Source organism: Microcoleus sp. bin48.metabat.b7b8b9.023 (assembly GCF_013299185.1).
GTDB lineage: Bacteria > Cyanobacteriota > Cyanobacteriia > Cyanobacteriales > Microcoleaceae > Microcoleus.
Map to the genome: position 1 here is coordinate 97,156 of NZ_JAAFKG010000006.1, position 57,671 is coordinate 154,826.

The following is a 57,671-nucleotide window of genomic DNA, read 5'->3' on the forward strand; positions in this document are numbered from 1 at the left end:
AATTAGGTTCGTAGTGAGGACTTTAGTCCTTCTTAATTCCTAAAGATTAGACTTAAATTGTAAAAATAATTAGGTTCGTAGTGAGGACTTTAGTCCTTCTTAATTCCTAAAGATTAGACTTAAATTGTAAAAATAATTAGGTTCGTAGTGAGGACTTTAGTCCTTCTTAATTCCTAAAGATTAGACTTAAATTGTAAAAACAATTAGGTTCGTAGTGAGGACTTTAGTCCTTCTTAATTCCTAAAGATTAGACTTAAATTGTAAAAATAATTAGGTTCGTAGTGAGGACTTTAGTCCTTCTTAATTCCTAAAGATTAGACTTAAATTGTAAAAATAATTAGGTTCGTAGTGAGGACTTTAGTCCTAAATTTTGATTAAAAAGACTTTTGCAATCTTGTCTATTAATCAAGAGAGGACTGAAGTCCTCACTACGAACCTATTTTATTAGAGTCGATATACTGAACATCATCTCAATCGATAACATATACCTTTTTCAAATTGCACCAGCTCAAAAGCAGGGTCAAGATTTACAGTTGTTTCTCCTCCCCCTAGGAATAAGTAGCCCTTGGGACGCAACACCCGCCGCACTCTTGCTAAAATCGATTGTTTGGTCTGAACATCAAAATATATTAAGACGTTTCGCAGAAAAATAATGTCCATTTGAGGCATCGATCCAAAGGGTTCTGTCAAGTTAATCTGGCGAAATTCGATCGCCTTGCGGAGGTCTTCTTTAATCTGCCATTCCTTGCCACACTGCTGGAAGTATTTGTGTAACAATGCTGTTGGCAAACCCCGTACTACTTCGTGCTGCGCGTAGCATCCAGAATTTGCTCGCTTCAGCATGGCTGTAGAAATGTCGCTACCAAGTATTTGTACTTGATTTCTCGCTAACTGCGGAAAGTATTCGCGCAGCAGCATCGCAATACTGTAGGGTTCTTGACCGCTGGAACAAGCAGCACACCAAATATTCAAAGTGCGCTCGCCCTGGATCTGTTTTAACAATTCTGGCAATACTGATGTTTTTAATATCTCGAAGGGGTTGATATCTCGGAAAAAAAATGTCTCGTTGGTCATCATTGCTTCGACTGTCGATTCGTAAAGTTGGTTAAAACGTTGTTGTTTGATTTGTTTTAACTCTGCAACTAATCCGCTGATGGAGTTTGCTCCGGCTTCTTTAGCTACCATCCCTAAGCGCGATTCAACGAGGTACATTTTCTCTTCGGATAGGAATACGCCTGTGCGATCGTATACAAGTTTTCGGATGTAATCAAAATCTGCAATAGTTATCGGCATGGTAATTGAAGGAAGAAGGAAGAGTTGACAGTTGGCAGTTGACAGTTGGCAGTTGACAGTTGATAGTTGATAGTTGATAGTTGATAGTTAACAGAAGGAAGAGGGAAAAACAGTTATTCGTGTATCCCTGGCTAATGACTACTGTTAGCGAGAACTTAAGCTCGCACTAATGACTAAGGTTCGCGAGCAGAGACTAATAACTAATGACTACTAACTAATGACTAATGACTAATGACTAATGACTAATGACTAATGACTGCTGACTACTGACTGCTAAAATCTACAACTTTATCAACATCTAAAAATAGTAACAACTGCCCTTGTAGCTTGTACGCTCCTCGAATTAGCGGGCGTATTTTGCTGGTAAAAGTATCTGGAGGAGTTTCAAAATCAGCTTGAGATACTTCTAGGACATCTCCAATATCGTCAACTAACCAACTGACTGTTTCATCGCCAGTTCTCACTATCACATTTAAAGGCAATTGTTCCACAGGCCGATCGCACAAATCCAACCGCCTCCGCAAATCAATCGCCGTGACAATTTGTCCCCTCAAGTTTATCAATCCGCCGACTACTGCGGGCGCTAGTGGCACTCGCGTCATCTCCTGATAGCGGATGATTTCTTGAACTTTCTCAACCTCTATGCCAAAAAATAAGCTGTCAACGAAAAACGTACAAAGTAGAGTTTCTTCAGGCATTGTTTAATTATTCCTTTAATAGCCCGAGCTGGTGCTTGCTAACATCTGCTCGACTCCGAATAAATTGTTGTTAATTACTGCATCAACATCGAGGATTTCGGTAACTTGACCCTGAATTACAGCACAATATGAAATTCCTGCTTGAGTAGCTGCACCTTTAATGTCGATCGCCTGTTCTACAATATCCAGGATGCGATCGACTACCAGACCGACTTGGTGTTCTGAGCCGATCGACACTACGACTAACGGCAGTTTATCATCTGCTGCGCGCGATCGCCCGTCCAGACCGTTGGGCCCCCAATCAGCCGACTCACTGCCGCTACCAAACACCGCCGTCAAATAAATCACCGGCATAATTTGGTTGCGGTACTGCACCACATTCTGCTTCCCGACTCGCTCCAAAAGATGGCGGGGAAACTCTTCTAAGCGACAAACTCGCGATAGGTGAATCGCCATCCGCCGAAAGTCTGGGCCCTGAAATACTAGCAACTGTTGTGGAGGTTCTGAAGATTCCCGGCGGCTGTTTTCGTCAGCTAAAATCGCCTTTTCCTGAGCCTCCGTCATGTGGGTTTTCTGAGCAATCCCGTGCACATCCAAAATCAAAGCAACTTTACCGTCGCCCATAATAGTTGCTCCGGCAAAACAAGCTAGAGATTTTAGTTGTTTTCCTAAAGGCTTAACCACAATTTCTTGCGTGTCGTTGATGGCATCTACCACCAACCCAAAAGGTTTGTCTGTCGCTTGCACTACTACAATATTCAAAGCCTCATCTCTGTCGAATTGCGATTTTTTGCTGTTTTCTACAATTCCTGTTTCTAACTGCAATTCCCGGTTCAAATAAATCAGCGGCAGCAGTCGCCCCCGCAACCTATATACTGGGGTTCCGTGAAACATTTCGATTTTTTTTATTTGTTCTCCTTCCAAGCGCATCAGTTCTAGCAAATTGACTTGAGGAATTGCGTAGCGATCGCCTCCGGTAGTAATAATTAATGTCGGAATAATCGCCAGAGTTAAAGGAATTTTTAACTTAAAAGTTGTGCCTTTACCGACTTGACTTTGAACGTCGATCGTGCCGCTAATTTTTTCTATATGTGTTTGCACAACGTCCATCCCCACTCCCCTACCGGAGATATTGGTGATTTTTTCGGCGGTTGAGAAACTGGGCATGAAAATTAAATTTAGGGCTTCGCGATCGCTCAGTTTAGCTGCATCAATAGCAGAAAACATTCCTTTTTGCACTGCCTTACTTTTAATCCGATCTGGATCGATTCCCCCGCCGTCATCGGAGATTTCTATGTTTACCTGACCGCTTTCGTGATAGGCTCGCAGTAGCAGTTTACCGAAGGCGGGCTTGCCTTTGGCGACTCGCACTTCTGATGTTTCAATGCCGTGATCGAGGCAGTTACGGACTAAGTGAGTTAGCGGATTGGCGATCGCCTCAATTAAGGTTTTGTCTAATTCTGTTTCTTCGCCTTCCATTTCTAACTGTACTTGTTTGCCCAAGGCGAATGCTGTGTCGCGCACTACCCGGGGGAATTTGTTCCAGATAGTGCGAATTGGCTGCATTCTGGTCTTCATTACTCCTTCTTGCAGTTCGGAAGTAACTAAGTTTAAGCGGCTGGATACTGATTTTAATGTATCGTCATTTTGGGTGTTTGCTGTTTGGGTATTGGCAAATTCTAAGATTTGGTTGCGGCACAAAACGAGTTCGCCTACTAAGTTCATTAGTTTGTCCAGCAAGCCGACATCTACTCGGATTGCAGTATCGGAAATTTTGAATTTGTCACCCTCGGTATCCGCAGCATTTACCTGTTGGCTGGTAGTATTGGTAGCAGAGGGAATTAGCAATTGCTCGATCGACAATAAAGCATCTGCATACAAATGTTCTCGTGTCAACTCTGACTTTTCCGGTTCCTCGATCGCAACTTCTGGAGTTACTGAGTTGGATTGGGCGATCGCACTCGGTGACAATTCAGATGCAGTACCGCCGGATTCTTGGAGTTGCAAAAGTCGATCGAGCAATGCGGTGTGGGCGATAGGGCTTTCTTCTCCCGTCTTTTCCAGGGCTTCCATGTGCGATCGTACCGCGTCGATTGTCTCCAGCAAAGCGCTAGTAATATCGGGAGTCATCGTCAAAGTGCGATCGCGCAAGAGGCTGAGCAAATTTTCTCCTGCGTGCGCCACAGACTCCAGTTTTTCCACCCCCAAAAAACCGCTATTGCCTTTAATCGTGTGCAAACCGCGGTAAATCCGATTCATCACCTCTCTATCGGCATCATTTTTTTCTAAAGCTACTAAATCCTCCTCAATTTGGTTTAGGTATTCGTAGCCTTCAATCAGAAATTCCTTTACATCTTCATCAATTTCCATCGAGCCAGTTCCTTGTTCATCGGTTTGACGCTGGATTAAAATAGGGTGCATCTGGTTTTGGCAAATATATCCGTAGGGGCGAAGCATGACCGCAGTCAATATGAGATGATAACTAATAACTTATATGCGGTCATGCTTCGCCCTCTTCAAAAACCAAATGCACCCTTAAAATAAATTATCGAATAGTTAAAAACTGTAGTGCGCCCCAGTCAGTGGATTTTAGATTTTAGATTTTAGATGGACTCCTCTAGATCGATCTGGGAGCTTGAACTATTGTCTAAAATTTTGAGTTCGACCCTCGTGAGTGTACGTGGCACGGTAGCCGTTATTGGGCGGGATCAGCTTTATTCGCGATCGTGCGATCGTAGCTAAATCATTGCCAACTTGACCTCACAAGTATACTATATCTATACGAATTAGCAAAAATTATTAACATCGCAGCCCCGCAGTCGTGTTTTTGAACTCTGGCAACAAAAAATCTGTATCAGGGTTTACCGCACCAACTGCCAAGGAAAATGCACGACTTACACACTCTTAGCGCGCTCAAACCCCGTTTCTTCCTAAATGCCTGTCCCCAAACCTCTTATTTATCGTATAAACCGGGTTTATTTAGCCAGCGATCGGATAGAAGCTGGCAGAATAAATGAATATAATTTTTCTGGATTGTTACCTCCCAAGCTTTTTTTTGATAACTTCTGAAGTATACATAAATTTCGTCACTTTTCCACCTACAGAAAATGCTAGAACAAATAGAACAAGCGCAACAAAGATTCAACGTCCTCGATCGCGTTCCCATCGGATTGTGCGTGATCGCTCGCGATTTTACCGTGCTGTTTTGGAACCGGACACTAGAGCAGTGGACAAAGCTGCTCAAAAAAGAAATAATCGGAACTAACCTAAAAACTCACTTTCCCCAACTCGAAGAACCTAAATATCAAACTCGCTTAAAACAAGTATTTAACAATGGCTTGCCTACCGTATTTTCTCCGCAACTACACCAGTCCCTGATTTCATCAAATTTACCCAACGGCAAACCGAGAATTCACAACACAAACGTCACTCCCATACCAGCCATCAAAGGAGAAGGTTTTTATGCTTTAATCGCGGTTCAAGATGTTTCCGAAGTAACGCAGCGCATCCAAACCTATCAGCAAGAAATTAAACACCGATTAGTAATAGAAGAAGAACTTAAACGCGCCACAACTGACGCCGAAGCTGCCAACCGAGCCAAAAGTGAATTTTTGGCAATGATGAGCCACGAAATCCGCACGCCGATGAACGGAGTCATCGGCATGACTGAGCTGTTGCTAGATACGCAACTTTCGCCAAACCAGCGCAATTTTGTGAATACAATTCGTACCAGCGGCGATTCTTTGCTGGCAATTATTAACGACATTCTCGACTTTTCTAAGATAGAAGCAGGCAAGCTGGATTTAGAACAAGAACCGTTTAATCTCAGAAACTGTGTCGAAGAAGCTTTAGATTTAGTCGCGATGAAAGCTGCGGAAAAACAGCTAGACTTAGCTTGCGAATTGGATGCCAGTGTTCCCGCCTTCCTGTACGGAGATGTCACCAGACTTCGCCAAATATTGATAAATTTGCTCGGCAATGCTACCAAATTTACCGAAGCAGGTGAAGTGGTAGTTAAAGTAACAGCAAAACCCATTGCTGATACTGCTGTAGAAGTTACGCAAACTAACTCAATTTCTCAGGTAAACATTAGGCTCGATAGCGAAGAATCCAGTCAAAAACCTGCTTTAAATTCTTCTGTATCAGATTCGGATGCTGCCGATTCTAAATCTCTAGAACCATCAGAAATTAGTAACTACGAAATTCAATTTATTGTGAGGGATACAGGCATCGGAATTTCGCCCGATCGCAAAAACATACTATTTAGAGCCTTCAGTCAAGTTGACAGTTCCACAACTCGCAAATATGGCGGTACTGGCTTGGGCTTAGCCATCAGCAAACGCCTCAGCGAAATCATGGGCGGCACTATGTGGGTAGAAAGCGAAATCGGCAAAGGTTCTAAATTTTCTTTTAGCATCAAAGCTCAGCCAGCACCGGCTAATGAAGAAATATTAAACCTGAATGTACCCCAGCCTCAACTAGCAGGTTTGCGACTGCTGCTAGTTGACGACAATCCCACAAACCGCAAAATTCTTACCCTGCAAGCTATGTCTTGGGGAATGGTTGTCCGCGCAGCAAAATCTGGCGCGCAAGCGCTGAAAGTGCTGCAATATGAAACTATGTTTGACATAGCGATTCTAGACTTTCATATGCCAGAAATGGACGGCATTACTTTAGCTGAAAAAATTCGAGAATTTCCTCAAGGTAAAAATTTACCTTTAATGATTTTGAGTTCTGGGGGGAGGCCATCTCGCCGCGAAGTTCAAGGGCGAGTTGAATTCGCAGCTTTTGTATACAAACCAATTAAGCAAGCACAGCTCCATGAAGTTTTGCTTCGCATCTTGGGCGGGGAATGCAGCACAATTCAACCGTGTTTTTCGCAGCCTCAATTTAATTCACAATTAGCCGAAACACTGCCTTTGAAAATGCTGTTGGTAGACGATGTAGAACTCAATCAAATGGTAGCAGGGCAGATGTTGCAGAAGTTAGGTTACAGTGCAGATTTTGCCAGCAGCGGACAAGCAGCTTTGGATGCTTTGGAGCGTTCGGAATACGATATTGTGTTTATGGATATGCAGATGCCAGAAATGGACGGTTTGGAAACTACTCGCCTGATCCGCCAGCGATTTTCGGGAAATTTAATATTAGAAAATTCTGCTCCAGAATCTGGATTTTCTGCAACAGACGAGCCATCTCCCAATCCAAAATCGACTTCTCCTTGGATTGTGGCGATGACGGCTAATGCGATGCAGGGCGATCGCGAACTTTGTTTAGATGCTGGCATGAATGATTATATCAGTAAGCCGGTGCGAGTCCAGGCCATAGTTCAGGCGATCGCGCAGTACGATCGACAAACCGGGCGATCCAAATCCTATTCAGAGCTTAACAATTGGCAGACTCAGCCGACAGACTCTACTTCCCAAGCTCAGCCTGGAAACGAAATCAAAAATGTTGCACCCGCAGTTGATGAAACTGCGTTGGAAGAGTTAAAGCATTTAATCGCCCGCGCAGGTGTTTTGATTTCACAAATTGAAGCTGGAAGTCAATCGGGAGTCGCAAATCTTCCTCCTAATTCTGGGGAAATTGTAGCGGGTACTAATAACATTAAATTTCCGACTTTACCTGCTGTGACATATCCCAACTTAGAGGCAGAAAACTCCCCAACTTTACAGCCAGCAGCACCGCAAAATTTTCTACCGGAAACAGCACAATCGGAAATAGAATTGCCGCCTCTTGACAGTCAAACTTTTGAAGAATTGACGGAGTTATTGGGAGAAGAAGCTGAAGAATTTTGGATCGAGCTAGTAGAGAAATTTTTGGAAGTTGCACCGCCAAAATTGCAGGAACTCGCCGATGCTGTCAATCAATTGAATGCTCCCGCAATTAAAGCCTCGGCTCACGCTCTTAGAGGTGCTTGTACGACAGTCGGAGCCATGCCTTTGTTTCAATTGTGCGCGCAGCTCGAAGAGATGGCCCGGAAGAAAACTCTCTCAGGTAGCGAGGTTCTGATGTGCAAAATTGCAGCCGAATATCAGCGGGTAAAAGCGGCTTTGCCATCTAGTTGATTGATATATAGCGGTTTTCAGAAAGATGAGGTATGTTGTTGGGATGCGAGCCCTCTTAGTTTAATGGTTATACAAGCTGTCAGTCATACCTCACTTTTTTGAGAAAGGCTATAGCAGAAGGAAGTTCGGCAACGGATTTATTTGTAGCATCTCAATGAGTCAATCGTGGACGCAAGTATCACAATACTTAAAGGTTTTTTAGGTACGTTGTTGCGCTTGAGCGCTCAAGCGCAACAACGTACCTTTTTTAAAGTGCCACTTGTCTCCAGGAGTGTGAGCGTAAAAAGCAAAAATGATTGACAAAAGCAACCCGATATGATGTGTCGGTGGCGCGGGACGATCGATCGCCCGTTTTCCGCAAAATCTTCAACATTTAGGCCATTTAGCCAATTGCGAAAATTTAAAATTTCTGACATATAGCCTTTCTCAAAAAGATGAGGTATGGCTGACAGCTTACATAACCGCTGAAATCAAGAGGGCTGAAGCCCAACAACGTACCTCATCTTTGTGAAAACCGCTATAATCTGATAGAATTCTCAACACGATCTCAATAGCAACGTGACGGCTCAATTGCTAACTTTTCAGATACTGTAACAAATTACCAGTATAAAAAGTTACAAATCATCCGTTCAGTTGCTGAGTTAAATGCTCAATACTCTATTGAGTAGGAGATTATAAAGTTGTTAAAAATAATCAGAGTGCGATCGATCTACAGTAAACTCATCCATTTCAACGCAGAAATTCAATCTGCTTCTGAGTGAGAACTGGATGCTATTTTCACAATAATTATGATTAGTGCTGACTTTAGAATAAACTCGCAAACGACGCCTCAAATTCTGATCGTCGATGACGAAGCAACCCAGCAGCTATTTACCCGCCGGATTATGGAAAAAGAAGGCTACCGGGTAATTGAGGCATCAAACGGACAAGAATGTTTGGACATTTGTCAAGAAACTCTCCCAGATATTGTCCTATTGGATGCGATGATGCCTGTAATGGACGGTTTTACTTGCTGCGCTCAACTCCAGGCTAATCCCCAAACGCAAAAAATTCCGGTGCTGATGATTACAGCACTAGATGACAAAAAATCTGTCAATCAAGCTTTTGAAGTAGGAGCAACAGATTATGTGACGAAGCCGATTCACTGGCCAGTGCTGATTCAGCGAGTGCGGCGCTTGATTCAACAGTCTCAACTTTACCGGCAGTTGATGGAAAGCCAAGAGAAAACTCAAAAATTATTACTGAATATTTTACCAGAGTCGATCGCACTCCGGCTCCAAGAGGAATCAACCCCAGACTTGGTAATTGCCGATCACTTCCCCAATGTCAGCGTCTTATTTGCTGATATGGTAGGCTTTACCAAGCTTGCCTCAGAAATGCCTCCTATTGAATTAATTGTCAAACTCAATTCTATTTTCTCAGAATTTGACCAGCTAACTCAGGAATACGGGTTAGAAAAAATTAAGACTATTGGGGATGGCTATATGGTAGCATCTGGATTGCCCATCCTCCGGGACGATCATGCTGACGCGATCGTGCAAATGGCCCTAGCCATGCAGCAAGCTATGACGCGGCTAAACACACAAACAAAAGAATTTCACAGCCTGCGAATTGGCATTCACTCCGGGCCTGTGGTTGCAGGGGTCATCGGAACTAAAAAGTTTAGTTACGACCTTTGGGGCGACACGGTAAACACGGCAAGCCGCATGGAACAATATAGTTTTCCCGGCTGCATTCAAGTGACAGAAGACACTTACAAGCAGTTGTCCAAAAAACATTTGTTTGCAGAAAGAGGAATGATTGATGTTAAAGGCAAAGGTAAGATGAAAACTTACCTCTTAGATTGTTCAGAAAATCTCAACAGATGTACTGCATAATATCAATTCCGGTATTACCGTCAGGTGATTGTTGACGGTTGTCAGTTGACGGTTGTCAGTTGACGGTTGACGGTTGACTGCAAGCCCGATGCCCGATGCCCGATGCCCGATGCCCAATAATTAAAGTTAAGGAGCGCGCCAAAATGGGTTTAGTTTTAATTGTAGATGACGCAGCATTCTCTCGGCGGATGATTCGCAAAGCTGTTGAAGAAGCCGGACATCAAGTGATAGAAGCAGCCAACGGACAAGAAGGCTTAGATATGGCTGCATCCAAGTCGCCAGACTGCATGATGACAGATTTGTTAATGCCAGAAATGGACGGTTTCGCCTTGCTAAAAGCCCTGGGCGAAAAAGGCTCTAAAATTCCAGTCATCGTACTTTCAGCAGATATTCAAGACAGCGCTAGGCAGAAGTGCGAAGAATTGGGAGCATTTATGATGCTGAAAAAGCCCCCAAAAGCTCCCGAGATTCAGGCTGCAATCCAAAAAGCTCTGGATAGCAAATAGGAGATATCAGAGTGGAGCTAACAGCAGATGAAATAGATGCTTTGAAGGAGCTAATCAATATTGGCGTGGGAAGTGCCGCTGGAATGTTGAATGAAATGATTCAATTTCCGATCCAGTTGCAGATTCCAGATATTGACCTTGTATCCGCGAATGAGCTGCGAAGCGAATTAAAAAAACGCTTCGGGATAGAGCCTCTTTCCACGGTGCAGCTAGGCTTTAACGGCTCATTTAGTGGCAGCGCCCAGCTACTTTTTCCTACCGAAAGTGCAGTGAATTTAGTTTCTGTTCTCACTGGTGAAGAAAAAGGAAGTCCTGACCTTGATTCTCTCAAAATTAGTACCCTCAGTGAGGTGGGGAATATGATCATTAACGGTGTCATGGGCTCAATTGGCAACGTTCTAGACCAACCGTTAGACTATGAGGTTCCCTATTATGCAGAGGAAGAAATTGAGGATTTACTGTTAAAAGAAAAGTCTCTCGATACCGGGAGCGTGCTGTTGGCTCCAGCTCACTTTAGTATTGAAGAACTGCAAATTCAAGGAGACATTTTGCTGTTTTTCGATGTGGGTTCGTTTCAAATGCTGCTGAAGGCGATCGCCGCGGCATCTTAAATACCGCAAATATTCCTCATGCAAGCCGGATGTTTTGTGTCCCTGACTGTAAGCATAGAGAGGGTTTCGGGCTACCAGTGCCGAGAATGCGTGACGTAAAAGTACGCGCGTGCGAAGCTATCCCGAGCATGAATCGCCCTCCCTGATAAATTCTATAAAACTAAGTAAATCCACCTAATTAAACGTAAAATAGGGAGCGCTAAAAAGCTTGCTGTGTATGTTTTCAGAATTCTCTCGCGACGATAACTAAAACCCAATACCGTTTACTGGTATACCGCCCTGGGGGTAAAACCCTATGAAAAATAGATACGGAGATTGCTTCGTTCCTCGCAATGACCATCTTAAGTAAACCGTATTGAACTAAAACCTACTTCTTTCTTTCTTTCTTTCTTTCTTTCTTCCTTCTTCCTTCTTCCTTCTTCCTTCTACTTACCTAAAACATGGATACACAAAATCAATCAACAGCCTCAGAATCTCCCGAAATTGACTCGGATGCCAGTAATTTGGTAGCGACAACAATTGCAGGGACAGCAGAGAGTTTCAGCAACCAGTACCAACAGCAACTGATTATCGCTCTGGCAGCAGTCAGAGATGGCGACTTTAGCGTTCGTTTACCCGCCGACAACGGCTTGGGTGAAATTGCCAAAGTTTTCAATGAAATGGTGAGTGTCAATGAAAAATTTGCTGACGAAATAGAGCGAGTCAGCCAAGCAGTTGCCGAAGAAGGCAAAGTACCAAAATCAAGAGAAATTAAAGAATTTAAAGGTTCTTGGGTTAGCAGTATTGACGCGGTGAATGCAACGCTAAACAGCTTAATTGCGCCGACAATAGACATAGCGCGAGTGCTGCACGCTGTAGCTAAAGGCGATTTGTCCGAAAAATTTAGCTTAGAGTTTGAAGGCAAACCAATCAAAGGATTGTTCCGCCGCATTGGGACTACTCTCAACAAAATGGTAGACCAATTAAATAGTTTTGCTTTAGAAGTAACTCGCGTCGCCCGCGAAGTTGGTAGCGAGGGCAAATTGGGAACCCAAGCAGAGGTAGAAGGGCTATCGGGTATTTGGCAAGAACTGACGGCAAGTGTTAACTTGATGGCGGCAAATCTGACTCATCAAGTACGAAATATTACTAAGGTTGCAACGGCAATTAGCGTCGGCGATTTGAACGAAAAAATTACCGTTGAAGCGGAAGGGGAAATTTCGCAACTGAAAGATACTCTCAATCAAATGGTTGACAGTCTCAATGATTTTGCCAAAGAGGTGACGCGGGTAGCCAAAGAGGTGGGAACTGAGGGGAAACTTGGGGGTCAAGCACAAGTTCACGGAGTAGCTGGTGTCTGGAAAGATTTAACGCAAAATGTTAATCTAATGGCGAGCAATCTTACCAATCAAGTACGCAATATTGCGGAAGTTACTACGGCGGTAGCTCATGGAGATTTGTCTAAAAAAATTACTGTAGAAGCTGAAGGGGAAATTCTGGATCTGAAGAATACGATTAATGAAATGACTGTTCAGCTTAATGAGTTTGCTTTAGAAGTTACGCGAGTTGCTAGGGAAGTTGGCGTTGAGGGCAAATTGGGAGGTCAAGCAACTGTTGATGGTTTGTCGGGTACTTGGCTGAGTTTGGCTGGTAATGTGAATATTATGGCGGCTAATCTTACGGAGCAAGTTCGGAGTATTGCGGAAGTTTCTACTGCTGTGGCTAAGGGAGATTTGTCGAAGCAAATTACTGTGGAAGTTCAAGGAGAAGTTCTGGAACTGAAAAATACGTTGAATACTATGGTTGACCAGCTTAATACTTTTGCAGATGAAGTAACGGGGCTGGCGAAACAGGTAGTTGCAGGACAGTTGGGAGGGCAGGCGACAGTTCCTGATATCAGCGGGACTTGGAAAGATTTGACGGATAATGTTAATCTGATGGCGGCTAATTTGAACGCTCAGGTGCAGCAAATTTCTCAAGTGGCGATCGCAGTTAGCAGTGCTTCGGAGGAATTGATTAGCGAAAGCCAAAATATGGGGGCGGCGGCTGAAGAAACTTCGGCTCAAGCAGGGACGGTATCTGCGGCGGCGGATTTAGTTAATAGCAATACTCAATCGGTGGCTACCGGCATCGAGGAGATGAATGTGAGTATTAAGGAAATTGCTAAGAATGCTTCGGAAGCTGCGACGGTTGCTAATTCGGCGGTGAGGATGGCGGAAACTACGAATCAAACTATTACTAAACTCGGCGTAAGTAGTGCAGAGATTGGTAATGTTGTCAAGGTGATTACTTCGATCGCCCAACAGACTAATTTGCTGGCTCTGAATGCTACAATCGAGGCGGCTCGGGCTGGAGAAGCGGGCAAGGGTTTTGCGGTGGTGGCGAATGAGGTGAAGGAGTTGGCGAAACAAACGGCGGCGGCGACTGAGGATATCAGCAAGAAGGTGGAGGCTATTCAAGCTGATACTAAAAGTTCCGTGCAGGCGATCGCCCAAATTACTTCTATTATCAACCAAATCAGCGATTTCCAAACGACGATCGCCAGTGCAGTGGAGGAACAAACGGCTACAACTACCGAAATTGCGCGCAATGTCAACCAAGTTGCGATCGGTTCCTCGGAAATTGCCCGCAATATTACCAGCGTCGCCGATGCAGCGGGAAGTACCGCCACCAGTGCTAGCAATACTCAAAATTCTGCGATCGAATTATCGAAAACGGCCGCTCAATTGCAAGGACTTGTCAATCAGTTTAAGTATTGATTTGGATAATAGATAATGGGGAATTGATAATGGGTAATGAGTAATGAGTAATGGGTGAGTTAAGGTGGGCAATGCGCTCCCTAAATAATTAATTCCCAATTCCCAATTCCCAATTCCCAATTCCCAATTCCCAATTCCCAATTCTCAATTCCCTAAAATGAAAACCTACTCAAAACCAATTTCATTAATTCTGATTGGAGGCTTTTCGGATTCAGAAAATCAGACATTGCGCGAAACGTTAAAAGCAGACGAATATGTATTTGCCACAACTACAGATTTATACAATTGTTTAGATATTGCTGAGTGCCACCATCCCAAAGCTGTAATCCTAAATTTTGCAGCCATAGAATACAATTATTTAGCAATTATCCAATTCTTGCAATTATTAGAAATACCCACGATAATTCTCAGCGACGACTTAGCAAGGAATATGATTCAGTATTTGTCGCTGGCAGGAATATTCGCAACTCTCAAAAAAACTAACAATGATTTAGAATTGCGGCACACCGTCGCAACTGCGGCTTATCCAAATAACGCCGATCCAATTAATTCTCACAGTCAACTGCGGAATTTCAACCTAGCCAAGCTCGAAACCGGAAAACACACAAAATTACAGGATGTTGTCAACAAAGCCATCGGCACAGCAGTTTCTCAGATGAGCGAAATGATTGCGTGTGAGGTAGAATGTGAAATGCCTTCATCTCAAGCGCTGTCCCCGATATTTTTGCAAAAAAACCTAATTGAAACCTTGGGAAAAAACCTAATAGCTGTAGCGCAGCTTGATTTTAACGGCAATTTATCAGGTTCGGCTCAGATGTTGTTTTCCTGCGAGGCTGCTGATGCTCTTGTTTTAGCTCTCAACGGCGGCGGCGATGTAACCAGCGAGGAATTCAAGCAAGATAAGGCTGACATTTTGGGGGAAATTGGCAATTTAGCTATTAGCGGTATTGTCGGCACTTTTAGTAATACCTTAAAATACAATCTCGGTTATGTAGTTCCCCACTATATAGAAGGTTCAGCAGAGGAAATATTTAGCGCTATGAATTTTAATATGCGCTCAACAATTCTACTGTTTATGTCTCATTTTAAAATTATCGATCTTGGCGTAGAAGGCGATTTAATTCTGTTTTTTCAAGCTCGCTTACTGCTCGATCTGTTATTTCGAGTTTAATAGAAAATGTCCCAGATCAAGGTTTTAATTGTTGATGATTCTGTAGTGGTGCGCCGATTATTAAGTAACGTACTCGACGGCGATGCAGCGCTGGAAGTTGTGGGGACTGCCCCTAACGGTAGAATTGCGTTAGCCAAGATTTCTCAGGTGAATCCAGATTTGATTGTGCTGGATGTGGAAATGCCGGAAATGGATGGTTTGGAGACGCTGGCGGCAATCCGAAAACTTGACAAAAATATTCCTGTAATTATGTTTAGCGCGCTCACAGAGTTGGGCGCTGTTGCTACTTTAAATGCTCTGGCGCTGGGTGCTACGGATTACGTGACTAAGCCTCATAATATGAAGAGCAAGGAAGCGGCGCTAGAACACATCCGCGAGCAATTGATTCCGAAAATTAAGGTTTTTTGCAATGGTGGCAAGATGCCAAAAGTGGGGAATATTCAAGTACCTAAGACTCACAATAATCCCACACCATTGCCAGTTAAATCGGGTTTGATTTCGTCGAATTCAGCGGTAAATTTTAAATCTAAAATCGAAATTGTAGCGATTGGGGTTTCGACGGGCGGGCCAAATGCTTTGGAAACGATTTTGCAGGATTTGCCGGCTAATTTTCCTGTACCAATTGTGATTGTGCAGCATATGCCGCCGGTTTTTACGAAGCGTTTAGCCGATCGCCTGACCGAAAAGTGCAAAATTAGAGTGGAGGAGGCTGTGACGGGAGGTATTGTTGAGCCAGGAGTTGCTTGGATAGCGCCCGGTGATTACCATCTGGTTTTGGAAAAACAGGGTTTTGGGGTGCGTATTCGCACGCATCAAGAGGCGCGGGAAAATTCTTGTCGCCCTGCGGTTGATGTGCTGTTTCGATCGACTGCTAAGATTTACGGTGCTGGTGTTTTAGGTGTGGTGCTGACTGGAATGGGGCACGATGGGCTGCTGGGCTGTCAGAATATCCGGGAAGCTGGGGGTAGGATTATCGTTCAAGATGAGGCTAGCAGCGTTGTCTGGGGGATGCCGGGAAGTGTGGTTAATTCTGGTTTTGCCGATCGAGTGGTATCCTTACAAGACATGGCACGCGAAATTATCGATCGAGTAATGAGTCAGTAGTTATTTGTTATTTGTTATTTGTTATTTGTTATTAGTCATTTGTCATTTGTCTAGCAATAACTGATAACAAATAACCCGCAACCAATGCCCTACGCAGGCCTTCTTCCCGATGCCCGATGCTTTTAGGCCCAATTCCCAATGCCCGATGCCCAATTCGCAATTCCCAATTCCCTATTACCAATGTCTCGACCAACATTATATATTGCCATCACCAATCATGGATTCGGCCACGCTGTCCGAGTTTCCTCCGTAGCTGCAAAAATCCAAGAATTAAATCCAGATATTTTACTAATTATCACCACAACCGCACCTCGCTGGCTGCTAGAATCTTATTTTCCTGGTGATTTTATCCTCCGTCCCCGCGCTTTTGATGTCGGAGTTGTGCAGGCTGATAGCTTGCATATGGATAAAGAGGCGACTCTAGAAAAATTGCGGGAAATTCGGGAAAAGCAAAATTCGCTAATTGCAGGCGAAGTGAATTTTCTTAAGCAAAATCGCGTGGGTTTGGTGCTGGCAGATATTCCTCCTTTAGCAACGCGAATGGCCGCAGCGGCTGGGGTTCCTTGCTGGATGATGAGCAATTTTGGGTGGGATTTTATCTATCGAGATTGGGGCGGAGAGTTTGACGAAATGGCGGATTGGATTGGTGAATGCTTCGGAAAGTGCGATCGGCTTTTTCGTCTTCCTTTGCACGAACCGATGCCCGCTTTTCCTAATATTGAAGATGTCGGCTTGACTGGCGGCAATCCTCGCTACAGTAACGATCAAATTCGGGAAGTATTTGGAATTGAATCACCGACGGAAAAAACTGTGTTGCTGACTTTTGGCGGACTGGGTTTAGAGGCAATTCCTTATCACAATTTACAGCAATTTAGCGATTGGCAATTTATTACTTTTGATGCGGGAGCTCCCGATTTGCCGAATTTGATTAGAGTCAAACATCAGCAGTTTGCACAATCTTTCCCAATTTTACCGCGCCCGGTCGATATGATGCCTGTCTGCGGCCGCATGGTTTCTAAACCGGGATACAGCACTTTTTCCGAAGCTTTGCGGATGGAAATACCTGTTGTTTCTATCATGAGAGATGGTTTTGCCGAAGCTGCTGTGTTGTTGGAGTGGCTAGAAAAGTATGCGGCGCATCAAATTGTGACGGCGGCGGAGTTTTTTGAGGGGGATTGGGGGTTTTTGCACAAGCCGCTGCACCCGCCCCGTTTGTCGGATAAGTTGGATAAGCACGGTACTGAGGCGATCGCCCAAGCTGTGGTAGATTATTTTAAAGAGAGCGATTAGGATGACGGTGATTGAAGAGTTTTGCAAACAATCTCATCCAAAATCTAAAATCCCACATCCCAAATCTCAAATCGAATGACGGCGATTGAAATCGCGCCTATACAAACAATGTCGGCCTCCGCCGACTGAAGAGTTTTGCAAACAGTCTCATTGAATGTTTAAAATATTAGATGGTTCGATCGTTCGGACTTGAGTCCTCTCTTTTTTGAGGACTGAAGTCCGAACGATCGAACCTTATAATCGTTGTTTTACCGGATATGATATGCTTCATCACCAGGAAATACTCAAAATTAAAACTACAGGCAAGTCTCTGTACAATATCAGTCTTAAGATAGAAGATGTCGTAGCAAATTCAGGTATTAAAACGGGACTTTGTAGCTTATTTTTGCGCCACACTTCTGCTAGCTTGGTAATTCAAGAAAATGCTGACCCGGATGTACTGACGGATTTGGCTAATTTTTTAGCTAAACTGGTACCGGAGGGCGCAACCTACATTCACGATGCGGAAGGCCCAGATGATATGCCGGCGCACATTCGCACTGCACTGACTCATACTTCCGAACAAATCCCGATCGCACGCGGTAGATTATTGTTAGGAACTTGGCAGGGTATCTACCTTTGGGAACACCGCCAGCGGGGCCACATTCGAGAATTGGTTGTTCACATCAGCGGCGTTTGATTGGATGGGCATGGGGCATGGGGCATGGGGCATGGGGCATGGGGCATGGGGCATTGGTAATTGGTAATTGGTAATTGGTAGCCCCTTACAAATAACTAATAACTAATGATTAATGACTAATGACTAATGACTCCTGACTTTATTTATTAGAAAGTTCAATCGGAATTTGCACTTCACTGATTTTCAGTGATTCCGCTGTCATGGGCGAATTGTAAAAAAAGCGGCGCGGCGGCCCGACTATTTCGTATTCGGGATGTTGTTGAAGCCAGTCTTTGAGTTGGGAGAGGTTATTTTCGTAGCTTTCCCAAGTGTAGGCGCCGCCCACGCCGATACTGACAACAGTCATCGGTGAAGTATCGGTGACTTCCACAGCAGAGTTAACGCTGCTGGGGGCGATATTTGGTGCGGGATACAAGAATGAAACTTGTGCAACAGGAATTGCATCGATTTGCTCGGAAGTTGCAGTGTAGCGCGCTTCTACTGGCGTTGTCATCGCAATTTGGTTGTTGCTGATGTGTTGAAATAAGGGATTGAAAGCAATTCCAGTTGCTTGTCGCAAATCGCCCGCGTGGGTGTAGGTGACAGCGCGGTACTGAGGATATTGCTTAACTTCTATGACGCCAATATTTGCGGGCTCAGGAAATCCACTTGGTAATACCATTTTTGATGTTTGATTTGAGGTTTTACACTAAACAATGAGGAAAGACTTACTCAGCAAGGGTTTTAAACTTGCGGGCAGTTGCATTGTTTTTGGCAACTGTTATAAATAGGTTGAGATTGTTTGCAGACGATCGCTCTAGTGGCACAATCAGTTTAGCAGTTATTCAGGGTGCTGCTAACTGTCGATCGCCTACAATTAAGTTTAGAGATTTATTAACTAACCTCGTAATAATACGGACGGCGCTAAGTAAGCAGAGAAACATTAATCTAGTTGTCCTTGGAAAATTAACGTTTTTCAGGGGCGTCTGCTATTTTTGTCGGAAAATATTCCGCTGTGAAGTCGATCGAGCTGTGCGCTCTCAGCTATTCTCACACCGATCGGGTTCAACTACAGGGTCAATTATATCGCTTTCAGGGAATGACATATGAACAAGATTCTAGTGATTGAGGACGATAGAGTAATTCGCGAGAATATTCTCAAACTCCTCAAAGCTGAAGGTTTCGACGTGACGGGTGCAGAAAATGGAGCCCTAGGCTTAAATGCGGCGGTGTCAAATCTTCCTGACGTGATTCTTTGCGATGTAATGATGCCGCAACTTGACGGCTACGGGGTGCTGGCGGCATTGCGATCGCATCCTGTTACTGCTACAGTACCTTTTGTGTTTCTGACTGGTAAAGCCGAGCGTTCTGAAATGCGCCAAGGCATGGAATTGGGAGCTGATGATTACCTGACTAAGCCTTTTACGAAAGCTGAACTTGTGGGCGCCGTATCGAGCCGCTTGAAAAAACAAGCAGCTTTGGCCAAACAGCAGAGTAATTTGCGATCGCAAAGCAACGAATTGCTGCAAGAAGCCGCAGATCAATTAGAGCAGATAAAAACAAATCTGTGCGGCGCCCTGGAAAGAGAAGAATTCCAAGTTTACTATCAGCCACAGATCAATGTTCAGACTGGTCAAATTATGAGCGCCGAAGCTTTAGTGCGCTGGCTGCATCCAGAAAAAGGGCTGATTTCGCCCGCCGAATTTATTCCAGATGCTGAAGCAACTGGTTTCATTGTACAATTAGGCGAGTGGGTTTTGCAAACAGCTTGCAGGCAAATGCAACTTTGGCAAAATGCTGGTTTTTCGTTGCAGCAAGTAGCGGTAAATCTATCCCCGCGCCAATTTAACCAACCGGAACTCAGCAGCAGAGTTGCCGAAATTTTAGCAGAAATTGGTTTAGCACCGAGCAGTTTGGAATTAGAACTCACCGAAAGTATGATGGTGCAGGATGCCGAAAGTGCGATCGCCACTTTGCAACAATTAAAAGATTTGGGAATTTCTATCTCTATTGACGACTTCGGAACAGGCTATTCTTCCTTAAGCTATCTGACACAATACCCCTTCGATGTTTTAAAAATTGACCGCTGTTTTATCAGTAACATTACCGATGGTTGCACAAATGCAGCGATTGTGAAAGCGATTATTGAAATGGCGCACAGTCTCTGTCTTGAAGTAATTGCCGAAGGAGTTGAAACGGAAGCAGAAAGAGATTTTCTCTGGCGCTACGAGTGCGATGCTATGCAAGGATATTTGTTCAGCCCTCCCGTGCCGGCCGCAGATTTTGAGGAGTTGCTAGTCGAGGGGAAATAAGTTTTACTGCATCTATGCCTTTCCCAAAAAGATGAGGTACTCATGGGCATAGGGCATAGGGCATAGGCCTCAGTGGGCATAGGCCTCAGTGGGCATAGGGCATAGGGCATACCTCACTTTTTTGAGAACCGCTATACAATTTAAATGCAGTACAGCTTACTTATCGGCTACTGCCGCTCTTTCTGTCTCGATAAATATCAATAAAATCTTTGTAATTTCCTTTCTATCAAGACAGGTAATATACGAGGTTTGGGTAATAAATATTTATGATAATTTTAATAAAAATTTATGGCTGCACCTGACATAAATAGACTTAAAATGCTAACATAAAATCTCTGCTTTAGCGCCTACAAGTTCCTCCTGAGATAGAATCCGATTCCATCGTCCTGTATTAATCTCTATCTTCCCTCTCTGTGTTCTCTGTGTTCTCTGTGGTTAAATCATTCCGATACAACCGGAAAAGAAGCTAAAAAAAACAAATATTGCTCCAGGTTTCCAGCCAAAATTAAGAGTTCGATCTATGCTGTCACGATTTAAATCGCCAAAAGCAGATACGCAAAAAACCAAGCGACACAATCCCTCGCGGGTGCGCGATCATTTAGCAAACGAGCGCACTTATTTAGCGTGGATGCGAACAGCGATCGCCCTGATGGGTTTTGGCGTCGTCATCGTCCGCCTGCGCGCCTTCCACCCGCCTCTTTTGCCGACTCCCGGTAACGGCTGGAAGTTGGGTTTGCTGTTTTCTGTGGTGGGTTTACTGACAGTGTTAATTTCCACTAAGCACTACTTTGCTGTCCGCCACGATATCGATTACGATACTTACGAGCCTACGGACAGGTGGGTGCTGCTGTTTAGTTTGGCGATCGTACTTTTGGGTATGGGAGTAATTTATTTTATCTTCTCAGTTCCCGGTACCGCAGCTAGTTTCATGAGTCCAGAATAATCCGAATGTTTCCTAAATATATCCAAAAATATATAGCCTTTCTCAAAAAGATGAGGTATAACTGGCAGATCGTATAACCGCTTAGACTAAGAGGGCTAAAGCCCAACAACGTACCTCATATGAGAGCTAGATCCGCTATATCTAAAAGTGCGATCGCCCCAGATATTTCCTTCAAACCGATGACAGTAGACGAGGAAAAACTCAAGCAGGAAAATCTGTCAAAGGCGATCGATCGCTCTGCAAACGAACGCACCTTTCTCTCGTGGATGCGAAGTGCGATCGCCCTCATGGGTTTTGGCGTCCTGATCGTGCGGTTTCGCGTCGTGCAAATCCCCATACAGCACCGTCACGGCACGGGTTGGAAGTTGGGTTTAGTCTTCTCTCTGGTGGGTTTAGCAACCGTGTTAATCTCAACTAGAAAATACTTTATCGTCGGTCACCAAATTGACGAGAATACCTACGAACCGTCAGATGGGTTGATATTTCTCTTCAGTTTAGCTGTTGGGTTGTTGGGGATGGGAGTAATTTTTTTTATTTTTGCAGCCGCCGTAAGTTCGCGCAGTTTTGTTATCCCCAATTGATTGCACAAAGCATTGATATCATTTCTAGTAAATCACCCGTCACAAAAAAGGTTCGTAGTGAGGACTTTAGTCCTCTGATTTATGCGGACTAAAGTCCTCACTACAAACCATATCAAAAAGGTTCGTAGTCAGGACTTTAGTCCTTCTTCCTGAGGACTGCGCTGAAAAGTTGCCAGATGTGGGAGTATCAGCAATATTTGAGATATGGCACTATTCTCAATAAGCTATTGAATAGCGGGCGGGACAGCCCACAATCAAATTAATTCTTTGTGGAACAGGCAAAACGGCTGTTGTTGAGAATGGTGCCATATCTCCAAAAAATCGGACTCGACGGTTGAAACCGCCTCAGAGTCAAACTCTCGTCTAGGGCAAGCCGGCTAAAGAACAAACAGCGTTTTTGGGCCAGATGATGTGCGGCCAGGGCGACATAGAAGATTTCAGCTACGAATCGATCTATCTGAAGTGCGATCGCCCGCAATTTATATGACAATAGTTATTTCAACAGCCTACAGGCCTCAGCTTTGACAAATTATCAGAATAGTAAATTCTAACAAAAACACCACTATGGGAAAACCAACAGGCTTTATCGAATTCTTGCGCGAATTGCCCTCCGAGCTCTCACCAGCCGAGAGAGTCCACAACTGGGACGAGTTCCACCTCCCGATGGAGGAAGACAAACTCCGCAGCCAAGGCGCGCGCTGCATGGACTGCGGTATCCCATTTTGCCACACGGGCACCATCATCAGCGGCATGGCAAGCGGCTGCCCGATCAACAACCTCATCCCCGAATGGAACGACTTAGTATATCGGGGACTGTGGAAAGAAGCCCTAGACAGACTGCACAAAACCAACAACTTCCCCGAATTCACCGGCAGAGTCTGCCCCGCACCCTGCGAAGGCGCTTGCGTGCTCGGCATCAACAACCCGCCTGTCACGATTAAAAATATCGAAGCGTCGATTATCGATAAAGGCTGGGATGAAGGCTGGATTACCGCCGAACCACCAGCTAAACGCACCGGCAAAAAAATCGCTGTTATCGGTTCCGGGCCCGCTGGTTTGTCGGCTGCGGCGCAATTGAACAAAGCCGGTCATTTGGTAACTGTATACGAAAGAGCCGATCGACCGGGAGGCCTGTTAATGTACGGCATCCCCAACATGAAGCTAGACAAAGAACAAGTCGTGATGCGCCGCCTGAAAGTCCTCGAAGACGAAGGCGTAACCTTTGTCTGCAACACCGAAGTCGGCAAAGACTTACCAGCAGAACAACTGCTAAAAGAATACGACTCCGTTGTCCTCTGTACCGGCGCCACCAAACCCCGCGACTTGGGAATTGAAGGGCGGGAATTAAAAGGCATCCACTTCGCAATGGACTTCCTCACCGCCAACACCAAAGCAGTTTTAGACAAAACCACCAACGATAACTTCATATCAGCCGCCGGCAAAGATGTCGTGATTATCGGCGGTGGCGACACCGGCACCGACTGCGTGGGCACCTCCATCCGCCACGGCTGCAACAGCCTCGTACAGCTTGAAATCCTGCCCAAACCGCCCTCGGAACGCGCCGCCAACAATCCTTGGCCGGAATGGCCGAAAGTCTACCGCTTGGATTACGGCCAAGAAGAAGCAGCGGCCAAATTCGGCGACGACCCCCGCGGCTATCTCACCACCGCCACTAAGTTCGAGGGCGACGAAAACGGCAACGTCAAAGCCGTGCACACCGTTGAAGTGGAGTGGGCGAAAAATGAAAAAGGGCAGTTTATTCCCAAACACATTCCGGGCACTGAAAAAGTGTTGCCGGCCCAGCTTGTCTTGCTAGCGATGGGCTTCCTGGGCCCGGAACAGCCGTTGCTGGATGCGATGGGATTGGAACGCGACGCGCGCAGCAATGTGAAAGCCGAGCACGAAAAGTATGCAACCAGCATTCCCGGAGTTTTCGCAGCCGGTGACTGTCGCCGGGGTCAAAGTTTGGTGGTTTGGGCGATTAATGAAGGACGCGGTGTGGCCCGGGAGTGCGACCTTTATCTGATGGGAAGCACGGATTTGCCTTAGTTGGTAGGACACTCCAAGATCCCAAGGAGTGTCAATTTAAGACTACAACCTTTGATAAATCTCGTTTTTATCATAGTCTCGATCCCCCTAAATCCCCCTTAAGAAGGGGGACTTTGAGAAGAATCTTGTCCCCCCCTTCTTAAGGGGGGTTAGGGGGGATCGAGATTTAATGGTTAAACAGCAATCTGTGACTGGGTTTAAGCTTAAGTTGATACCAATGGGCATGGTGCGGTGTCCCTACTTATTTATAGCAACCGCTCATCTAGTTATTTTGCTAAAATAAAATTACATAAACAATATAAATTTGATAAATTGTTCAGGTTGCCCGCAACAAATCTACTACATTAAAAACCTATGACTACTCATCCTGTCAACCGCGCCACTACCCTCAAAAAAGCTTATCAAGTCTGCAATCCTCTCGAATCCTTAGAAGGCGATGACCTCGATCGCTATTATGTCGATTTATCCGCAGTTCGCAAAACCGAAGCGATCGCAGGTGTCAGTAATATTTTAAACTTTCAAGAACCAGAGCAGTTTACCACAATCCTGTTTACAGGACATCGGGGCTGCGGCAAAAGTACCGAATTGAAGCGAATTCAAAAGCAGTGGGAAATCGATTATCGCGTCATTTATCTGGAGGTAAATGAAGAGACAGATATTAATGATGTCAGTTATACCGATTTCTATTTAATCGTCATAAAGCGAATTGAGTTTGAAATGCGGCGGCTGAAACTGAAATTAGATAGTCGGCTGATGGAGAATTTTGAGGCTTGGTTTAAGGATGTTACCGAAGAAACAGAACGAACGGTTGAAAGTTCCGTAAGTGTCGAAGCGGAAGCAACCTTGGGGCCAGAAGCTCCATTTTTAGCGAAGTTGTTGGTTAAGTTACTGGCACAAATCAAAGGCTCTGATAGGCAAAAGAAAACCATTCGCCAAACTTTAGAAAAAGACATTTCTCGATTAAAAGCAGATATCAATTTAATCTTAAATGATGCTGTCAAAAAACTGCGGAAGAAGTTTCCGAACTATAAAGGATTTTTAATTATATTTGATAATTTAGACCGCGTTCCTCCCAATGTGGCAAACCATTTATTTTTTGACTATGCCGCTCAACTTCAAGAACTGAATTGTACGCTGATTTACACAGTTCCCCTTTCAGTTCTTTACTCATCTCAAAATGCTCTCAAAAATTTTGACTGTCCTCACATTGTCCCGATGGTCAATATTTATGAATTCGATCGAGATAGCTGTGACTTAAACTACAACGAAGTTAACTTAAATGCTATGGCTAGTTTAATTGAACGCCGAGTTGAAGTTGACCAAATATTTGAGTCTCGCGAACAATTACTAGAATTAGCCAAGGCCAGCGGGGGTCACGTTCGCCAACTCATGCAGATGATGCGGACGGCTACCATCACCGCCAGCGGTCGCGGCAATGCTAAAATCATGGCTGAAGATGTCACCTATGCAGTCAAACAAGAACAATTTAATTTTGAGCGAATTATCCCGCAAAATCATTATCCAGTTTTAGCTCAAGTTTGTTTGACAAAAAATATTAATAAAGATGAACTCAGTGAATTGATGTTATTCAATCTTTCGGTTTTGGAATACAACGGCAAGAATCGATGGAACTATCCGAATCCGGTGGTGAAGCAAAATGAAGAATTCCAAAAAGCCCTCCGAGATGCCAGCCAATCCCATGTTAATCCATAACGATCGCAATTCACAACTCGCTCAATTTATTGCAGTAAATCAGCAGGCATTTACTCAACTTTTGACGTTCATTGATTTTTCACAGAATTTGACAATTGGGTTTGTAGAAGTTAATTTTAATGCTGAGGCTGACTTTTTAATTGAAAGTTTGAAAAATCATCCCATTTCTGAAGAAAATCAATTTGAAGTTTTGAGTTTTGGTGAGGATTTGCGCTTTCTGCGAGACGAAATTGTCAAAATTTTACCGACAATCAAGCGAGAAGCCAATAAAGAATTAGTTTTAATTGTGCGGGGATTGGAAAAGTCGATCGGCAAATTTGGCGAATATCCTCCAGTGTTGCAAGACCTCAATTTTGTGCGAGATGCTTATAAAACCAGCGTTCCCTATCCGATCCTGTTTGTTTTGCCGGACTATGCGATTACTCGTTTGGCGAAGTTTGCACCGGATTTTTGGGCGTGGAAATCTGGCGTGTTTCTGTTTAAAACTACTCAATCTACTAGAGATGATGCCGTTGCTAGAACGATCGATTCGGAAAGGAGTTTTAGGACTTTAAAAACCCCTGAAAAGCAAGAGCGAATTGAACTTTTAGAGTCTTTATTGATGGACTACAGTCCGAGTCATTCTGGAACGGAAAAAAATCCTAGTGCTTGCAGCAATATTTTACATCAATTAGGAGTTGCTTATCTCAGTCAAGGAAATCCCGTCAAAGCGAGGGAGTATTTAGAACCAGCTTTGAAGTTGACAAAGGAAAGTGGAAATGTGTCCCTGCAAGCAGAAGTTTACAATGAATTGGGTAAAGCTTACGAGCAAGAGAGACAATTTTTGGCGGCAATGAGTGCCTATCAAGCATCTCTGGAAATCGCCCAAAAACTGGGAAACCGTCGGGGGGAAGCTAATACTTTGTATGATTTGGGTAATGTCTGTCAGGATTTGCGAGATTGGCAGCAGGCGACGGTTTTTTATCAGCAATGTTTAGAAATTGAACAAGCAATCGGAGATATCTACTCTCAAGCAAGCACCTACCAGCAGTTAGGATGGGTGGCAAAAGAAATGTGGAATCTGACTGAAGCGGAGCGTTATTATCGAAAAGCTTTGGAGATTTTTAGCGAATATGACGATCGCTCTGGTATGGCCTATAGTTGGGGAGTATTGGGAGATATCCAGCGCAATCGTGGCAATTGGGATGAAGCAGAGAGATTGTATCGACAATCTTTGGAATTAAAGACAGAATTGGGCGATCGCTCCGGTATTGCATATAGTTGGGGAGGATTGGGAGATATCGAACGAAATCGCGGTAATTGGGATGAAGCAGAAAGATTGTATGGGCAATGTTTGGAAATTATGACAGAATTGGGCGATCGCTCCGCTATAGCAGCTTCGATCGGTTGTCTTGGAGAAAATGAACTCGGTAGAGGCAACCTAGATGCAGCAGAAACGCTGTTACAAGAAGCTTTAGCGAAAATACAAGAACTAGGAATGACTTGGCATATTGCTGAAACTAACTACGATTTAGCACGACTTGAACGTCAGCGCAACAACCCAGAACTTGCCCAACAATATTACAACACAGCCCATCAAATCTTTCAACAATTGGGAGCCGCGAAAGACTTAGAAAAAATCGAGAGAGAGTGGCTAAACCCAGATTTTTAAGTAGTTTGTAGTGAGGACTTTAGTCCTTATACTAAATCCGGGTTAGGAATTCCCTTTATAAATTCTCCGTCCTTGCCAGAACCTTGCGATTGCTTCACTTCGTTCGCAATGACAATAAAGGAGGTAGGAAACCCGAATTTGGTATTATTTGCCATAGGTGTTATCTGACGCACCCTACAGGTTTACTTTGAGCAAACTTGAGAAAATTCCTAAAATTTTTCCCACATCTTTAATATAATACTCCACAACATCAATATCTAAAGCATTACCTTCCAGTTTTAAAAATCTCCAAACAGTGCCAGAAGTCACAAGGCCGTAAATTACTGGGACTCGGTTGCCTTCTTTTTCATTAAACAATTGCGCTGCATACATCTCGGCCGCACACTGTCCTAAACCACCGATTAAATCTTCTTTTTTTGCCTCAACAATCGCTAGTACAGGAGTCATAATCACAATCTGCGACTCGGAGAGGCTAATTAAAAAATCGCAAGCACCGTTGAGTCCTTTTTCTAAGTCTACGTTAAACTCTTTGCCGGAAAACAAACTGATTTTATCATCTAGCATTCTCCTCAATTCCAGTAAAATTGGGGTGATAATCATTTCCGATCGCGCTTTTTCTGTATTGATTTCGCTGGCTATTCGCAGGTTGTACTTGAGGGTGAAATCTAGATATTCGCTGTATGGTACTTCGGGTATATCGGCAAATAAATCATTTTTGTCTTTTAGGGTTAAGCCAAATTGTTTGATGGCATCAGCGAGGGAAAAGTTACTGTAAGCCATAGAGAATTTTGGATTTTAAGTTAATGATAATATTGTAGCTTGTAGCTTGTAGATTGTAAGGTGTGTCAGCTAGGAGATTGTCGATTATTGATAAAATTGTCGAAGCTGACACACCCTACGATTCTACCGTTAAAATTACGTTGTTTTCTTCAGTCCGCGGAGGCGGACTTCGTTTGTGTAGACGCGGTTTCAACCGCCGTCTTATTGGGGATTCTCGCTTTTCCATCCCCAATTAACCAAAATTCAACGGATCGACATCAATAGTCAGACTAACACTACGCGGCGCGCGATCGCGCAACCCGACCAAATCCGACAAATCCAGCGACTCATCCAAAGGTAACTTCAGCAAAATCTGCCACCGATAGCGGTTCGCTACCCGCATAATCGCCGCCGGTGCAGGCCCCAACATCTCACATCCCGGTACAGACAATCGCTGAATGTAATCCTGACAAGCAGACGCCAATTGTACCGCAGTCACCGCAACCTCCGCCGCATCCACACTACTCAACCGCAACAATATCAACCGCCCCGAAGGTGGATAATTCAGCGCCGCCCTTTCTGCTAATTCCGTCTCCACAAAAGTCGCATATTCGTGCCGCTTCACTGCTTGAATTACTCGATGTTCGGGAGTATAAGTTTGAATAATTACCCGCCCCGGATCGTCACCTCTACCCGCACGGCCCGCAACTTGAGTTAAAGTTTGAAAAGCCCGTTCGCTGGCCCGATAATCGGATAAGTTAAGCAACCCATCAGCAGACACAACTCCCACCAATGTAACTCCAGCTAAATCTAATCCTTTAGTCAGCATTTGCGTGCCAAGTAAAATATCAGCTTCGCCATTGGCAAATTGAGTTAACAATCGGCGGTGATCGCCCTTATTTCTCGTCGTATCGCTATCAAACCTAATCGCCCGCAATTCTGGAAACAATCTCGTTAATTCCTGTTCCACTCGCTGAGTGCCGCTACCGAAGTTTTTGAAGTAAGGAGAACTGCATTCTGGGCAATTTTGAGGGTGTCTTTCCGTATGGTTGCAGTAGTGACAGCGCAGGATTTCTGCTGTGCCTTCGCCGATGTGGTGATAAGATAGAGAAACATCGCAATTCGGGCATTCCATCACATAGCCGCAACTCCGACAAGACACAAACGTACTGTGTCCTCTGCGGTGAATAAACAGGATGCCTTGCTGTTGTCTTGCTTGCAATTGTTCCAGGGCATTTTGCAAAGAAGTGCTGAAAATTGAGCGGTTCCCTTGCCGCAATTCTTGGCGCATATCGACTACTTCTACGGGCGGCATCGGGCGGGAATAAATGCGCGTTGGTAATGATAAATAATGGATAGTTGGTAACGAGTCATAATCCAGGCGCGTCCCCACCAACGTCTCTAAAGCTGGCGTTGCGGAACCTAAAATTAACGGACAATTTTCTAATTCGGCGCGCCATTTCGCGACGGTGCGGGCGTGGTAACAGGGCGCTGGTTGGTCTTGTTTGAAGCTGCTGTCGTGTTCTTCGTCGAGGATAATTAAGCCGAGGTGCGGTAATGGTGCGAAAATAGCCGATCGCGTGCCGATGACAATTTGTGGCGTTCCAGTCAGCATCTGACGCCATGTATCGTAACGTTCGCCGTCGGATAGGGCGCTGTGGTACACGCAAATTTGCTCGCCGAAGCGGGCGCGGAATCTGTCTGTCAGTTGCGGTGTCAACCCGATTTCCGGGACGAGGACGAGGGCAGATTTGCCACTGGCTAAGATTGGGGCGATCGCCTGCAAATACACTTCAGTCTTACCAGAACCGGTAACGCCGTGCAACAGCACTTGACGGAATCCCGAAAAACTGTTAATAAACCCTAAAGCTTCAGCTTGAAAACGAGTTAAATTTTTTGGTGCATCGGGTAATTGAGCAATTCCGCGATCGCCCCTGAGAACTTCCCTTTGATCGATAACAACGCTACCTTTCTGTTCCAATTTTTTGACAACCGAAGCACCCGCGCTGCAAATTCTCAGCAAATCATTCATCCACATTTCACCGCCGCCGCGCCGCAAAACTTCCAAGACTTCTTGTTGGCGCTTAGTTAAATCGGTGACAAAGGCGCTGGGAATTAAAGTCACCGCCGGCTTGAGTTGTGGTTTCGGAGGATTGGGCGGTTCTAAATAACTTTCTACCCAACCGCGTTGCAATAAATCTTTCAATCCCCGATAACTTCCCTTGACTTGGCGCTGAAGGTATTGCCAAGTGTAATCGCCCTTTTTCTGAGCTTGCAGCAATTGCAAGATTTGACTTGCGGCGGGATTCAAAAATGTTTCGGCATTGGGAGAAACAGCATCTTTAATTAACCGAATCCGGCGCACGGAACGGCTTAATAAACCGGGTGGCAGCGAAGCTCTAATTACTTGAATTAATGTTGTACAATAATAAGCAGATACTCGTTCGAGCAATTCCCAATAAGTAGGCGGAAAAAAGCCCGTACTCACAACATCTTCGACATCTTTCACCCGCGCCGGATCTAAGTCTGCCGGCAGTTGAGAAACGAACCGAATCGCGATCGCCCCTACCTGTTGGCTGCCAAATGGTACACTCAAAATATCCCCCGGCTGCACGTTCAATTCCGCAGGTAAGCGATAGGTAAATAACTTGTTTTCCTCCCCCGGCGAGTCCCCCGCGCCCCTGAAAGGAGAGTCCACCAAAACCTCGATCCACTCTGCCGGCGAAGTGGGGCGTTGCGGCGTTTTGCTGCTACCGTAGGATGCCCCGGCCTCTGCCGCGGAGGGGGTTGATAAACCAAAAGTGACAGTAGACATAGGGTTGCACATCATACTAGGAGGAGCGGCAGTCAAAGGGAGTTTTTATTATCCGTTCTATGAAACCTACTCAAATCTACTCATAGCGGATTTGATGTTCACTTCCTGCTTCTACCAAGGGAGTCGGCTCCTTCTTGTCCACAGGCTTAACTTCAGACCGAACTGGCCTTACCAGAGAATGAATAATGAGCCAAGTTAATCGCGGCATTTAAGTCACGATTAATAATTGCACTACAATTTTGACAATAAAAAACTCGTTCTTTCAGCGGCATTGACTGAATATTACCACAATTTGAACAAGTTTTTGATGACGGATACCAACGGTCAACCAATTCAACTATCGTACCGTACATGGCCGACTTATATTCCAGCTCGCGCCGAAATTCAAAGAAACCGCAATCTGAGATAGCAGCCGCTAATTTATGGTTGGCTATCATCCCACTTACGTTCAAATCTTCGATGCGAATGTGGGCATATTTTTGGCTAATTTCTGTTGTAGTTTTCTGCAAGAAGTCTCGACGTTGATTAGCAGTCTTCCCATGAATTTTGGCGATTCTACGATAATGCTTGTGGGCATTATTGGATGCTTTTACACCCAATTTTCTATTACCCAATTGCTTGTTGCGATTTCTCCACTGTGTTTTACTCAGCTTGGTTTTCGCTTTGGTGAGCGGACGGGGAGATTCGTAATAATTGCCATCGGAAAGAGTAGCAAAAGTTGACACACCCAAGTCAATACCTACCGTTTCAACAACTGGGTGAAACAAAGGTGGAATCTTTTGGGCTTTGATAGCGAAGGAAACATACCATTTATCGGCGGTTCGGGAGACGGTAAATGTCTGCGCCATACAAGGAAACGGGATAGCTTCTTTCAGTCTAAAAGTTCCTAAGGTGGGAATTTTAATTGACTTTTGCGGTTTGAGCAAAATTGTATGACTCCAGTCAGCAGTATCCACCGTAAAAGAGTCGCCATCTTTTTTCCTTTTGAACCTGGGGAATTTTCCTAATCCTTTAAAACATCGGGATAGTGCTTCACCGAAATGCCGGAATGTCGTTTTATAAACTCTGGAAGACAGAGTGGTAGTCCACTGATATTCGGGTAATTTCTTGACATGGTTGGTAAAAACTCGTTCAATTGCCGCTACTTTTTTACTACTAGGGCCTTGGAACTCTTTAACTCCTTGGTAAAGAGATAGGGCGTAGTTATAGCAAAATCTAGCATAACCAGAATGTCTTGCCATCAAGGTACGTTCTTTATGATTAAGTTTTAGTTCTCGCTTGATGGCGTACATAGCTGATTAAAATTTGTGAACGATTTCTTTAAGTTCGGCTGCTTCCGAAGGGGTTCACTTGCTCATTTAACCATCAAGTGCACACTTAATGGGCAAATTTAGTAAGATTTAGGTATATTTTTGTCAACTATTCTTACCCCTTGGGCAATCACCGAAAAGCTTGCGGTTCAAAAGCTGGTAGCATCTATTACCGGAAGCAACTCGCCTGAATCAAGCGCAATTGAATTATACATCTATTGTCACCAGTTTTCAAATTGTGGGTAAGTGAGTAGATTTAGGTAGAAATAGACAGATTTATTGAAACAGATGTCAGCCCTCAGTTTAGCTCGATCGATATCACAGTTTTCGATCGCAGGAAATACAGATTAAGACAGTGCAATGCCTTTCGCCGTCTCAATAATCGCCTGAAACCCGCTAGGGGTTTTCATCTCAAATCCGGTAATTACCGAATTATACCAAGTGCGAGCTTAAGAGCTCGCGAGTGTTAAAAACCAGCGAGTATTCAACACCAAGGAGTCAATAGCCGATATTTGTAAATTAGTCAAGTAAAAATAGCTGATATTAACTGCGGGATTTGGCGATCGGAATCTCGATCGCAAATTCAGTCCCTTCTCCCACTGTCGATATGCACTCCAACCTCCCACCGTGTTTGTCCACCACAATTTGATAGCTAATTGATAGCCCCAAACCTGTACCTGTACCCACTGGTTTTGTCGTAAAGAAAGGGTCAAAAATTTTGGTTTTAACTGCGTCATCTATTCCCGGCCCATTATCCTTAATACTAATTTTAATCCAATCGCTTTTGTAAATGTATGTACTAATTATAATCTGACTTTTAAAGTGAGATTGATGTTTTTTTGAATCGTGATTTTCTGGATTTTGCAACGCATATATGGAATTAGTTAAAATATTCATAAATACTTGATTTATCTGTCCAGCATAACATTCAACGAGTGGCAAATCTCCATATTTTTTGAGAATTTCAATTTCCTGATAATTCGGTTTAGCTTTGACAGCACTCTGTAAAATCAAAAGCGTGCTATCAAGTCCTTCATGAATATTAACTGGTTTGAGGTCAGATTCATCCAAGCGAGAGAAGTTTCGCAAACTTAGTACAATTTCACGAATGCGATTAGTACCCACTTTCATTGAAGACAAGATTTTCGGCAGATCCTCGCCGATAAAATCCAGATCGCTATCTTCAATCAAATCTGCAATTTCCGCCTTAGGATTCGGATATTCCTGCTGGTACAAATTGATTAAACTTAATAGGTTGTGACTGTAGGTACTAACGTGAGAAAGATTGGCGTGAATGAAATTAACAGGGTTATTAATCTCGTGGGCTACACCAGCGATCATTTGACCGAGGGAAGACATTTTTTCTGTTTGAATTAGTTGAGCCTGGGTTTTCTGTAAATCTTGCAGAGTTTGTTTGAGTTGTTTAGATTGAGCAGTAGCAGTGGCCGCAAGTTTATCCTTAAGTTCTAAAATTTGACGCATTTCTGCCTCAGCGTGCTTGCGCTTGGTGATGTCAAAGATTACTCCGTCAAGCCAGAGAAGATCGCCGTTTTCATTAAATATGCCTTGACCTTTGTCTGACACCCATCTCACAGTCTTATCCGCTCTAATAATGCGGTACTCGATGATATAATCCCGTTTGGTTAAGATTCTTTTATCGATAATCTTCTGTACCATTGCTGCATCTTCAGCATGGATGATACTGTTAAAACTTCGCACTCGATTGTCAATAAAATCGGTGGCGGAGTAGCCCGAAATATCTGCGATCGCATCACTGATAAACTCCATCGTCCAGTCGGCATCGAATACCCATCGATAAACCGCACCAGGGAGATTGGAAACCAAGCTTCTGAAACGTTTCTCGCTGTCTTGGAGCACCTCCGTATCAGACTGAATGCGATCGCCCATTTGGTTAAAAGCCGCCGCAATCTGAGCAAGTTCATCAGATCCTCCCAGTTGTGCGCGCTCGTCCAATTTTCCTTGGCTGAGGCTATTGCTCGCTGCTACCAGCCTCGCAGCCCGCCCTGTCAAGGTTCGATCGAAAAACAACCAGACAATTATGCAAAATACAGCTAACCCAATACTCGTTTCAGCCGATCGCCGCAAAGCATCTGCATAAGCTTGCTGCTTGAATAACAAAATATCATACTCTACCAAAAGAATGCCGACTCTCGAAGGGCGAACTTCTCCCGGCTGGGCACCCAACAAAACCGGATAAATTGCCCAGATACTCTCTTTATTTGGAGCAAGCTTGACTTCTCCTGACATCTTTTCCCGAACTTTGAAAAATTCTTCTGGCAAATAGTTAGGTAACGAGATTTCGCCGATCGGGTGATTCCGCAATTCGTAACGGGTTGCCAAAATTACTCGGTTATTTTCATCACAAAGCAACGCTAAGCGGATATTTCGCTCGCTCCCCAACTTGCTAATTGCGATTTCCACTTGCTCAACATCTCCTCTGCGGTACAAATATTCCAGCATTCCTGAGAGTTGATTTGCAGAAAACTTTAAACCGTTAATTCCTTCTTCTTCTTGCCGCCGATACGACTGAGCTACCTCTCGTTGAAAAGAAAATAAACCCAGCAAACTACCGAAAATCAACAGGATCAACGGAATTGATAAACGCAGAGAAAAAGGAAATCGTTTCATAGTTAGAAATGATATAAATTTTAACCCCTAGATTATTGTTGCTAATTTTAACCAAAAACATCCAAGCCAATAGTTACTTAAAACTCACATTTGTTTGCGACTAACTATAATTATGATCGATCAATATTTGACTTTTTTAACCAATTTATCGTCCAACAAAAGAGCAGGATTTACAGCTTTTGGCAGCAATTTATTTTCTAGCATCACTTGAGACAATCGCTTGACGCCATTCAGCAATGACGGATCTGTTTTCCCTAGTAACTTTTGGTTTTCTTCGAGGTTTGGACTGCTCAGCCCTTTTAAAGATTCTAAGAATTGTTCTGGAGTCACTCCTGTGCGGGGAGCGATGCGAATAGCAGCATCCTTGGGATTTTTTGTCAAGTAATCTAGGGCACGAAACCGACCGTCAACTAAAGCCTGCAAAGCCTTGGGCTGCTTGTTAATTACATCGTCGCGTACTATCAGAACATCGACAATTTCACCGGGGATTTGCGAACTATCAAACAGTTGTTTTGCGCCTACTGCTAGCAGCTTTGTCCGAGCAGATCCAAAGGTAACAACAGCATCTACCTTTCCATCTTTAAAGGCTCGTTCATGTTCGGATACTCCTAAAGAGACAATTTTGATATCTTTAGGTGACATACCTTTTTGTTCTAAGGCACGGGTAATTATGAATGCTCCTAGTGCAGTAGATTCGACGCCTACTGGTCGGCTTTTTAAGCCTTGCAAACTTGGAATTTCGGGTTTGCCGAGAATCACATCTCCACCATTAGAAAAATCCATTACAACTACAATTTTTACGTCGGGATTGGTTGCTGCCAAAACCAAAGCTTGGTCGATGGATATGCCCGCTGCTTCAATTTCTCCATTTCGATAGGCTCGTACCTCTTCTGTACCTGAAGGGTAATCTACTAATCGAATAGGAGTATTGTCATAGTACCCTAAACTGCGAGCCAAGTACAGAGTTTCATAGCCAGGCCAAACATTGGCACCGACTCGCAAAGGGGCTTCTGCTTTCGTGCAACTAGCTAATATCACTGTACACAGGGTGACTGTCGCAATGCCAAGCATAAAGCTTTTTAGTTTCCGGCTCACTTTTTTCCAAAACTTGAGGTCAAACATCAGAAGATTTTTCAGCATATACTTAGGTAAGCTCCTGCTTATTCATTACTAAATGATACTTATTGGCGATCGCTTAATGTAAGGTAGTGCGATCGCCAATATTGACCAATATATTCAATATAAAGGCCGATCGCCAACTTCTAGCAGCGACTTGCAAAGTGAATAATTGCCCTGCAACAAATAACCTGTGACCAACAACTTTGCAGCCAACCTGGGTGGGGTACAAGTATTAACACCAGTTTTATAAAGTTTTGCGATAAAAGTGTAGGATGTGTCGCTTGCGATAAATTACTGGCATTCAATTGCCAATCTGATAGCGACGCACCTTACCCATCTGGTAGAGCAAGCCCAACAATTGTTTTGTAGCACGATTTGTTATAAATGATATGAATAGCATTGCGATCGAGTTTTGCGATCGAAGAAGTGTTGGGAAAGACTGAAACTGATGATTATTTACACCGCAGAGAGTTTGTCAGGTGCGTCGCGGTGAGATTGTGGATATGCAAGTTGAGGTATCCCAATGCCCTGTTTGCCCAATGCCCTGTTTGCCCAATGCCCTGTTTGCCCAATGCCCTGTTTGCCCAATGCCCATGAGTACCTAATATGGGAGATGGAAAGGCTATAACTCCCATGTGTCGATCGCACTTACATACCAGCGCCATTTTATGGTAGGAATTAATACTTGCGAGAAAATCGACACAGCAGTTCACATTGGGAGAGTATTGAATGTCAGGTAGCGAAGTCCGTGCAGACTTTTGGATGAGCGAGTACATTACCCCTTGGGATATTTACGTTCACGGCGTCATAGGCGTGCTCGCTTACAAAAAAACAGCCTATCAGGAAATGTACGTAGTTCAAACCGGCACCTACGGCAAAGGCTTAGTTTTGGACGGCAAATGGCAATCTTGTACGGGCGACGAGTTTCTGTACCACGAACCCCTCGTACACCCAGCCATGATTGCTCACGGTTCGCCCAAAAAAGTGCTGGTTCTCGGCGGTGGCGAAGGAGCTACAATTAGAGAAGTGTTGCGCTGGAAAAGTGTTGAAAAAGTCGTGATGGTCGATATTGACGGCGAAGTAGTAGAAGCTTGCCGCGAGCACTTGCCAGAAATGCACCAAAATGCCTTTGATGACCCCCGTTCCGAAGTAGTAATCGGCGACGCTTTGGACTATTTAGACAACACAGACAGCGATTGGGATATTGTAATTTCTGACTTATCCGATCCCATTGAAGAAGGCCCATCTTTCCAGTTATTTACCAAGGAGTATTTTGAGAAAGTCCGCAAGATACTGTCACCTAACGGGTATTTCGTAGTACAAGCAGGCCCAGTTTCTCCAGCAGAAATGAAAATGCACGCCCGCATTGTCAATACCCTGAAATCGGTTTTCCCCAACGTTCAATCCTGCACCAGCTTTATTTCTACCTACGGAGCTCCTTGGGGTTTTGCGGTAGCTTCCAGCCAGGAAATAAACACGCGGCCAGAACCCGAAGTTACCGACAAATTACTCGCCGAACAAACAATTGGCGGGTTCCGGATGTTAGACGGGATTACACTGTTGGGACTGATGCAAGTTCCCGGCCACTTACGAAAAGTAATCGCCGAGGAAACCGAAGTTTACACGATCGCAGCACCGCCCAAATTTTTCGGGAAAGGCTCTGTCGGTCAGTGAAGTTAAATTGAAAGAAAAAAGTCGTTTGGAGTAACTCACATGGGCAGTTTAATCCGCATAGTCGCTGCAATTTTTCTTCCCCCGCTGGGCGTATTTTTGACTGTCGGGATTGGGGGAGATTTTTGGATCAACCTGGTTCTGACATTTTTGGGATTTATTCCCGGGGTTGTTCACGCTATTTGGGTAATTGCCAAGAACGATCGGGGCTAGGTTGATATCAAAGATATTGACTTTAGGGGCTAGGGTGGTTTTATTGTCGCGATCGGAAATCTGAAACTACAGAAAGCCTCGCTCAAAGACCGGCTTGCGTTACAAGGTACGTTGTTGGGCTTTAGCCCTCTTTAGACATATATATAAAGAGGGCTAAAGCCCAACAACGTACCTAATTTAATCCGTTCACCGCGAATGCTGCACAGCCGATCGCCAATCCGTGCTAATTTATCAGGATTGCTCAAATAGTAAATCGCCCTTTGCTTGACTTAATCCTCACTGTATCGTTCCCACGCTCAACTTGACTGTTTGCTGAGCCAATCGCAGAAGCTGCTATGATAAAAGCTATAGCAAATTTCTCCGGCGATTTGCTGGGGATTTAAGAACTCACACCAATTTTCTAAGGCTTTCTCAACGTCGTATTCATCCTCATCAATTATTTGGGCGATCGCACTTACAGACAAACCCGATCGCGATTTGGCCAAAACAGACACCACAGCCAACTCAACTGGCGAGAAACCATCACCTCTCATCTGCTGGTAGTGGTTTTGATAATACGCTGCTAAACCGGCAGGAAGGAGAGAGAAAAGTGAGGACGTTTCTCCCAGATTAGCATCGGGCTGTGAATCTTGGGCAATGGCGGGTAACATCTGACTCAGATACATGAAATTGTTTTCGCTGTGAGTTGCGAGTTGTTGGGCCAATTCCGGTGCAGTGGAGAGGTATTGCTGGATGTAGTTAAGCACATCTTCCCGATTTTGTTGGGGATAATCCCTTAAATCTAGGAGTTGAGAGGGCGCTTCAATTAACAAACCGGATTTTTCTTTGACAAACGGGCGGCGGGCGAGGATAAAATAAGTGCGATCGCCCAAATATCTCGGCAGATAGAACAGATTTGTGCAGGGAGGTTGACTCGTAAGGGCGATCGCATCTAGAGTATCGATGACTATTATCAACTTTTGGCTAGCATCCAATTTATCGCTAATTTTCTGAAGCAACAAAGACAGAAACCAATTCCCATCATCGGAGTCGAGATTTTCAATTTTAGATTTGAGCTTGACAATTTCGGCTGTTTCTGCATTGGCTGCGAGGTATTTGTCAATGAGTTGAGTGCAGACAGAAACGAGAAAATCGTGCGATCGATTTTTGCGATCGATTCCAGCGTTGTAATACCAACTTCATAAAGTGTTGCTACAAATACTATCTAGCAAATAAACCTTTACTGGTAAAAGACACTTACTATGTGTAGCACTATTTTATGAAGTTGGTCAAAGTCTCATAAGGAGCATTTGTGGGTATTCCGTTAACTTTCTGGCGATCGCCCCTGTAGGCAGGACGGCTCTGCTGGGTTTGTGGTGGATACGGTATTAGGCACAACTCTTCGCGATTCTGCGATCCTCTTTTCGTCAAGGATATGCGGTTTGCTTCTCACTACAAACTCAGGAGAACCCGCAGCACATTCAGAAAATTTTTTGTTATCATCTAAATAATATAGTAAGCCTTAATGATTTGTTCAAAAACAGTAGGGGTAGTGTCCCCGTGCCTACCCCGAAGCATCGGGGGCAACCGGGCGTGGGTTTCCCTGTACAAGAATTACACAACTCATTCAGACTCGCTAAAATTGAAAATTAATCTACAACTAATCTAAGCGATATGCCTGAAAACTCCTTTATTAAATTGACGATTGCTTTTAATGACCCGGATCTCGACAGTGAAGAACTAGAAGGGCAAGCTCAAAACCTGCGGGCTCAAATGAGAGACTTAGACGAAATTGAAAGCATCGATCGGGTACTAGATCCGAATCCACCGGAAGGAAACAAGTCAGTAGGCGGAATTTTGGTGGGTGTGCTAACGGCTCAAGTAAATATAGAGAATATCCAAAAGGTACTGAGATTTCTCTATGATCGTATTGGGTCTAAGCGCATTGAACTGGAAGTGGAAGCCAATGGCAGAAAGCTGAAGGTGAATGTCGGCAGTCAGGAAGAATTAGCACTAGCGATCGAAGCAGCCGAGAAGTTTATAGAACAATAGGACTGCAAATATAGCGAAGTTTGCATTCAGGTGAAAGCCAGCAGTCAAGAAGAATTAGCACTAGCGATCGAAGCAGCGGAGAAGTTTATAGAACCATAGGAAGGCAAATATGGCGAAGTTTGCATTGCTGATTGGGGTTGGGAATTACGAACACCCGGATCAGTTGAAGCCGTTAGTCTGTGCGCCCAAAGATGTAGCTGCCATGCAGCGGATTCTACTGAACCCGGAAATGGGGGATTTTACTGAGGTAATCCCGCTGATTGACCCTGACAAGAGGCAGATGGAGGAAGCGATCGAGACGCTGTACCGCGATCGGGCAAAAGACGATCTCATCCTGCTATTCTTTTCGGGACATGGCATCAAAGACGATAGCGGCAAACTGCACTTTGCCACTCGTTTAACCAGTAAAACACCGAAAGGAGAACTGAAACAATCGACAGCACTTCCTGCCAGCTTTGTGCACGAAATTATGGGCAAAAGCCTATCGCGGCGGCAAGTCATGATTTTGGACTGTTGCTTTAGCGGAGCCTTTGACCCCCAATTAAACCCCAAAGACGATGGATCAGTGGATGTGCGGGGACAACTCGGTGCAGCAGGGCGCGTTGTCTTGACTTCTTCCAGTTCGACGGAATACTCGTTTGAGCAGCAAGGCTCAGAACTCTCGATCTACACACGCTTTTTAGTCGAAGGGATTGAAACCGGAGCGGCGGATCGAGATAATCATGGCAAGGTTTCGGTGCGGGAATTGCATGATTATGCCACCAAGAAGGTGCAAGAGACTGCACCAAAGATGAATCCCCAAATTATTGTGCTGAAGGATAAAGGTTATGAAGTCGTCTTTGCGAAAGCGCACATTACCGATCCGAAGCTAAAGTACCGTAGAAATGTAGAGCGCTATTCGAGTCGGGGTGAAATCTCTCCAGTCGGACGTACTTCACTCAATGTTCTGCAAGTGCGGTTGGGGCTAACGCTTGAAGAAACACAAGAGATTGAAGTTCAGGTTTTACAACCATTTCGAGAACGCTTGAAACATTTAGAAACCTATGGATCAACGTTTGTTGCAGCCGTTGAACATCAATATCCTCTCACGGAGGAAACTCTCAATGAGTTGAAGGACTTACATGAGTCTTTGGGACTGCGTAAGCAGGATGTGACTCAGATTGAGGAAGAAGTGACGGCAGCCTATGGGCAGAAGCTACAACGGTATCAGCAGGCATTAACCAGGGCAATTCAGGCTGGGTTTCCGTTGAGTCAACCCGTTTGTGAGGAATTGGACAAATTTCAAGCTGACTTGGGGTTGAGGGATGAGAATGTGAGGCGAATCAAACAACCCATTATTGAGCGTAGAACTGCTGAGTATAAGCAACAACAGTTAGAGCAGCAAAGGCAACAAACAGAAAACCTGCGACAACGGCAGGAAGTGGAAAGATTGCAACAACAGGAAGCAAAAAGACTGAAGGAGCGAGCTAAACAACAAAAAGAGAAATTGGAAAGTCAACCAGCAAAGTTACAGAAACGAGATGAGGTTAAGCAACAGAAAAAAAGTTCACAAACCAAGGAAAATGTTCGTTCTTCATCCTCAAACAAACTGCGACTGGCTGGAGCCTTTCTTTCGTCGATACTCATTACTGCTGGAGGACTTTTCTATTTCAACTCAACTCGCCCACAGCCTCAACTGATTGTTCAACCATCGATTAGCACACCACCCACTCCACCCACTCAATCTTTCCTACCCACTCAATTTGTCCTCGCGAAAGCCCAAGCTATCGCCAAAGGTGGCGACAAAGGTCGAGCAATTAAGCTTGCTCAGTCAGTAAGTGGAACCCAAGCATCCGATGCCCAATCCTCGATTTCCCAATGGCAATCCGAATGGTATAAAGAGCAAGATGCTTTCGACGATTTCAAAACAGCCTATAATTCTAAACGCTGGCAAGAAGCCTATTATATTGCATACAAATCACGTAAGATTCCGTACAATAAATACTGGAATAACCATCCAGATCTTTACCCGATGGCAATATATGCTAAATCTAAATGGGAGGCACAAAAAGCTGAATATGAAAAACAAAGAAAAGCGGAAGCTGAGAGGAGTCGAGTTTCTGCTGAATTGGATGCAATTAAAAGAGCTGAATATTTACCAAAAATCGAACCTGGAATTAATCAAATTAGTGAGTCTGAACGCCCTTCACCGGAAGAGTTTATCAAATATTATTATACACAAACTCGTAATGGCGATACCACTAAAACAACGTGGGAGTTGTTAACTAAAGCTTTTCAGGAAGAAAAGAGTCCTGGTGGATTTCGTGAATATCATGAATTTTGCTTGAAAAAACAACAAGAGGTACTAGACGTTAAGATAATTCAACAGACGCCGGAATCAGCGGAAGTAACAGCATTATTGGTTTATCAAGATGGAGAAAAGCGAATAACATCACGATCTCGATCGCGATGGCATCTCATATGGGATTCATCAGACCATACTTGGAAAATAGATTTGCCACCTCCAAATAACAGTATGCAGGGGGGATAGCTAGAGTGATAAAAAAATCCCAGCCACATCTGCGGACTGTGGGTTTTATGGCAGTCTCGATAATATATAATTGAATTAAATCGATCGCCATTGAGGTACTCAAATGCCTTCTCCATTTCCAGGGATGAACCCTTATTTAGAAAATCCCGAATTTTGGCCCGAAGTACACCACCGTTTGATAGTTGCTATCGCCGATGACATAGAGCAAAATCTCAGTCAGCAATATCGAGTGGCGATCGAAAAACGCACTTATATGAGTGGTGGGGAAGACTCTGTTGATATCGCGATTCCCGATGTGTCTGTAGTCGCCACAAGGACAACAACCCAGACACGATCGCCAGTGATGACTTTAGCGCCCCGCTCCGAATTTGTAACAGTAACGCTGCCAATTCCTGAAGAATGCAGGGAAGGTTATTTAGAAATTAGAGAGGTAACAACGGGCCGAGTAGTGACAGTCATTGAAATTTTGTCTCCCGCTAACAAACGTGCCGGTGAAGGAAGAACTGCTTATCTTAACAAGCGGCAAAAAGTTTTAGCAACTCTCACGAATTTGGTAGAGATAGATTTGCTCAGAAGCGGCAAATATCTACCGTTTGCTAGCGAAATCCCGCAGACAGATTACCGAATCTCGATCGCCAAATCATATCAGCGGCCGCAAGCGCAGTTATATGCTTTTAATATTAGAGATGAAATTCCCGTGTTTAGCATTCCTTTGCAGTCAGGAGATGTAGAACCAGAGTTGAATTTACAGAGTTTGTTAATGGGAATTTACGATCGCGCTAGATTTGATTTAACATTGGATTACGATCCCGAACCTGTACCCCGCTTCAAGGAAGAAGATAGAGTTTGGGCAGATGAATTGCTGCGAGAAATAGGCAAACGGTAAACACTCCTAGGAAACGGAGGAGACGGCAATGCCGTTTTCCTACCCCAACACGATCGTAGCTTGCGGGGCGGGACGCGATCGCACTCCACGCTCAATTCAACGATCGCACAAATCGACTTCTGCACAAACCAAATCAGCGATTTTCCGCGCCGCCCCAGACTCGCCGCGCACACTGCGGAGCCGATCGCCCATTCGTGCTAATTTATCAGGATGGCTCAAATAGTCGATCGCCAAATGGGCTACAACATCCGCCTCCAGCCGCCCGATCAACTCCGGCACAATCTCCTCGCCCGCCCAGATATTCGGCCAAGCATAAAGCTTTCCCTTCCCCAATTGCAAGATTAGCCAATTAATCGCCGTCGCAAAAACAGAACCGACTAACGGCAAATTTGCCAACAATCCCGGCAAACCATCCCAAGCTTTCATCGCATCCAACTGCTGCGTCGGAATCAACACAATCATCGGTACAGCTAAGGAACCCAATTCCGCAGTATTCGCCCCCACAGTAGTCAAACACAGGCTGCATTGTGATAGCAAATCGTAGGCAGGAGTTTGCGTCCAAAGTTCTATTTTTAAGCCAGTTGCTGTCTGCAAAAACGGCGATTCTGTTAAATGAAGTTCGGCGCTAGCGTTGGCAAATAAATGCAAGCAGGGATTTTGTTCAGCGTCCGCAAAACGTGCTAGAGTTTGCACATCTAAGCTCGGAGCAACCGGAATTACAAAGCGCGTTTCAGGGCGGACTCGATGGATCGATTGCGCGATCGCCAAACACAACGGTACACCTAAAGCTAATTTTGCCGCCTTAGAACCCGGTAACAATCCAATTAACTCTATTTCCCGTCGGGGTTGTACGCCGTCTTTTGTCTCCAATTTGCGATCGCCTACTTCCGCGATCAAATCTCCCACAACTGCAAATTTATCAGCATATTTTTGCGGAACTTTAGCCAAAACTTCCGGTTTCATCGCTGCAAACCTATCAATCCAGCGATACCACCGCGCGTCCCATTCCGCATAAATAACCGTGCGATATTTTAGCCTTTTGCCAATAACAACCGTAAAAAATTGGTCGCCGCCTAAAAACAAAACAACTCCCGTTTTGTACCAATCCCAATTTTCGGCAGTTTTGCCCGATAATAAAAATCGAAAAAAATGCTCCGGTGCTTGCACTCTGTCCACTTCTGGATAGCTCAATGCGATTTCTGCTTCTTTCCCCGTGGCGTGCGGACAGGGGGACAGCACCACCGAGATGCGCGCTTCTGTGCCTTTGTTTGCCAATTGCTGGCGCAATGCTTGCACGGCGGGACGCACCCAAGTTGCTAATTCTCCGGGCCCGTTGGAGAGGATTAAAATATCGACTGTCATAGCACTTAAGATTTAAAAGGATACAAGGGAGAATTCTATGACAGATTTAATGGATGCCGTCAAGACGGGTGATGTGGCGGCTGTAGAATGTGCGATCGAACAACGTGCAGATATCAACGCCAAAGATGAGGAAGGCGGGACGGCTTTGACGGCTGCGGCTGAGGCTGGCAATGCTGATATTGTCAAAAAACTGCTCGCAGCAGGTGCGGATGCTAAGAGTCAGGATAATGACGGTTGGACGCCGTTAATGAGTGCTGCTGCTGCCGGAGATACCGAGATTGTACAGCTTTTGCTGGATGCGGGGGCGGATGTGAATGCTAAAACTATTGATGGTTTGACGGCTTTGATGAGTGCGGCGGGTAGCGGGCGCGCTGATGTTGTGCAGGTTTTGCTCGATCGAGGTTCCGATCTCAAAGCCAAGGATAATAATACTTGGACTGCGTTCATTTGGGCATCCTCGGAAAATCACCAAGATGTCGTTGAGGTTTTGAAGCTGGCGCGCGATCGCAATTAGAACTATTGTCGTCAGATTAGGTACGTAGTTGCGCTTAAGCGCTCTTTATAAGATTAGGAAAGAGCGCAAAGATCGCAACTACGTACCTTGGCTTTTGGTAATTTTATATTTCCTATCCTGACAATAAAACCACCATACTCCTCTTAGTAAGCAGAAGCGGCAAATTTATTCTTGTTTCCTCCCTTAATAAGGAGGGATTAAGGGGGTTGAACTTGACTTTTGCAAAATATCTATTAAAAACTTAGAAGCCGGGTTTATCAACAAATAAACCAGGTTTCTGGAGGGTACAATTAATTATCGCACTCCCCAGCAGCGATCGGGCAAATCCCAAATAACTTCGAGATTTCTACCCAATTAACAATGTAAAAACGTTAGATGATGGTAATGCTGGTAATACATTCAAACTGAGATCTCCGCCACCTTCAATAACCGCGAGCATATCAAGCGGAGCAGTTCCGGGAACAGCGAAGGGTGAAGCTTTCCTTTGGATAGCTAAATCTCGATTGTTGTTGATTGGTGATATCAAGTATTGATCGGCAAAAGATGACGACAAAGTATTTACTAGCTGAATGCTATCCTGACCTTTGGTAAAGTTCCGAATTGTAGCAAAGCCCGGCCCGATGTAGAGCGGTTGCGTGACTGAAGACAACCGCGGAAAGCTCAAGTAAGCATTACTCAGCATAAATGTATCGCTGCCGCTACCGCCAATGAGAGTATCGAATTCATCGCTTCCCGTACTTTCAGCCCCTACATTGTTGACTCTGCCGTTGCTCGGATACAAGGCTACTTCAACTCCAATTAATTCAACTTTCCCCACCCCAAAACTGGTGATGATGTCATTCCCAGAAGTTCCGACAAAAGTCGCAGATCGACTGGGTTCATCTTTCCCAAAATTGAAGTAATGTTCCCGACCACTTTTCAAATCTCCCGATTGGACGACAGGTAGAACGTCGAGGTTGTTTTGCAAGTATCCTACTTCTAAAAATGAAGTTGCGATCGATTGACCGTATTTGACTTGGGCAAATTGTTGAATGGTGGGCTGAGTTTGAAAGTATCCCGTTTCTAAAAATGAAATTCCAGTTGCACTATCTTTGATACCGAATTGAATGAAGTGCTGGTAGCCACTTTTAAAAGTTCCATTCTGAATAAACGGCTGCAAGTTTCGGTTATTTGCCAGATAAAATGCTTCGTTATACTCAGGCGATACGCGCGATCGACCTTCTTCGTAACCAAATTTGATAAAGTGGTCTAGTCCGGTCGCAAAAGGTGCGTTTGGGTTGCTGGGAGTGCGGACTAAGGCAGCGATGTCTGGGTTGCCGGCAAGGTAAGTAGCCTCGTCAAAATACCGCGATACTTTGGTTAAGCCGGCGGCTTGACCGAATTTTTCAAAATGTTCTCTCCCAGATTTGATGGTTCCTGCGTCAATCGCTGGTTTCAGCCACGGATATTGGGCGAGGTAGTATTTTTCGTCAAAGATGTCGTAGTTTGCCATGTTTTTCTTAAATAATTTAATTTGAAATCGTCTAATTTAAACGATGCTGTTATTATAATATCTCCCTTTATTCTGCTGTCAGGTTAATTTATATTACATCGCATCTAATGGTTTTGATTGCCATAAAAAGTGCGATCGCCATTTTTGTACATCAGCGATCGCAGCAAACAAACGCAACACCTACTAATTAATCGCTTCTGGATTTCTAGCCGACAAAAGTGCCAATTTTATTTGGTATAAACAATGGCTTCAAACTGAGATTTCCACCGCCTTCAATTACAGCGATAGTATCACCATAACTAAGTTGGTCGCCTCCAATTGGTGTAAAGAATGGCAAGCCGTTTGTTTGGATTGCTAAATCTCGATTATTGTTGATGGGAAACACAATGTATTTATCGAATGATGTAGAGCCCAGCAGGAGCGTATCCTGACCTTGGGTAAAGTTTTGAATTTTAGCAAAACCTGGCCCCTGGTAGAACTGCCGGCTGACAGGCGTCGGTCTGCTACCCCCTATACCTGGGACGGTAACGGCCAACACGAAGTTATCGCGACCGCTACCGCCAATGAGAGTATCAAATTCATCGCTCCCGTAACTTTGAAACTGCCGATTGCCGTTAGCGTCTAAAACATATTGAATTCCAAATATGTTAACATTTTCCACCCCGAAACCCTGAACGGTATCATTTCCGGAAGTTCCGAAAAAATTCACATCGACAAAGGGAAGAGCCGGCTCAAATTGCCCGAATTTTCGGTAGTGTTCTGCGCCTGTTTTGAACACTCCCGCCTTGACTGCTGTTGCTACAGCGGGGCGTTCCAGCAAGTATTCTGATTCAGAAAATGTGTTCGCATAGAGACCTTCTTTGGCTCCGAATTTGATGAAGTGCTCTAAACCAGATTTAAAAGTTCCGTTTTGTACCAAGGGCACAAGTACGGGGTATCGTTTTAAATAAAATGCTTCGTCATAGTCAGGCGATACTCGCGTGCGGCCTTGTTCGTAACCAAACTGGATAAAGTGGTCTAAACCAGAAGCAAAAGGCGCGTTTGGATTGCTTGAGTTGCGGATTGAGGGAACAAGATCTTGATTTTGAGCTAGATAGGTTTGTTCGTCAAAGTAACGCGATACTGCGATGAGGCCACCAGCTTGACCAAATTTTTCAAAGTGTTCTCTTCCAGATTTGATGATTCCTGCATCAATAGCTGGTTTCAACCACGGATATTGCGACAGGTAGTATTGTTCGTCAAAAATGTCATAGTTACTCATGTTTTCTCCCTGCTGAAACTTTAACAAGCTTTTTATCCACTTTATCAACAATCGGGAACTGACACAATACTCGATCGGGTGATTGTAATAACAGTCAAATATAACTGAATATCTATGATTTCTAGCCAAGTAAAGTGATACCGACTGGAGGATTAAACGGATTTATCATTGGAATAGATTGCAAAGTTAGATTCGAGCCGCCCTGAATCCTGGCAAGTGTATCTCCAGATTTTTGAATTAACAAGTCTGCCCCTGATGGAGTTATGGTAAGTTGATCCAAGCTTTCCACCAACTGAAGAACATCTTTGCCTTTTTCAAAGTTGACAATCCTAGCCTCACCAGTACCCTCATAGAAACTGACCCGGCTAATAAAACTAAGTCGGTTGTTGGGAGCGGCATCTCCGAGGACGAAGTAATCAGTACCCGCAGTACCAATTAATGTATCGAATTCATTAGTGGTCATAAAAGGTACTCTCAGTACCTCATCTAACTTCAAAGAATCATACTTATTCTTATTGATGCCCATAGTTGGATTTGGGCCGGCGAAAGCTACTTGCAGCCCAGTGATTTGATTTTTCCCCGCTGTAAATCCCGTGACGATATCATTACCATTTGTTCCAGTAAAAAATCCGAGTCGATTTGACTCAAATTGCCCAAATTTTAGATAATGTTCTCGACCAGTTTTCAATGTTCCAGTCGCGACAACTGCGGCCACATCTGGGTTATCTGATAAGTAACGTGGTTCTAAGAAACTTGTCCCGTACCTACCTTCTTTGTTTCCGAATTTGATGAAGTGCTCAAAGCCGGATTTCAAAGTTCCGTTTTGGACAAAGGGAATTATATCGGAGTGGCGCTTTAAATAAAAAACTTCGTCGTACTCAGGTGATACTCGCGTGCGGCCTTCTTCGTAACCAAACTGAATGAAGTGGTCTAATCCGGTCGCAAAAGGCCGATTTGGGTTGTTGGCGGTGCGAACAAAGGGTGCAATATCTTGATTTTGAGCTAAATAGGTATCTTCGTCAAAGTACCGCGATATTTTGGTAAGGCCACCGGCTTGACCGAATTTTTCAAAGTGTTCTCTGCCAGATTTGATGATTCCCGCATCAATGGCTGGTTTCAGCCACGGATATTGCGATAAGTAGTATTTTTCGTCAAAAATATCGTAATTCATCGTTGCTCCTTTAAGGATCTCAAGTACGTTAGCGAAGCCCTCGAAGAGGATCGTACTTTTTTATGGCACATTAGCCCACAACCAATAAATAAGTCATCAATCATCAGTATCAACTAATGACCAATGACTGCTGTTCGCGAGCTCTTAAGCTCGCACTCTTGACTAATGACTAACCGATCGCAAAAGTACCGTTACCATTAGATTGTTGGAATCCCAAATTCAAACCTGCTCCTCCTTCAATCACGCCCAGCACATCTCCAAAACGCTGGATTGACAAATTGCCGCCAACAGGAGTCAGGCTGTAACCGTCGTTTAAAGAATTTCCTTGCAGTTGAATCAAATCGTCTACTGCGTTGAAGTTCCTAATAGTAGCTTGACCGTTACCCAAATACAGCGGTACCGCGGAGGGATTCCCGGCTGATGCAGGAACTCCGAGGACGAATGTATCAACTCCCGGGCTGCCAATTAGGACATCGAATTCATTAGTTCCAAAGCTTTCATACTGGCGATTACCGTTGGGAGCGATACCTACTTCTACTCCCACAAGTTCGGTATTCCCCACGCCAATCCCAGTGAGAACATCGTTGCTGCGGCTGCCTACAAAAGTTGCATCGCGGCTTGGCTCGTTTTTCCCGAAATTAAAGTAGTGTTCCCGACCAGTTTTCAAGTTTCCAGAGTTGACAAACGGCACAATGTCGGGGTTTTTCTTTAAGTATTCCGGTTCAAAAAATGAAGTCCCAAACCGACCTTCTTTGGCACCGAATTGAATGAAATGCTGGTATCCTGATTTGAAAGGTGCATTAGCCCCGATAAACGATCGCAATTCTGGGTTATTTGCTAAATAAAAATCTTCGTTGTATTCAGGCGATACTTTAGCGCGGCGCTGTCCTTCATCGTAACCGAACTGAATAAAGTGATCGAGTCCTGTTGCAAAAGGTGCGTTTGGGTTGACAGTTTTGACAAAGGGTGCGAGATCTGGGTTGCCTGCAAGGTAAGTAGCTTCGTCAAAATAACGCGATACTTTAGTTAGGCCAGCAGCTCTACCAAATTTTTCAAAGTGTTCTCTGCCGGATGCGATTACTCCGGCATCAATCGCCGGTTTGACCCAAGGATATTGGGCGAGGTAGTATTTTTCGTCGAAAATTGCGTAGTTAGCCATATTGTCCCCCTAGGGTTTTGATGAGCTTGACAATCAACAGCAATTAATTTCACCTGAGTTCGATCGCCGATCGCGAACTTATACAATACAGAGTTTCTGCAACCGTTTTAAGTTCCCGGCAAAATATGAAGTTTTCTAATAGCGCACTCATCCGAAAGAACGGTGATAAATTCGGAACTTATGACTTTATGGGATTAATTAATTGCTCGATCGCCTGTTGGATTACTTCTACAAACTTAGGAACTTTTCTCAGGAGCGTTTTTCTCAAAGATTTGTTGATTTTTTGTTTCTTAATTCCTATTTTAGCCATAAAACATATTAAGAGACTAATGTCAAGTAAATATTTGTAAAGATAATTTGGAGCAGTTGCTCAACGAATTTGTAAAATAATGTAACTAAAAATTGCAATAAATTTGTCGAATTGTGTCATATACAGGCTCAAATCACCTAATGGCAAGCGTTTTCTGGTAAAAATGCTTAGGGGACAAAAAAATTCCCGATTGCCGAAAACAGCATCTTATAAGGAGCCTAACCGGATGTTCACTCACGTCAAGCCCACCATTCGCCACGTCGTGCCGGAAAACTTGCAGGGGCGATCGCTCATGAAGGTGGTCTATGTCGTACTAGAACCGCAGTATCAAAGCGCCCTCTCCGCAGCGGTTCGAGCGATAAATAACAAAAATCCGAATCTGGCAATAGAAATCAGCGGCTATCTGATCGAAGAACTTCGCAGCCCGGAAAATTACGAGGCCTTTAAGCGGGATGTAGCTGATGCCAATGTATTTATTGCTTCTCTAATTTTTATCGAAGATTTGGCCGAAAAAGTGGTAGCGGCTGTGGAACCGCTGCGCGACAGCTTGGATGTCGCGGTAGTTTTCCCGTCGATGCCGGGGGTGATGCGACTCAATAAAATGGGCAGTTTCTCGATGGCGCAGTTGGGACAAAGCAAAAGCGCGATCGGCGAATTCATGAAAAAACGGAAGGAAAAGTCCGGGAGTTCCTTCCAAGACGGAATGCTGAAACTGCTGCAAACTTTGCCGAAAGTCCTGAAATATTTGCCGATCGACAAAGCTCAAGATGCCCGCAACTTCATGCTAAGTTTCCAGTATTGGCTGGGCGGTTCCCAAGAAAACTTGGAAAACTTCTTGCTGATGCTGTCACATAAATATGTATTCAAAGGCCAGGAACAGTTAAGTTTTCAAGAGCCAGTTGTTTACCCGGACATGGGGATTTGGCATCCTTTAGCACCGTCGATGTTTGAGGATGTCAAAGGATATCTCGCCTGGTATAATGCCCGCAAAGATATTTCCGCAGACCTCAAAGATCCCCTCGCACTTTGCATCGGTTTAGTGTTGCAGCGCACTCACTTAGTTACTGGAGATGACGCGCACTACGTAGCAATTGTGCAGGAATTGGAGGCAATGGGGGCGCGGGTGTTACCGATTTTTGCAGGCGGTTTGGACTTCTCGAAACCGGTTGAAAGCTTTTTCTTGGAAGTTGGGCCCAAAGGTGTGGCACCGCTGCCGATCGTAGATGCGGTGGTTTCTCTGACTGGTTTTGCGTTGGTGGGCGGCCCGGCGAAACAGGATCACCCAAAGGCGATCGAGACTTTGAAAAAGCTCAACTGCCCTTATATGGTGGCTTTGCCGCTGGTTTTCCAAACGACGGAAGAGTGGGAAAATAGCGATTTGGGCTTGCACCCGATTCAAGTTGCTTTGCAGGTTGCGATTCCTGAGTTGGATGGTGCGATCGAACCGATTATTTTGTCGGGTAGAGATGGCGCAACTGGAAAGGCGATCGCGCTGCAAGATAGAATCGAGGCGATCGCCCAGCGTTCCATGAAGTGGGCAATGCTGCGGCGCAAACCGAAATTAGACAAGAAAGTTGCGATCACAGTCTTCAGTTTTCCACCCGACAAAGGCAACGTCGGCACAGCCGCTTACCTCGACGTTTTCGGCTCAATTTACGAAGTATTGAAAGCCCTAAAAGGTAACGGTTACGACTTGCCAGAACTGCCGGATTCCGCCGAAAAGCTGATGCAAGAAGTCATCCACGACGCAACAGCGCAATACCAAAGTCCGGAATTGAATATTGCTTACCGGATGTCCGTAGCTGAATACGAAGAATTCACTCCTTATTCGGAACGTTTGCAAGAAAACTGGGGCCCGCCTCCGGGACATTTGAACAGCGACGGACAAAACTTGCTGATTTTCGGGAAACATTTCGGCAACGTATTTATCGGAGTGCAACCTACCTTTGGATATGAAGGCGATCCGATGCGGTTGTTATTCTCTCGTTCTGCTAGTCCCCACCACGGTTTTGCTGCTTACTACACTTATTTAGAGCGCATTTGGGGTGCGGATGCGGTGCTGCACTTTGGCACTCACGGTTCCCTAGAATTCATGCCTGGTAAGCAGATGGGAATGTCTATCGATTGTTATCCCGACAGTTTGATCGGCAAAATTCCTAACCTTTATTATTACGCCGCCAACAATCCCAGCGAAGCAACAATTGCTAAGCGTCGCAGTTATGCTGAAACCATCAGCTATCTGACTCCTCCGGCTGAAAATGCTGGTTTGTATAAAGGTTTGCAGGAACTCAGCGAGTTGATTGCTTCCTATCAAACTTTGAAGGATACGGGCCGGGGTGTGCCGATCGTGGATGCGATCGTCGAAAAATGCCGTTTGGTCAATTTAGACAAGGATATCGCCCTACCTCCCGAACAGGAAAGAGGCGTTGCTGCGGGCATGACTGCGGAGGAACGGGACAATTTAGTTGGCTTGGTTTACCGCAAGTTGATGGAGATTGAATCGCGGTTGTTACCTTGCGGTTTGCACGTGATCGGGAAGCCGCCGACTGCGGAAGAGGCGATCGCAACTTTGGTTAACATTGCCAATTTAGACCGGGAAGAAGACAACCTGATCAGCTTACCGCGAATTATCGCTAACAGTCTGGGACGCGATATCGAGGAAATTTACACCAATAGCGATCGAGGCATTTTAACTGATGTCGAATTGCTGCAAAATATCACCTTAGCCTGTCGCGATGCTGTCAGCGCTTTGGTGAAGGAACAAACCGATGCGGAGGGCAGAGTTTCCCTAGTTTCCAAGTTAAATTTCTTCAACATGGGCAAGAAAACACCTTGGATTGATTCCTTGCACGCCGCCGGTTACAAAAAAGTCGATCCAGAACCGATTAAACCGCTGTTTGAGTATCTAGAATTCTGCTTGCAGCAAGTTTGTGCCGACAACGAATTAGGCGCACTGTTGCGCGCGCTAGAAGGCGAGTTTATTGTGCCTGGGCCCGGTGGCGATCCGATTCGCAACCCGGATGTTTTGCCGACTGGCAAGAATATGCACGCTTTGGATCCGCAGTCAATCCCGACGACGGGTGCGGTGAAGTCTGCTAAGGTTGTTGTCGATCGGCTATTAGAAAGACAGCGCCTCGATAACGGCGGAAATTACCCAGAAACCATCGCCGTTGTGCTGTGGGGAACCGACAACATCAAGACTTACGGCGAATCCCTCGCCCAAGTCATGTGGATGGTGGGAGTCAAGCCCGTACCCGACGCTTTGGGCCGAGTCAACAAACTCGAATTGCTGTCCTTAGAAGAGTTGGGACGCCCTCGAATCGACGTAGTAATTAACTGTTCCGGCGTTTTCCGCGACTTGTTCATCAACCAAATGAACTTGTTAGATAAAGCCGTAAAAATGGCAGCAGAAGCCGACGAACCCTTAGAAATGAACTTCGTCCGCAAACACGCCTTGAAGCAAGCCGAAGAAATGGGCATCAACCTGCGCCAAGCAGCAACCCGCGTGTTTTCCAACGCTTCCGGTTCCTACTCATCTAACGTCAATTTGGCGATCGAAAACAGCACCTGGGAAAGCGAAGCCGAGTTGCAGGAAATGTACTTAACCCGTAAATCCTTCGCGTTTTCTTCCGACAATCCCGGAACAATGGAACAAGACAGGCAGATTTTTGAATCATCCTTAAAAACTGCTGAAGTCACCTTCCAAAACTTGGATTCTGCGGAGATTTCGCTAACCGACGTATCGCACTATTTCGACTCCGATCCAACTAAATTAATCGGCAGTTTGCGCGCCGACGGCAAGCAACCAACATCCTTCGTTGCTGATACAACAACAGCCAACGCGCAGGTACGGACGCTATCAGAAACCGTGCGTTTAGATTCGCGCACCAAGCTGCTAAATCCGAAGTGGTACGAGGGAATGTTATCCCACGGATATGAAGGCGTGCGGGAGATTTCCAAGCGTCTGGTGAACACAACTGGATGGAGTGCGACTGCGGGCGCCGTGGATAATTGGGTGTATGAGGATGTGAACGGTACATTTATCCAAGATGCGGAAATGCAGAAGCGTTTGCTTAACTTAAATCCTCATTCTTTCCGCAAGATTGTGAGCACGTTGCTGGAGGTGAACGGCCGGGGTTATTGGGAGACTTCGGAGAGTAATTTGGACAGGTTGCGTGAGTTGTATCAGGAGGTGGAAGACCGGATTGAGGGGGTAGAATAGAGTTATAATGTAGTAGGGCAGGCATCTCGCCTGCTCTGCCTTTTATTTTGGTGGATAAAATGACTGTTTGCAACTACTGGGAGTCGATTGCGATCGGTGTATGAGGGAACCAACGGCAGAACAGTTACGGAGTTTATATCGGCTGTGTCATCTACTTACCAACGTGATGTTCCACCCAATTCACATAGTGCGTTTAGATGAACGAACTCTTAATCTATTTATCTTAGCAGGACAAAGCGAAGAGATTGAGTTGGAAATTCAACCTGATGGGAGTATTGAGCCATGAGTAATATTAATTATGCTGCAATGAGCGATCGCGAACTAAAGCAACACATTCTCACTCATAGAGACGATCGAGAAGCTTTCTATGCTTACATGGATCGGCGGCATTCCCGCCCCCGCAAAGTTACTATAAAACTTGACGATCCAGCTTGGCAAGAAAAAATGATATCAGCTATTGGGATGAAATTAAACTCTGCTAATTAATGAAGTATGAAGTAATTATTTACTGGAGTGAGGAAGACCAGGCATTTATTGCCGAAGTCCCTGAATTGCCTGGATGCACCGCAGATGGGGAAACTTATCAAGAAGCACTCCAAAATGTAGAATTGATTATGCAGGAGTGGATTGAGACGGCTCAGCAATTAGGGAGAATTGTCCCTCAACCCAAAGGTAGATTGCTGTTTGCATAAATGCTGGATTGAAAGGATAAAAAAGTTAAGCATCAAAACAAATCAAGGCGATTTCGCAGGAGTATTTTCAATGCTTCAAACTCTGACAGATCCTAAAGAAGATATTGCAGGTTCTTGCCTGGTTTTACACGATATCAGTTGGGAAACCTACGAACAGTTGTTAGAAATATTTGCGGAACGTCCGACACCGCGCATGACTTACTATCAGGGAACTTTAGAACTCATGGTACCTTTACCAGAACATGAAAGGTATAGCTGGACTCTCGGTCGGCTAATTGTAGCACTTTCTGAGGAAATTGGGATTGAAATTATCGGATTAAAATCATCTACTTGGCGTTCAAAACCGAAAAAAGCTGGCAACGAAGCTGATGAATGTTTTTATATCCAAAATGAAGCTTTAATGCGGGGTAAATTAACAATAGATCTCAAAAATGACCCGCCGCCAGACTTAGCTGTGGAAATGGATTTGACTAGCTCATCTATCAATAAAATGGCTGTTTATGCGGAACTTAAAGTGCCGGAAGTTTGGATTTGGAAGAAAGGAAAACTAATAATTAACATTTTAACTGATACGGGTTATGTCGAGTCGGAAACCAGTTTGGCATTTGCCTCGTTTCCTGTCAAAGAAATCGCACAGTTTATGCACCTAGACTCAGAGAAGGGAGAGAATGCGAGAATTAGAGAGTTTCGGGAATGGGTACGATCGCACTTAAATTAATTCCGGGTTTGTTACATTGATATCTGGCATCATTTTCAATAGCTTGTAGGGGCGGGTTCGCCGATCGCCTTAAAGCTTGCAGACAGATTAAATAAACCCGCCCTCCCCTACGAATAACCCTGTTCGATCGAATAAAGAAGGCGGTTGAAACCGCAACTAGACGAACGAAGTCCCAGCAGAGAGGGACTAAGAATACTGAGTTTTTACATACTGTTTCATCACAGCATTCAAACTAAACAAAGTTATCTTTTCCTCTTCTACAGCATCCAATAAAAACCGACTTCCCAAAGATCGCACTGCATTAACTATTTCAGACGGCGAAAACGGTATTTTATTGAAACATTGAGACACAGCAACGGGTTCAGATTGATTCGCCAGGTGAACCATCACTGCCAATTCTGCCGCAGTCAAACGCCCAAAAGGTTGAGATAATTGAAATTGCAACCCTTCATCTAAAATCGGCATTTCGCACTGCAAAAACTCCGAAACTCTCCCCCCAAATAACTCTCGAATCAGCGTTGCAGTCAACTCCAACCACAGAGGATTGCCTTGATAAATATCAATCAAAGTTGACCATGTTTCCTCATCGGCTAACTTTTGTGATTTCAAAATCTCTTTAGCAGCTTCTCCCAAACTTCCCAATACCAAAGATCGCACGGGACGATCCTCTTTTGATAAAAGAGCAATTTCTCTAGGTTTTTCCCAACTATTCAATATCAAACAACTTTGATGAGAAACTTCGGCAATTAGTTTAAAAAATAACTGATAATCTTCATATCCAGTTTTATATTGTCCTGCGAGTTGTCCGCTGCTAAAAAGCATTTGCACGTCATCGAGGACAATCAGACAGCGGTATTTTCGCAGGTAATCGAGGATTTGGGAAATTTTGGTTTCGATGTTTTGGGGAATTTCTGATTGTTGGGAAAAGATTTGCAGCAGGTTGGTGAGGGTTGCATCGAGTGTTGGGGAAAAGCGGAGGCTGCGATAGATGACGCAATCGAATTGGGTTTTGATTTGGTCAATTAGGGCCAGGGAGAGGGTTGTTTTCCCGATGCCGCTGATTCCCAGGAGTGCGATTAGGCGTGTGCGATGATCGCCCGTTATCCAGTTTTCGAGGGTGGAGAGTTGGGAAGTGCGATCGAAAAAGGTGAATATTTCGGGTGCGTCGCCTAAGTCTATGTGGAGTTGTTTGGGAGTTTGTTGGGGGTTTGAGGTTTCTGTTGGACTTCTCGCCCTTTCTTGACAAACATTGACGTTATTAAACGTGACATTATTACTCAGAATAGCTGATGGAGAGTTATAAAAATTTGCCCTTTCCAGTATTGCTCTAACATTTACTTTGCTAACTTCTTCACCGAAGACATCTGATAGTATCTTCCATAATTCAGAAGCAGCAATTCTAATATAACCTTCACTGCAACCACGGTCTTGCGCTACTTTTGCTGCATATTTTCGACCTTGGAGGACTTCTTTTAAAATAGCTTCTTGCAGGTCGTCTAAGTGCTTCCCTGTTTTGGAAAAAACTTT

Annotated in this window: 45 protein-coding genes (1 of these 45 running past the window's edge); 27 read left to right on the forward strand and 18 right to left on the reverse strand. The window is 44.6% G+C overall.

The annotated features are described in order from the left end of the window. Nucleotides 1-465: 465 nt before the first annotated feature. From QZW82_RS05780 to QZW82_RS05790, 3 genes are all read right to left on the reverse strand, one after another. Nucleotides 466-1,293: a protein-glutamate O-methyltransferase CheR gene (locus tag QZW82_RS05780; RefSeq protein ID WP_293145963.1), complete on the reverse strand. Its 828-nt coding sequence runs from the start codon at nucleotides 1,291-1,293 to the stop codon at nucleotides 466-468. 263 nt (nucleotides 1,294-1,556) lie between these two features. Continuing rightward, the gene (locus tag QZW82_RS05785) at nucleotides 1,557-1,991 is read right to left on the reverse strand and encodes a chemotaxis protein CheW (protein ID WP_293145970.1); all 435 of its coding nucleotides are present in this window, start codon (nucleotides 1,989-1,991) and stop codon (nucleotides 1,557-1,559) included. Nucleotides 1,992-2,006: 15 nt separating this feature from the next. Then, nucleotides 2,007-4,412 (reverse strand): chemotaxis protein CheW, encoded by a 2,406-nt coding sequence (locus QZW82_RS05790; RefSeq protein ID WP_293145972.1) that lies wholly within the window; start codon nucleotides 4,410-4,412, stop codon nucleotides 2,007-2,009. Between the two features lie 686 nt (nucleotides 4,413-5,098). Here QZW82_RS05790 and QZW82_RS05795 point away from each other — a divergent pair. The 9 genes from QZW82_RS05795 (at nucleotide 5,099) to QZW82_RS05835 (ending at nucleotide 18,032) form a co-directional block, all read left to right on the forward strand. Beyond that, on the forward strand, nucleotides 5,099-8,056 hold the full coding sequence (locus tag QZW82_RS05795; RefSeq protein WP_293145975.1) for a response regulator: 2,958 nt from the start codon (nucleotides 5,099-5,101) through the stop codon (nucleotides 8,054-8,056). Nucleotides 8,057-8,844: 788 nt separating this feature from the next. Continuing rightward, nucleotides 8,845-9,933, forward strand: a complete 1,089-nt coding sequence (locus tag QZW82_RS05800; protein WP_293145978.1) for an adenylate/guanylate cyclase domain-containing protein — start codon at nucleotides 8,845-8,847, stop codon at nucleotides 9,931-9,933. Nucleotides 9,934-10,028: 95 nt separating this feature from the next. Beyond that, nucleotides 10,029-10,439 carry a response regulator gene (locus tag QZW82_RS05805; protein ID WP_293145981.1) on the forward strand — a complete coding sequence of 137 codons (411 nt, stop codon included), beginning with the start codon at nucleotides 10,029-10,031 and terminating at the stop codon, nucleotides 10,437-10,439. Nucleotides 10,440-10,450: 11 nt separating this feature from the next. After that, on the forward strand, nucleotides 10,451-11,050 hold the full coding sequence (locus QZW82_RS05810) for a chemotaxis protein CheX (RefSeq protein ID WP_293145984.1): 600 nt from the start codon (nucleotides 10,451-10,453) through the stop codon (nucleotides 11,048-11,050). A gap of 440 nt (nucleotides 11,051-11,490) precedes the next feature. Continuing rightward, a complete protein-coding gene (locus QZW82_RS05815) occupies nucleotides 11,491-13,788 on the forward strand; it encodes a HAMP domain-containing protein (protein WP_293145987.1) in 2,298 nt (765 codons plus the stop codon). Nucleotides 13,789-13,945: 157 nt separating this feature from the next. After that, entirely contained in the window at nucleotides 13,946-14,959 is a 1,014-nt protein-coding gene (locus tag QZW82_RS05820) for a hypothetical protein (RefSeq protein ID WP_293145990.1), read from the forward strand. Between the two features lie 6 nt (nucleotides 14,960-14,965). Continuing rightward, a complete protein-coding gene (locus QZW82_RS05825) occupies nucleotides 14,966-16,063 on the forward strand; it encodes a chemotaxis response regulator protein-glutamate methylesterase (RefSeq protein ID WP_293145993.1) in 1,098 nt (365 codons plus the stop codon). Nucleotides 16,064-16,243: 180 nt separating this feature from the next. Then, the gene (locus tag QZW82_RS05830) at nucleotides 16,244-17,353 is read left to right on the forward strand and encodes a glycosyl transferase (protein ID WP_293146121.1); all 1,110 of its coding nucleotides are present in this window, start codon (nucleotides 16,244-16,246) and stop codon (nucleotides 17,351-17,353) included. A 262-nt stretch (nucleotides 17,354-17,615) separates the two neighbouring features. Next, nucleotides 17,616-18,032 carry a secondary thiamine-phosphate synthase enzyme YjbQ gene (locus QZW82_RS05835; RefSeq protein WP_293145996.1) on the forward strand — a complete coding sequence of 139 codons (417 nt, stop codon included), beginning with the start codon at nucleotides 17,616-17,618 and terminating at the stop codon, nucleotides 18,030-18,032. 139 nt (nucleotides 18,033-18,171) lie between these two features. Here QZW82_RS05835 and QZW82_RS05840 read toward each other — a convergent pair whose 3' ends face one another. Continuing rightward, complete coding sequence (locus QZW82_RS05840; RefSeq protein ID WP_293145999.1) at nucleotides 18,172-18,693, reverse strand: heme-binding protein; 522 nt, start codon at nucleotides 18,691-18,693, stop codon at nucleotides 18,172-18,174. A 424-nt stretch (nucleotides 18,694-19,117) separates the two neighbouring features. On the opposite strand from QZW82_RS05840, the gene QZW82_RS05845 reads away from it, so the two are divergent. From QZW82_RS05845 to QZW82_RS05855, 3 genes are all read left to right on the forward strand, one after another. Next, nucleotides 19,118-20,323, forward strand: a complete 1,206-nt coding sequence (locus QZW82_RS05845) for an EAL domain-containing response regulator (RefSeq protein WP_293146002.1) — start codon at nucleotides 19,118-19,120, stop codon at nucleotides 20,321-20,323. Between the two features lie 520 nt (nucleotides 20,324-20,843). Continuing rightward, nucleotides 20,844-21,266, forward strand: a complete 423-nt coding sequence (locus tag QZW82_RS05850; RefSeq protein WP_293146005.1) for a DUF202 domain-containing protein — start codon at nucleotides 20,844-20,846, stop codon at nucleotides 21,264-21,266. A gap of 119 nt (nucleotides 21,267-21,385) precedes the next feature. Then, nucleotides 21,386-21,847, forward strand: a complete 462-nt coding sequence (locus QZW82_RS05855) for a DUF202 domain-containing protein (RefSeq protein ID WP_293146008.1) — start codon at nucleotides 21,386-21,388, stop codon at nucleotides 21,845-21,847. Between the two features lie 259 nt (nucleotides 21,848-22,106). Here the strand turns inward: QZW82_RS05855 and QZW82_RS05860 are convergent, their stop codons facing one another. After that, nucleotides 22,107-22,337, reverse strand: a complete 231-nt coding sequence (locus QZW82_RS05860) for a hypothetical protein (RefSeq protein WP_293146011.1) — start codon at nucleotides 22,335-22,337, stop codon at nucleotides 22,107-22,109. 74 nt (nucleotides 22,338-22,411) lie between these two features. On the opposite strand from QZW82_RS05860, the gene gltD reads away from it, so the two are divergent. The 3 genes from gltD to QZW82_RS05875 all read left to right on the forward strand — a co-directional run bounded on the left by gltD (nucleotide 22,412) and on the right by QZW82_RS05875 (nucleotide 27,260). Then, the gene (gene gltD / locus QZW82_RS05865; RefSeq protein WP_293146014.1) at nucleotides 22,412-23,896 is read left to right on the forward strand and encodes a glutamate synthase small subunit; all 1,485 of its coding nucleotides are present in this window, start codon (nucleotides 22,412-22,414) and stop codon (nucleotides 23,894-23,896) included. Between the two features lie 354 nt (nucleotides 23,897-24,250). Next, nucleotides 24,251-25,609 carry a P-loop NTPase fold protein gene (locus QZW82_RS05870; RefSeq protein ID WP_293146017.1) on the forward strand — a complete coding sequence of 453 codons (1,359 nt, stop codon included), beginning with the start codon at nucleotides 24,251-24,253 and terminating at the stop codon, nucleotides 25,607-25,609. After that, nucleotides 25,554-27,260 carry a tetratricopeptide repeat protein gene (locus QZW82_RS05875; RefSeq protein WP_293146020.1) on the forward strand — a complete coding sequence of 569 codons (1,707 nt, stop codon included), beginning with the start codon at nucleotides 25,554-25,556 and terminating at the stop codon, nucleotides 27,258-27,260. Before QZW82_RS05870 ends, QZW82_RS05875 begins: the two co-directional genes overlap by 56 nt. A 174-nt stretch (nucleotides 27,261-27,434) precedes the next feature. Here the strand turns inward: QZW82_RS05875 and QZW82_RS05880 are convergent, their stop codons facing one another. The 5 genes from QZW82_RS05880 to QZW82_RS05900 all read right to left on the reverse strand — a co-directional run bounded on the left by QZW82_RS05880 (nucleotide 27,435) and on the right by QZW82_RS05900 (nucleotide 35,933). Next, entirely contained in the window at nucleotides 27,435-28,040 is a 606-nt protein-coding gene (locus QZW82_RS05880; RefSeq protein WP_293146023.1) for a hypothetical protein, read from the reverse strand. Between the two features lie 232 nt (nucleotides 28,041-28,272). Then, nucleotides 28,273-30,834: a primosomal protein N' gene (gene priA, locus QZW82_RS05885; protein ID WP_293146026.1), complete on the reverse strand. Its 2,562-nt coding sequence runs from the start codon at nucleotides 30,832-30,834 to the stop codon at nucleotides 28,273-28,275. Between the two features lie 152 nt (nucleotides 30,835-30,986). Continuing rightward, the gene (locus tag QZW82_RS05890) at nucleotides 30,987-32,126 is read right to left on the reverse strand and encodes a transposase (protein ID WP_293146029.1); all 1,140 of its coding nucleotides are present in this window, start codon (nucleotides 32,124-32,126) and stop codon (nucleotides 30,987-30,989) included. A gap of 561 nt (nucleotides 32,127-32,687) precedes the next feature. Continuing rightward, complete coding sequence (locus tag QZW82_RS05895) at nucleotides 32,688-34,793, reverse strand: ATP-binding protein (RefSeq protein WP_293146032.1); 2,106 nt, start codon at nucleotides 34,791-34,793, stop codon at nucleotides 32,688-32,690. Between the two features lie 120 nt (nucleotides 34,794-34,913). Continuing rightward, complete coding sequence (locus QZW82_RS05900; protein WP_293146035.1) at nucleotides 34,914-35,933, reverse strand: ABC transporter substrate-binding protein; 1,020 nt, start codon at nucleotides 35,931-35,933, stop codon at nucleotides 34,914-34,916. Nucleotides 35,934-36,641: 708 nt separating this feature from the next. Here QZW82_RS05900 and QZW82_RS05905 point away from each other — a divergent pair. Beyond that, a complete protein-coding gene (locus QZW82_RS05905) occupies nucleotides 36,642-37,586 on the forward strand; it encodes a fused MFS/spermidine synthase (RefSeq protein WP_293146038.1) in 945 nt (314 codons plus the stop codon). Between the two features lie 39 nt (nucleotides 37,587-37,625). Further along, nucleotides 37,626-37,796 (forward strand): YqaE/Pmp3 family membrane protein, encoded by a 171-nt coding sequence (locus tag QZW82_RS05910; protein ID WP_293146041.1) that lies wholly within the window; start codon nucleotides 37,626-37,628, stop codon nucleotides 37,794-37,796. 296 nt (nucleotides 37,797-38,092) lie between these two features. On the opposite strand, the gene QZW82_RS05915 is transcribed toward QZW82_RS05910, so the two are convergent. After that, the gene (locus QZW82_RS05915) at nucleotides 38,093-38,770 is read right to left on the reverse strand and encodes a hypothetical protein (RefSeq protein WP_293146044.1); all 678 of its coding nucleotides are present in this window, start codon (nucleotides 38,768-38,770) and stop codon (nucleotides 38,093-38,095) included. Here QZW82_RS05915 and QZW82_RS05920 point away from each other — a divergent pair. From QZW82_RS05920 to QZW82_RS05935, 4 genes are all read left to right on the forward strand, one after another. Then, nucleotides 38,756-38,980 (forward strand): hypothetical protein, encoded by a 225-nt coding sequence (locus tag QZW82_RS05920; protein ID WP_293146047.1) that lies wholly within the window; start codon nucleotides 38,756-38,758, stop codon nucleotides 38,978-38,980. The genes QZW82_RS05915 and QZW82_RS05920 overlap by 15 nt on opposite strands. Nucleotides 38,981-39,449: 469 nt before the next feature. Continuing rightward, nucleotides 39,450-39,827 carry a hypothetical protein gene (locus QZW82_RS05925; RefSeq protein ID WP_293146050.1) on the forward strand — a complete coding sequence of 126 codons (378 nt, stop codon included), beginning with the start codon at nucleotides 39,450-39,452 and terminating at the stop codon, nucleotides 39,825-39,827. A gap of 109 nt (nucleotides 39,828-39,936) precedes the next feature. Further along, the gene (locus QZW82_RS05930) at nucleotides 39,937-42,357 is read left to right on the forward strand and encodes a caspase family protein (RefSeq protein ID WP_293146053.1); all 2,421 of its coding nucleotides are present in this window, start codon (nucleotides 39,937-39,939) and stop codon (nucleotides 42,355-42,357) included. Between the two features lie 103 nt (nucleotides 42,358-42,460). Beyond that, nucleotides 42,461-43,243 (forward strand): DUF4058 family protein, encoded by a 783-nt coding sequence (locus QZW82_RS05935; RefSeq protein WP_293146056.1) that lies wholly within the window; start codon nucleotides 42,461-42,463, stop codon nucleotides 43,241-43,243. 96 nt (nucleotides 43,244-43,339) lie between these two features. Here the strand turns inward: QZW82_RS05935 and QZW82_RS05940 are convergent, their stop codons facing one another. Then, nucleotides 43,340-44,605, reverse strand: coding sequence for a lipid-A-disaccharide synthase (locus tag QZW82_RS05940; RefSeq protein WP_293146059.1), 1,266 nt, complete (start codon nucleotides 44,603-44,605; stop codon nucleotides 43,340-43,342). 37 nt (nucleotides 44,606-44,642) lie between these two features. On the opposite strand from QZW82_RS05940, the gene QZW82_RS05945 reads away from it, so the two are divergent. Next, complete coding sequence (locus QZW82_RS05945; RefSeq protein ID WP_293146062.1) at nucleotides 44,643-45,119, forward strand: ankyrin repeat domain-containing protein; 477 nt, start codon at nucleotides 44,643-44,645, stop codon at nucleotides 45,117-45,119. A 346-nt stretch (nucleotides 45,120-45,465) separates the two neighbouring features. On the opposite strand, the gene QZW82_RS05950 is transcribed toward QZW82_RS05945, so the two are convergent. The 5 genes from QZW82_RS05950 to QZW82_RS05970 form a co-directional block, all read right to left on the reverse strand. Further along, entirely contained in the window at nucleotides 45,466-46,611 is a 1,146-nt protein-coding gene (locus QZW82_RS05950; protein ID WP_293146065.1) for a calcium-binding protein, read from the reverse strand. A 205-nt stretch (nucleotides 46,612-46,816) separates the two neighbouring features. Continuing rightward, nucleotides 46,817-47,872, reverse strand: a complete 1,056-nt coding sequence (locus QZW82_RS05955; protein WP_293146068.1) for a calcium-binding protein — start codon at nucleotides 47,870-47,872, stop codon at nucleotides 46,817-46,819. A gap of 121 nt (nucleotides 47,873-47,993) precedes the next feature. Next, nucleotides 47,994-49,043 (reverse strand): calcium-binding protein, encoded by a 1,050-nt coding sequence (locus tag QZW82_RS05960; protein ID WP_293146071.1) that lies wholly within the window; start codon nucleotides 49,041-49,043, stop codon nucleotides 47,994-47,996. Nucleotides 49,044-49,212: 169 nt separating this feature from the next. Further along, a complete protein-coding gene (locus tag QZW82_RS05965; protein ID WP_293146074.1) occupies nucleotides 49,213-50,202 on the reverse strand; it encodes a calcium-binding protein in 990 nt (329 codons plus the stop codon). Between the two features lie 178 nt (nucleotides 50,203-50,380). After that, complete coding sequence (locus tag QZW82_RS05970; protein ID WP_293146076.1) at nucleotides 50,381-50,512, reverse strand: hypothetical protein; 132 nt, start codon at nucleotides 50,510-50,512, stop codon at nucleotides 50,381-50,383. Nucleotides 50,513-50,738: 226 nt separating this feature from the next. On the opposite strand from QZW82_RS05970, the gene QZW82_RS05975 reads away from it, so the two are divergent. The 5 genes from QZW82_RS05975 (at nucleotide 50,739) to QZW82_RS05995 (ending at nucleotide 56,144) form a co-directional block, all read left to right on the forward strand. Next, nucleotides 50,739-54,734 (forward strand): magnesium chelatase subunit H, encoded by a 3,996-nt coding sequence (locus QZW82_RS05975; protein ID WP_293146123.1) that lies wholly within the window; start codon nucleotides 50,739-50,741, stop codon nucleotides 54,732-54,734. Between the two features lie 100 nt (nucleotides 54,735-54,834). Then, nucleotides 54,835-55,020 carry a hypothetical protein gene (locus QZW82_RS05980; protein WP_293146078.1) on the forward strand — a complete coding sequence of 62 codons (186 nt, stop codon included), beginning with the start codon at nucleotides 54,835-54,837 and terminating at the stop codon, nucleotides 55,018-55,020. After that, the gene (locus tag QZW82_RS05985) at nucleotides 55,017-55,220 is read left to right on the forward strand and encodes a hypothetical protein (RefSeq protein ID WP_293146080.1); all 204 of its coding nucleotides are present in this window, start codon (nucleotides 55,017-55,019) and stop codon (nucleotides 55,218-55,220) included. The genes QZW82_RS05980 and QZW82_RS05985 overlap by 4 nt, the downstream gene beginning before the upstream one ends. Continuing rightward, nucleotides 55,220-55,426, forward strand: coding sequence for a type II toxin-antitoxin system HicB family antitoxin (locus tag QZW82_RS05990; RefSeq protein ID WP_293146082.1), 207 nt, complete (start codon nucleotides 55,220-55,222; stop codon nucleotides 55,424-55,426). The genes QZW82_RS05985 and QZW82_RS05990 overlap by 1 nt, the downstream gene beginning before the upstream one ends. A gap of 70 nt (nucleotides 55,427-55,496) precedes the next feature. Continuing rightward, nucleotides 55,497-56,144 (forward strand): Uma2 family endonuclease, encoded by a 648-nt coding sequence (locus QZW82_RS05995; RefSeq protein WP_293146084.1) that lies wholly within the window; start codon nucleotides 55,497-55,499, stop codon nucleotides 56,142-56,144. A gap of 186 nt (nucleotides 56,145-56,330) precedes the next feature. On the opposite strand, the gene QZW82_RS06000 is transcribed toward QZW82_RS05995, so the two are convergent. Continuing rightward, nucleotides 56,331-57,671 carry the 3' portion of an ATP-binding protein gene (locus QZW82_RS06000; protein WP_293146087.1) on the reverse strand. 36 nt of this gene lie beyond the right edge of the window, so 1,341 of the gene's 1,377 nt are visible here — the last part of the coding sequence; the start codon falls outside the window, past its right edge; its stop codon occupies nucleotides 56,331-56,333.

Coding starts and splice junctions, on each gene's coding strand:
- QZW82_RS05815 (WP_293145987.1), top strand. CDS start 11,491: ATGGATACACAAAATCAATCAACAGCCTCAGAATCTCCCGAAATTGAC.
- QZW82_RS05855 (WP_293146008.1), top strand. CDS start 21,386: ATGAGAGCTAGATCCGCTATATCTAAAAGTGCGATCGCCCCAGATATT.
- QZW82_RS05850 (WP_293146005.1), top strand. CDS start 20,844: ATGCTGTCACGATTTAAATCGCCAAAAGCAGATACGCAAAAAACCAAG.
- QZW82_RS05945 (WP_293146062.1), top strand. CDS start 44,643: ATGACAGATTTAATGGATGCCGTCAAGACGGGTGATGTGGCGGCTGTA.
- QZW82_RS05805 (WP_293145981.1), top strand. CDS start 10,029: ATGCCCGATGCCCGATGCCCAATAATTAAAGTTAAGGAGCGCGCCAAA.
- QZW82_RS05925 (WP_293146050.1), top strand. CDS start 39,450: ATGCCTGAAAACTCCTTTATTAAATTGACGATTGCTTTTAATGACCCG.
- QZW82_RS05830 (WP_293146121.1), top strand. CDS start 16,244: ATGTCTCGACCAACATTATATATTGCCATCACCAATCATGGATTCGGC.
- QZW82_RS05970 (WP_293146076.1), bottom strand. CDS start 50,512: ATGGCTAAAATAGGAATTAAGAAACAAAAAATCAACAAATCTTTGAGA.
- QZW82_RS05890 (WP_293146029.1), bottom strand. CDS start 32,126: ATGTACGCCATCAAGCGAGAACTAAAACTTAATCATAAAGAACGTACC.
- QZW82_RS05995 (WP_293146084.1), top strand. CDS start 55,497: ATGCTTCAAACTCTGACAGATCCTAAAGAAGATATTGCAGGTTCTTGC.
- QZW82_RS05960 (WP_293146071.1), bottom strand. CDS start 49,043: ATGAATTACGATATTTTTGACGAAAAATACTACTTATCGCAATATCCG.
- QZW82_RS05835 (WP_293145996.1), top strand. CDS start 17,616: ATGCTTCATCACCAGGAAATACTCAAAATTAAAACTACAGGCAAGTCT.
- QZW82_RS05790 (WP_293145972.1), bottom strand. CDS start 4,412: ATGCACCCTATTTTAATCCAGCGTCAAACCGATGAACAAGGAACTGGC.
- QZW82_RS05930 (WP_293146053.1), top strand. CDS start 39,937: ATGGCGAAGTTTGCATTGCTGATTGGGGTTGGGAATTACGAACACCCG.
- QZW82_RS05785 (WP_293145970.1), bottom strand. CDS start 1,991: ATGCCTGAAGAAACTCTACTTTGTACGTTTTTCGTTGACAGCTTATTT.
- QZW82_RS05990 (WP_293146082.1), top strand. CDS start 55,220: ATGAAGTATGAAGTAATTATTTACTGGAGTGAGGAAGACCAGGCATTT.
- QZW82_RS05935 (WP_293146056.1), top strand. CDS start 42,461: ATGCCTTCTCCATTTCCAGGGATGAACCCTTATTTAGAAAATCCCGAA.
- QZW82_RS05950 (WP_293146065.1), bottom strand. CDS start 46,611: ATGGCAAACTACGACATCTTTGACGAAAAATACTACCTCGCCCAATAT.
- QZW82_RS05975 (WP_293146123.1), top strand. CDS start 50,739: ATGTTCACTCACGTCAAGCCCACCATTCGCCACGTCGTGCCGGAAAAC.
- QZW82_RS05895 (WP_293146032.1), bottom strand. CDS start 34,793: ATGAAACGATTTCCTTTTTCTCTGCGTTTATCAATTCCGTTGATCCTG.
- QZW82_RS05840 (WP_293145999.1), bottom strand. CDS start 18,693: ATGGTATTACCAAGTGGATTTCCTGAGCCCGCAAATATTGGCGTCATA.
- QZW82_RS05800 (WP_293145978.1), top strand. CDS start 8,845: ATGATTAGTGCTGACTTTAGAATAAACTCGCAAACGACGCCTCAAATT.
- QZW82_RS05820 (WP_293145990.1), top strand. CDS start 13,946: ATGAAAACCTACTCAAAACCAATTTCATTAATTCTGATTGGAGGCTTT.
- priA (WP_293146026.1), bottom strand. CDS start 30,834: ATGTCTACTGTCACTTTTGGTTTATCAACCCCCTCCGCGGCAGAGGCC.
- QZW82_RS05875 (WP_293146020.1), top strand. CDS start 25,554: ATGAAGAATTCCAAAAAGCCCTCCGAGATGCCAGCCAATCCCATGTTA.
- gltD (WP_293146014.1), top strand. CDS start 22,412: ATGGGAAAACCAACAGGCTTTATCGAATTCTTGCGCGAATTGCCCTCC.
- QZW82_RS05795 (WP_293145975.1), top strand. CDS start 5,099: ATGCTAGAACAAATAGAACAAGCGCAACAAAGATTCAACGTCCTCGAT.
- QZW82_RS05780 (WP_293145963.1), bottom strand. CDS start 1,293: ATGCCGATAACTATTGCAGATTTTGATTACATCCGAAAACTTGTATAC.
- QZW82_RS05955 (WP_293146068.1), bottom strand. CDS start 47,872: ATGAGTAACTATGACATTTTTGACGAACAATACTACCTGTCGCAATAT.
- QZW82_RS05980 (WP_293146078.1), top strand. CDS start 54,835: ATGAGGGAACCAACGGCAGAACAGTTACGGAGTTTATATCGGCTGTGT.
- QZW82_RS05940 (WP_293146059.1), bottom strand. CDS start 44,605: ATGACAGTCGATATTTTAATCCTCTCCAACGGGCCCGGAGAATTAGCA.
- QZW82_RS05870 (WP_293146017.1), top strand. CDS start 24,251: ATGACTACTCATCCTGTCAACCGCGCCACTACCCTCAAAAAAGCTTAT.
- QZW82_RS05825 (WP_293145993.1), top strand. CDS start 14,966: ATGTCCCAGATCAAGGTTTTAATTGTTGATGATTCTGTAGTGGTGCGC.
- QZW82_RS05845 (WP_293146002.1), top strand. CDS start 19,118: ATGAACAAGATTCTAGTGATTGAGGACGATAGAGTAATTCGCGAGAAT.
- QZW82_RS05910 (WP_293146041.1), top strand. CDS start 37,626: ATGGGCAGTTTAATCCGCATAGTCGCTGCAATTTTTCTTCCCCCGCTG.
- QZW82_RS05880 (WP_293146023.1), bottom strand. CDS start 28,040: ATGGCTTACAGTAACTTTTCCCTCGCTGATGCCATCAAACAATTTGGC.
- QZW82_RS05900 (WP_293146035.1), bottom strand. CDS start 35,933: ATGCTGAAAAATCTTCTGATGTTTGACCTCAAGTTTTGGAAAAAAGTG.
- QZW82_RS05905 (WP_293146038.1), top strand. CDS start 36,642: ATGTCAGGTAGCGAAGTCCGTGCAGACTTTTGGATGAGCGAGTACATT.
- QZW82_RS05985 (WP_293146080.1), top strand. CDS start 55,017: ATGAGTAATATTAATTATGCTGCAATGAGCGATCGCGAACTAAAGCAA.
- QZW82_RS05965 (WP_293146074.1), bottom strand. CDS start 50,202: ATGGCTAACTACGCAATTTTCGACGAAAAATACTACCTCGCCCAATAT.